This window comes from Arthrobacter sp. GW822-FHT05G07, from assembly GCF_058799755.1.
In genome coordinates this window covers 55981-113117 of record NZ_JBXALT010000012.1, presented here as the reverse complement: position 1 = coordinate 113117, position 57137 = coordinate 55981, and the positions used below count along the sequence as shown (strand labels likewise).

The 57137-nt window shown below is 62.7% G+C and carries 54 protein-coding genes (2 of these 54 only partly in view); 41 read left to right on the top strand and 13 right to left on the bottom strand.

The genetic code is table 11. The features are described from left to right. Positions 1-81 carry the final stretch of a 6-phospho-3-hexuloisomerase gene (hxlB, locus tag AC1RJY_RS19695; protein WP_014920590.1) on the top strand. 510 nt of this gene lie to the left of the window's left edge, so 81 of the gene's 591 nt are visible here — the last part of the coding sequence; its start codon lies off the left edge, out of view; the stop codon is at positions 79-81. A 52-nt stretch (positions 82-133) separates the two neighbouring features. Then, positions 134-757 carry a 3-hexulose-6-phosphate synthase gene (hxlA, locus tag AC1RJY_RS19690; protein ID WP_011773250.1) on the top strand — a complete coding sequence of 208 codons (624 nt, stop codon included), beginning with the start codon at positions 134-136 and terminating at the stop codon, positions 755-757. A 7-nt stretch (positions 758-764) separates the two neighbouring features. Here the strand turns inward: hxlA and AC1RJY_RS19685 are convergent, their stop codons facing one another. Further along, positions 765-2918 (bottom strand): amylo-alpha-1,6-glucosidase, encoded by a 2154-nt coding sequence (locus AC1RJY_RS19685; protein WP_498603066.1) that lies wholly within the window; start codon positions 2916-2918, stop codon positions 765-767. Between the two features lie 278 nt (positions 2919-3196). Between AC1RJY_RS19685 and AC1RJY_RS19680 the strand changes: the two genes are divergently transcribed. The 9 genes from AC1RJY_RS19680 (at position 3197) to AC1RJY_RS19640 (ending at position 12155) form a co-directional block, all read left to right on the top strand. Next, positions 3197-3535: a hypothetical protein gene (locus AC1RJY_RS19680; protein ID WP_011773252.1), complete on the top strand. Its 339-nt coding sequence runs from the start codon at positions 3197-3199 to the stop codon at positions 3533-3535. Between the two features lie 90 nt (positions 3536-3625). Then, the gene (locus tag AC1RJY_RS19675; RefSeq protein WP_498603065.1) at positions 3626-5023 is read left to right on the top strand and encodes a cryptochrome/photolyase family protein; all 1398 of its coding nucleotides are present in this window, start codon (positions 3626-3628) and stop codon (positions 5021-5023) included. A 42-nt stretch (positions 5024-5065) separates the two neighbouring features. Further along, on the top strand, positions 5066-5638 hold the full coding sequence (locus AC1RJY_RS19670) for a hypothetical protein (RefSeq protein WP_286140206.1): 573 nt from the start codon (positions 5066-5068) through the stop codon (positions 5636-5638). Positions 5639-5759: 121 nt separating this feature from the next. Continuing rightward, positions 5760-7259 carry a CoA-acylating methylmalonate-semialdehyde dehydrogenase gene (locus AC1RJY_RS19665; RefSeq protein ID WP_014920594.1) on the top strand — a complete coding sequence of 500 codons (1500 nt, stop codon included), beginning with the start codon at positions 5760-5762 and terminating at the stop codon, positions 7257-7259. Then, positions 7259-8323: an enoyl-CoA hydratase/isomerase family protein gene (locus AC1RJY_RS19660; protein WP_210064810.1), complete on the top strand. Its 1065-nt coding sequence runs from the start codon at positions 7259-7261 to the stop codon at positions 8321-8323. Before AC1RJY_RS19665 ends, AC1RJY_RS19660 begins: the two co-directional genes overlap by 1 nt. An 11-nt stretch (positions 8324-8334) precedes the next feature. After that, positions 8335-9276, top strand: a complete 942-nt coding sequence (mmsB, locus tag AC1RJY_RS19655; protein ID WP_498603063.1) for a 3-hydroxyisobutyrate dehydrogenase — start codon at positions 8335-8337, stop codon at positions 9274-9276. 45 nt (positions 9277-9321) lie between these two features. After that, positions 9322-10101 carry an enoyl-CoA hydratase gene (locus tag AC1RJY_RS19650; protein WP_011773258.1) on the top strand — a complete coding sequence of 260 codons (780 nt, stop codon included), beginning with the start codon at positions 9322-9324 and terminating at the stop codon, positions 10099-10101. Positions 10102-10268: 167 nt separating this feature from the next. Next, positions 10269-11057: a hypothetical protein gene (locus tag AC1RJY_RS19645; RefSeq protein ID WP_498603062.1), complete on the top strand. Its 789-nt coding sequence runs from the start codon at positions 10269-10271 to the stop codon at positions 11055-11057. A 711-nt stretch (positions 11058-11768) separates the two neighbouring features. After that, complete coding sequence (locus AC1RJY_RS19640; protein WP_498603061.1) at positions 11769-12155, top strand: dihydrofolate reductase family protein; 387 nt, start codon at positions 11769-11771, stop codon at positions 12153-12155. Here the strand turns inward: AC1RJY_RS19640 and AC1RJY_RS19635 are convergent. After that, entirely contained in the window at positions 12152-12817 is a 666-nt protein-coding gene (locus AC1RJY_RS19635) for a TenA family protein (RefSeq protein WP_498603060.1), read from the bottom strand. The two genes, AC1RJY_RS19640 and AC1RJY_RS19635, sit on opposite strands and share 4 nt — an antisense overlap. Positions 12818-12924: 107 nt before the next feature. Between AC1RJY_RS19635 and AC1RJY_RS19630 the strand changes: the two genes are divergently transcribed. Together AC1RJY_RS19630 and AC1RJY_RS19625 are read left to right on the top strand one after the other, a co-directional pair. Then, positions 12925-13791 (top strand): universal stress protein, encoded by an 867-nt coding sequence (locus AC1RJY_RS19630; RefSeq protein WP_014920600.1) that lies wholly within the window; start codon positions 12925-12927, stop codon positions 13789-13791. A gap of 73 nt (positions 13792-13864) precedes the next feature. Continuing rightward, the gene (locus AC1RJY_RS19625; RefSeq protein WP_498603059.1) at positions 13865-15205 is read left to right on the top strand and encodes an HNH endonuclease; all 1341 of its coding nucleotides are present in this window, start codon (positions 13865-13867) and stop codon (positions 15203-15205) included. 22 nt (positions 15206-15227) lie between these two features. On the opposite strand, the gene AC1RJY_RS19620 is transcribed toward AC1RJY_RS19625, so the two are convergent. After that, positions 15228-15737, bottom strand: a complete 510-nt coding sequence (locus tag AC1RJY_RS19620; protein ID WP_011773264.1) for a MarR family winged helix-turn-helix transcriptional regulator — start codon at positions 15735-15737, stop codon at positions 15228-15230. Between the two features lie 42 nt (positions 15738-15779). Next, the gene (locus AC1RJY_RS19615; protein ID WP_498603058.1) at positions 15780-17498 is read right to left on the bottom strand and encodes an AMP-binding protein; all 1719 of its coding nucleotides are present in this window, start codon (positions 17496-17498) and stop codon (positions 15780-15782) included. 133 nt (positions 17499-17631) lie between these two features. On the opposite strand from AC1RJY_RS19615, the gene AC1RJY_RS19610 reads away from it, so the two are divergent. Further along, positions 17632-18849, top strand: a complete 1218-nt coding sequence (locus AC1RJY_RS19610; RefSeq protein WP_498603057.1) for an acyl-CoA dehydrogenase family protein — start codon at positions 17632-17634, stop codon at positions 18847-18849. A 60-nt stretch (positions 18850-18909) separates the two neighbouring features. On the opposite strand, the gene AC1RJY_RS19605 is transcribed toward AC1RJY_RS19610, so the two are convergent. The 4 genes from AC1RJY_RS19605 to AC1RJY_RS19590 form a co-directional block, all read right to left on the bottom strand. Further along, a complete protein-coding gene (locus tag AC1RJY_RS19605) occupies positions 18910-20490 on the bottom strand; it encodes an APC family permease (protein WP_043469707.1) in 1581 nt (526 codons plus the stop codon). 145 nt (positions 20491-20635) lie between these two features. Then, positions 20636-22288 (bottom strand): GMC family oxidoreductase, encoded by a 1653-nt coding sequence (locus AC1RJY_RS19600; RefSeq protein ID WP_498603056.1) that lies wholly within the window; start codon positions 22286-22288, stop codon positions 20636-20638. Then, positions 22289-23800, bottom strand: coding sequence for an aldehyde dehydrogenase family protein (locus AC1RJY_RS19595; protein WP_498603055.1), 1512 nt, complete (start codon positions 23798-23800; stop codon positions 22289-22291). An 81-nt stretch (positions 23801-23881) separates the two neighbouring features. Continuing rightward, on the bottom strand, positions 23882-24691 hold the full coding sequence (locus AC1RJY_RS19590) for a hypothetical protein (RefSeq protein ID WP_498603054.1): 810 nt from the start codon (positions 24689-24691) through the stop codon (positions 23882-23884). Between the two features lie 185 nt (positions 24692-24876). Here AC1RJY_RS19590 and AC1RJY_RS19585 point away from each other — a divergent pair, with 185 nt between their 5' ends. Then, positions 24877-26463, top strand: a complete 1587-nt coding sequence (locus AC1RJY_RS19585) for a molybdopterin-dependent oxidoreductase (RefSeq protein ID WP_498603053.1) — start codon at positions 24877-24879, stop codon at positions 26461-26463. A gap of 278 nt (positions 26464-26741) precedes the next feature. Here AC1RJY_RS19585 and AC1RJY_RS19580 read toward each other — a convergent pair whose 3' ends face one another. The 5 genes from AC1RJY_RS19580 to AC1RJY_RS19560 form a co-directional block, all read right to left on the bottom strand. Next, the gene (locus tag AC1RJY_RS19580; protein ID WP_014920609.1) at positions 26742-27326 is read right to left on the bottom strand and encodes a TetR/AcrR family transcriptional regulator; all 585 of its coding nucleotides are present in this window, start codon (positions 27324-27326) and stop codon (positions 26742-26744) included. 44 nt (positions 27327-27370) lie between these two features. Continuing rightward, a complete protein-coding gene (locus AC1RJY_RS19575) occupies positions 27371-28129 on the bottom strand; it encodes a MerR family transcriptional regulator (protein ID WP_498603051.1) in 759 nt (252 codons plus the stop codon). 77 nt (positions 28130-28206) lie between these two features. Continuing rightward, positions 28207-28857, bottom strand: a complete 651-nt coding sequence (locus AC1RJY_RS19570) for a PadR family transcriptional regulator (RefSeq protein ID WP_498603050.1) — start codon at positions 28855-28857, stop codon at positions 28207-28209. A 169-nt stretch (positions 28858-29026) separates the two neighbouring features. Then, complete coding sequence (gene nadE, locus AC1RJY_RS19565) at positions 29027-29848, bottom strand: NAD(+) synthase (protein WP_014920611.1); 822 nt, start codon at positions 29846-29848, stop codon at positions 29027-29029. A gap of 67 nt (positions 29849-29915) precedes the next feature. Continuing rightward, the gene (locus tag AC1RJY_RS19560; RefSeq protein WP_011773276.1) at positions 29916-30932 is read right to left on the bottom strand and encodes a LacI family DNA-binding transcriptional regulator; all 1017 of its coding nucleotides are present in this window, start codon (positions 30930-30932) and stop codon (positions 29916-29918) included. A 134-nt stretch (positions 30933-31066) separates the two neighbouring features. On the opposite strand from AC1RJY_RS19560, the gene AC1RJY_RS19555 reads away from it, so the two are divergent. From AC1RJY_RS19555 to AC1RJY_RS19430, 26 genes are all read left to right on the top strand, one after another. Continuing rightward, positions 31067-32425 carry an ABC transporter substrate-binding protein gene (locus AC1RJY_RS19555; RefSeq protein WP_498603049.1) on the top strand — a complete coding sequence of 453 codons (1359 nt, stop codon included), beginning with the start codon at positions 31067-31069 and terminating at the stop codon, positions 32423-32425. A gap of 12 nt (positions 32426-32437) precedes the next feature. After that, positions 32438-33490 (top strand): carbohydrate ABC transporter permease, encoded by a 1053-nt coding sequence (locus tag AC1RJY_RS19550; protein ID WP_210064791.1) that lies wholly within the window; start codon positions 32438-32440, stop codon positions 33488-33490. Next, positions 33487-34422 carry a carbohydrate ABC transporter permease gene (locus tag AC1RJY_RS19545; protein ID WP_142936848.1) on the top strand — a complete coding sequence of 312 codons (936 nt, stop codon included), beginning with the start codon at positions 33487-33489 and terminating at the stop codon, positions 34420-34422. The genes AC1RJY_RS19550 and AC1RJY_RS19545 overlap by 4 nt, the downstream gene beginning before the upstream one ends. Positions 34423-34424: 2 nt before the next feature. Next, the gene (locus AC1RJY_RS19540) at positions 34425-35273 is read left to right on the top strand and encodes a sugar phosphate isomerase/epimerase family protein (RefSeq protein WP_014920615.1); all 849 of its coding nucleotides are present in this window, start codon (positions 34425-34427) and stop codon (positions 35271-35273) included. Then, the gene (locus tag AC1RJY_RS19535; RefSeq protein ID WP_011773281.1) at positions 35270-36466 is read left to right on the top strand and encodes a Gfo/Idh/MocA family protein; all 1197 of its coding nucleotides are present in this window, start codon (positions 35270-35272) and stop codon (positions 36464-36466) included. The genes AC1RJY_RS19540 and AC1RJY_RS19535 overlap by 4 nt, the downstream gene beginning before the upstream one ends. Continuing rightward, entirely contained in the window at positions 36463-37383 is a 921-nt protein-coding gene (locus AC1RJY_RS19530) for a sugar phosphate isomerase/epimerase family protein (RefSeq protein ID WP_498603048.1), read from the top strand. Before AC1RJY_RS19535 ends, AC1RJY_RS19530 begins: the two co-directional genes overlap by 4 nt. Before the next feature lie 3 nt (positions 37384-37386). Continuing rightward, entirely contained in the window at positions 37387-38778 is a 1392-nt protein-coding gene (gene uxaC / locus AC1RJY_RS19525) for a glucuronate isomerase (RefSeq protein ID WP_498603047.1), read from the top strand. Next, a complete protein-coding gene (locus AC1RJY_RS19520) occupies positions 38775-40106 on the top strand; it encodes a mannitol dehydrogenase family protein (protein ID WP_498603046.1) in 1332 nt (443 codons plus the stop codon). Before uxaC ends, AC1RJY_RS19520 begins: the two co-directional genes overlap by 4 nt. Positions 40107-40130: 24 nt before the next feature. After that, complete coding sequence (manD, locus tag AC1RJY_RS19515) at positions 40131-41360, top strand: D-mannonate dehydratase ManD (RefSeq protein WP_011773285.1); 1230 nt, start codon at positions 40131-40133, stop codon at positions 41358-41360. Further along, entirely contained in the window at positions 41350-41868 is a 519-nt protein-coding gene (locus AC1RJY_RS19510; protein WP_014920619.1) for a gluconokinase, read from the top strand. Before manD ends, AC1RJY_RS19510 begins: the two co-directional genes overlap by 11 nt. Positions 41869-42161: 293 nt before the next feature. Then, positions 42162-43310, top strand: coding sequence for a multiple monosaccharide ABC transporter substrate-binding protein (gene chvE / locus AC1RJY_RS19505; protein WP_014920620.1), 1149 nt, complete (start codon positions 42162-42164; stop codon positions 43308-43310). 126 nt (positions 43311-43436) lie between these two features. Continuing rightward, positions 43437-44966: a multiple monosaccharide ABC transporter ATP-binding protein gene (gene mmsA / locus AC1RJY_RS19500; RefSeq protein ID WP_014920621.1), complete on the top strand. Its 1530-nt coding sequence runs from the start codon at positions 43437-43439 to the stop codon at positions 44964-44966. 5 nt (positions 44967-44971) lie between these two features. Next, a complete protein-coding gene (mmsB, locus tag AC1RJY_RS19495; protein WP_014920622.1) occupies positions 44972-46255 on the top strand; it encodes a multiple monosaccharide ABC transporter permease in 1284 nt (427 codons plus the stop codon). Between the two features lie 81 nt (positions 46256-46336). Beyond that, complete coding sequence (locus AC1RJY_RS19490; protein WP_014920623.1) at positions 46337-47320, top strand: LacI family DNA-binding transcriptional regulator; 984 nt, start codon at positions 46337-46339, stop codon at positions 47318-47320. A 5-nt stretch (positions 47321-47325) separates the two neighbouring features. Further along, complete coding sequence (gene pyrE / locus AC1RJY_RS19485; RefSeq protein ID WP_011773291.1) at positions 47326-47898, top strand: orotate phosphoribosyltransferase; 573 nt, start codon at positions 47326-47328, stop codon at positions 47896-47898. Between the two features lie 47 nt (positions 47899-47945). Then, positions 47946-49070, top strand: a complete 1125-nt coding sequence (locus AC1RJY_RS19480) for a thioesterase domain-containing protein (RefSeq protein ID WP_210064782.1) — start codon at positions 47946-47948, stop codon at positions 49068-49070. 146 nt (positions 49071-49216) lie between these two features. After that, the gene (locus AC1RJY_RS19475; protein WP_011773293.1) at positions 49217-50191 is read left to right on the top strand and encodes an ABC transporter ATP-binding protein; all 975 of its coding nucleotides are present in this window, start codon (positions 49217-49219) and stop codon (positions 50189-50191) included. Beyond that, positions 50188-51102 carry an ABC transporter permease gene (locus AC1RJY_RS19470; RefSeq protein ID WP_014920625.1) on the top strand — a complete coding sequence of 305 codons (915 nt, stop codon included), beginning with the start codon at positions 50188-50190 and terminating at the stop codon, positions 51100-51102. The genes AC1RJY_RS19475 and AC1RJY_RS19470 overlap by 4 nt, the downstream gene beginning before the upstream one ends. A gap of 185 nt (positions 51103-51287) precedes the next feature. After that, positions 51288-52397, top strand: a complete 1110-nt coding sequence (gene lxmK, locus AC1RJY_RS19465) for a class V lanthionine synthetase subunit LxmK (RefSeq protein WP_286176357.1) — start codon at positions 51288-51290, stop codon at positions 52395-52397. After that, entirely contained in the window at positions 52394-53368 is a 975-nt protein-coding gene (locus tag AC1RJY_RS19460) for a T3SS effector HopA1 family protein (RefSeq protein WP_498603045.1), read from the top strand. Before lxmK ends, AC1RJY_RS19460 begins: the two co-directional genes overlap by 4 nt. 111 nt (positions 53369-53479) lie before the next feature. Continuing rightward, positions 53480-53653, top strand: a complete 174-nt coding sequence (locus AC1RJY_RS19455) for a hypothetical protein (RefSeq protein WP_014920628.1) — start codon at positions 53480-53482, stop codon at positions 53651-53653. A 114-nt stretch (positions 53654-53767) separates the two neighbouring features. Then, positions 53768-53941 carry a hypothetical protein gene (locus AC1RJY_RS19450; protein ID WP_011773299.1) on the top strand — a complete coding sequence of 58 codons (174 nt, stop codon included), beginning with the start codon at positions 53768-53770 and terminating at the stop codon, positions 53939-53941. Between the two features lie 109 nt (positions 53942-54050). Further along, positions 54051-54689, top strand: coding sequence for a flavoprotein (locus tag AC1RJY_RS19445; RefSeq protein ID WP_498603044.1), 639 nt, complete (start codon positions 54051-54053; stop codon positions 54687-54689). Then, positions 54686-55549, top strand: a complete 864-nt coding sequence (locus AC1RJY_RS19440; protein WP_498603043.1) for a phosphotransferase family protein — start codon at positions 54686-54688, stop codon at positions 55547-55549. Before AC1RJY_RS19445 ends, AC1RJY_RS19440 begins: the two co-directional genes overlap by 4 nt. Continuing rightward, positions 55546-56799 (top strand): M16 family metallopeptidase, encoded by a 1254-nt coding sequence (locus tag AC1RJY_RS19435; RefSeq protein ID WP_498603042.1) that lies wholly within the window; start codon positions 55546-55548, stop codon positions 56797-56799. Before AC1RJY_RS19440 ends, AC1RJY_RS19435 begins: the two co-directional genes overlap by 4 nt. After that, positions 56796-57137 carry the 5' end (the start) of a hypothetical protein gene (locus AC1RJY_RS19430; protein ID WP_498603041.1) on the top strand. 576 nt of this gene lie beyond the right edge of the window, so 342 of the gene's 918 nt are visible here — the first part of the coding sequence; its start codon is at positions 56796-56798; the stop codon falls past the right edge of the window. Before AC1RJY_RS19435 ends, AC1RJY_RS19430 begins: the two co-directional genes overlap by 4 nt.

Genomic DNA, 57137 nt, shown 5'->3' with positions numbered 1-57137 from the left:
GAGGCCGTTTTCCATACGCTCTGGGGCGCCACCGACGAGCCGGCCGAGCAGCTCTGGTTGCGTCACGCCAACCTCGAGTAAGCCCCCTCACTACCCCGATACCCAACCAACCCTCCAAGAAGGAAACAGCACCATGAAACTGCAAGTTGCACTTGACCTCCTCACCATCGAAGACGCCCTGGAACTCGCCGGCAAAGTAGCCGAACACGTGGACATCATCGAACTGGGTACGCCGTTGATCAAGGCCGAGGGTCTCGCCGCCGTTACGGCAATTAAGAAGGCCCACCCCACCAAGATCGTCTTCGCGGACATGAAGACCATGGACGCCGGTGAACTTGAAGCCGACATCGCTTTCAAGGCAGGTGCCGATCTGGTGTCCGTCCTGGGAACCGCGGACGATTCCACCATTGCCGGTGCGGTCAAGGCAGCACAGTCCCACAACAAAGGCATTGTGGTGGACCTGATCGGCGTCGCCGACAAAGTAACCCGCGCGAAGGAATCCCGCGCCTTGGGGGCAAAGTTCATTGAGTTCCACGCGGGCCTGGATGAGCAAGCCCAGCCCGGTTTCGACCTCCGCGGCCTGCTCAATGCCGGCGAAGAGGCCCGCGTTCCGTTCTCAGTGGCCGGAGGCGTGAACGCTTCCACCATCGCGGCGGTGCAATTGGCGGGTGCCGATGTAGCGGTCGCGGGCAGTGCAATCTACAGCGCAGCCGACCCGGAACTGGCTGCAAAGGAACTCAAGGCAGCCATTCAGTAGTTCCAGCCTATTGTTCAGAGCGCCGCAGCTCCGCCCGTTCCACGAGCTCCGTAATCCAAGGCCGCTGCGCGCGGTGGAGTTCCAGGCCTTCCGGAAGTCCCTGAACCCGGGATGAAGAACCTACAACGTCGATGGTGATGCGCCCGCTCCCCATGGGGGCATTACTGATGTGCAGGTCGCCGTAAGACTCCGGCAGCACGGGATCCAGCCAGACGCCTCCCAAGGAAATGTGGGCGTCGTAGCGCATGAGTCCGGTAATCAGCTGGATAGGAGTGGTGGCAGCCCATGCCTGCGGTGAACAGGCAGTGGGATACGGCACGGGCTCCCTGAACTGTTGGCGGTCAAAACCGCAGAAGAGTTCGGGGAGCCTGCCGCCCGAAAACTCCGCAGCTTCGAGAAGGGCCGTGGCAATCCGCTGCGCTTCCTCCACGAATCCATAGCGGAGCAGGCCGGCCGCTATTAGGGCGTTGTCATGTGGCCAGACCGATCCGTTGTGATAGCTGGCGGGGTTGTAGGCGCCCATGTCGCTGGCCAGTGTCCGGACGCCCCAACCGCTGAACATCTCTGGTGACATCAGCCGCTCCACCACAAGGGGAGCCTTGTCTTCATCTACCAGACCGAACCACAAGCAGTGCCCCATGTTTGAAGCACAGGCGTCCACGGGTCGCTTGTCCTTATCCAAGGCCACCGCGTAGTAGCCCTTGTCCGGGAGCCAGAAGTCCTCGTTGAACTTCCTTTTCAGGCGATCCGCGCGTTCCCTCAGCTCAGCTGCCAAGGTGAGGTCGCCGTCGTCGTAAGCCATCCAGGCGCGCGCCATATAGGCGCCGTGCACGTAGGCCTGGACTTCGCACAGCGCCAACGGCGGCTCGGCGATGGTGCCGTCTGCAAAGTTGATGCCGTCCCAGGAGTCCTTCCAACCCTGGTTGATGAGGCCGTGCTGGTTGGGACGCCCGTATTCCACAAAACCGTCGCCATCCCTGTCGCCGTAGTCCCTGATCCATTCGAGCGCGCGATCCGCGTTGGGCAGGAGCTCGGAAATCACATCCTTGGCGAAGCCCCAACGGCTGACGGAGCCCAGGACAATGACAAAAAGGGGAGTGGCGTCCACGCTGCCGTAGTAGGCGGACTTGCCGCCCAGAGCCAAGCCACTGGAGACGTCCAGCCGAACTTCATGCAGGATCTTGCCCGGCTCTTCCTCGCTGGTGGTATCCACTACTGTGCCCTGACGGTCCGCCAAGGTGCGGAGGGTTCCCAATGCCAGTGAGGGGTCAACGGCCAGCGCCATTTCTGACGCCCACAAGGAGTCGCGGCCAAACAACGTCATGAACCACGGCGCACCCGCGGCTACGACCACCCTGTCCGGATGGTCCGGATCCTGGATCCTCAACGCCCCCAGGTCCTCGTAGCTGCGCCTCAGGGTGCGTTCGATGGAGCGGTTGCCCACCTGCAGGCGGGGGATCTTGGCCACCCATTCCTGCCGACGACGATCACTGGGAGACAATTCACCGCGGGATGGATGGGCGAAGGGCGTTCCCGCGCCGTCAACGGTGGGGACTACGGTCACCCGTGTACTCCAGCTCCCCGAAGCCGGAATCTTCGCCGTGAAGCCCAATGCCCTGGCGCCTGCGCCTGCGCCCTCGGCCCGGATGACCACGCTTTTCCGGATGCCCTCCCACTTTCCGCGTATCTCCAAGGAATCGCCGTCCGGGATGCGGGTTTCTGTCCACTCCCGGGTGATTCGTGCTTCCTTCACTTCAAAAAGATCTGCGAAATCGGTTTCGGCAGTCAGCAGGATTCGGCATTCCGCCGGCTGCCTGGAGTAGTTGCGGACGGTGATTTCTTCCAGGATTCCGGTCCCTACTTCCCTCAGCCGTTCCACCAGCAAAGGGCTGTCCGCGTAGCCGTCCGAATGAGGTACCCTGCCCGCAAACAAGGCACGGTAAGGTTCCCGGGTTTCTGCTGCCAACGGTTCGATCATCTGCCCGTTGATGGTCAGCTCCCACCGGGAGAGAATCCGGGTGTCCAGATGGAAAACGCCGTGGGGAAGTTCGGGGTGGATGTCCCCGTTGGCGGAGGAAATGCAGAACGATGAACCTTCCACCAGTGTGACCGTTCCAGAGCCCAGCGGCCCCGCTGCGGTGTCCGAATTCCATCCAGCCACGTGAGGCTCCTTACCACTGAGCGTGCGGATCGCTTGAGCTTGAGCGGCCGCTGGGTGGGCGGCCTCTGCATGAGTGTTATCGACGCTACGCCGGAGAACTTGCAGGCACCAGAGGCGGGCAGTTGACAGAACCTCTGCGGAGGGCAAGAAGTTCCCGCAACCCAGTGTTAACCTCATTTCCTCGCACGGGAAAGCAGAACAGGTCTATAGTGAGGGAACAGGACATTCGCTGATGCAGCCCGGCGGCCCGCTTTTCCTTCCGACGCCGGAGGCCCGTAATGACCGACACCCAAATAGGCAGCTTTATTCGCGACTGCGTGGTGTTTGAGGACGACACTGAGAACGGCTTGGACTTTGACACTTTCTACGGCCTGTACATCAGCTGGTGCGTCCTCGGACGCAAAATTCCCATTCCCGACTCAGCTTTCAAAACCGCCCTCGAGCTTGAGGGCGTCAAGCCCATCAAGGAAAATGGCCGGCGAATCTACCCCGGCATGAGCATGGTAGGTCCCGCCGCAAGGGACTACGTGGTCAACAGCGTTCCCGTGTGGAGTGAAACCGCCACCGACATCCCGGTTTCCGAGATCCGCCAACAAGCTGTGGCGTCTATCGCCTGATCTCACCAGCAAGCGTTCAGCCCGTGCCCCTAGGATTCTTAGGGGGCATGGGCTGTTCCCGTTTCCGGAGGTTCCCGCTGAAAGGAATTAATGAAACCGTCCATCGTTTGGTTTCGCGACGACCTGAGGGTCGCCGATAACCCGGCCTTACGTGCCGCCGTCGACGACGGTGCGGCCGTTGCCCTCTACGTCCTTGACGAAGAGTCGCCGGGCATCCGCCCCCATGGCGGGGCCGCGCGCTGGTGGCTCCACCACTCGCTGACCGCCCTCCGTGGGGACCTGGACAAGCTTGGTGTTCCCTTGCTGCTCCGCCGGGGGCCGGCCACTGACGTGCTCCGGGAGACCACGACGGCGATCGGTGCCGGCGGCTTGTACTGGAACCGGCGGTATGGTTCCGCTGAGCGAACGGTGGACGCCGACATCAAGGCTTGGGCGGGTGAGGCAGGACTGCATGTCTCGAGTTTTCAGGCTTCCCTCCTCCATGAGCCGTGGGAGGTTACCACCAAAACGGGCGGACAGTACAAGGTTTTCACCCCCTTCTGGCGGACCGTGTCTGCGCAGGATTTCCGCGAGCCGCTGGCCGTACCGGAAGCAGGCCATGGATTCACCGGAAAGCTGCCCGTGTATGACCAGCTGGAATCGTGGCAGCTGCTGCCCACTAAACCGGACTGGTCCGGGGGACTGGCTGAGATGTGGACGCCGGGAGCTGCCGCAGGGCACAAGCGGCTGGCCCGGTTCGTGGCGGACGGTCTGTCCAACTACAGTGAGGGCCGCAACCGTCCGGACACAGATGGAAGCAGTTGCCTCTCGCCTTACCTTCGCTGGGGTGAGCTCAGCCCGTTCGAGGTGTGGCATGCCCTGGGATCCAAACGCTCCGAGAGCGCTTCGATTTATGCCTCGGAGCTGGGCTGGCGTGAATTTTGCTGGCACCAGTACTTCCACAATCCACAGCTCGCAACGGCCAACCTTCGCCCGGAATTTGACCGCTTCCCGTGGGCGTGGCCGGGTAACAACGGCAACGGCAACGGTGGCAGGCATCCTGGCCACGAGTCAGCGCCGGAGGAGTTCCGTGCCTGGCAGCAGGGCCGCACAGGTTTCCCCATGGTGGACGCGGGGCAGCGGCAGCTGTGGCATACAGGCTGGATGCACAACCGCGTCCGCATGGTGGCCGCCAGTTTCCTGGTGAAGAACCTGGGCATTCATTGGCAGCTCGGGGAGCAGTGGTTTTGGGACACCCTGGTGGACGCCGATCCTGCGTCGAACCCCGCCAACTGGCAGTGGGTAGCCGGCTCAGGGGCGGATGCTTCACCGTTCTTCAGGATCTTCAACCCGGAGGCTCAACGGGTTAAGTTTGATCCCCAGGGGAAGTACATCGCCCACTGGCTTCCTGATTTCGGAACGCCCGAATACCCGGAGGAAATCGTGGACCTCAAAACCACCCGGGCGGAAGCGCTGGAAGCGTACAAGGAGATGAGGGAGGTCCACTAGGGCTCCCCGAGGTTCCACCGGGGCCGACTATAGGCTGAAGGCATGTCAACCGAGCTCATCCTGAAGATTGTCATCGCCGCGGTCGTCGCAGTGTTTCTTGCAGTAGTTACATGGTGGGCCCGGAAGCACCCCAACAGGTCCAAAGAGTATCCGGAACAGGTCCGCATGCCCAAGGTTGTTCCGATTGTTGGCTGGCTTTTCCTGAGTGTGGGTCTTCTCATGAGCCTGGTCTCGTTCACCTATGACCGTTCCCCTTTGGGCGCCCGAATCACCGCCGTCGCGATTTTCCTGGGCGGCCTGGCCTTCGTGCTGATGTACCGCAACTGGTACGTGGCTCCGCGCGCCCACGAGGTTGCTTTCCGCACAGTGCTTGGCAAGGAACACGTAGTTCCCTACAGCGACATTGCCAACTACCGTGTGCAGGTGATGAAAGGGCAGCCAATCCTGACGGTCAAATCCATTCACGGGGTGAAACTCAGCCTGAACATCCGGACCTACGACGTGACGCCCCTCATGACGGCCATCGATTTCCACAAGGTCACCGGCCACTGGCCTGCCCGCACGGACGTGGTGGGTGAAGGCGCTGGGGCTGAAAAACACCCCTCTGGAAATTAGTAGGAAGTCCGAGTATATTCGGATTCAGAGATGACCTGGATCACAGTTGGTCACGTGTTCCGCAATGGTCCCAGCACCCGGCGGCACGGCAGTCATTCACGATGCAAAGGAGCATTTCACCATGGTGCGCGAGCTTTCCCACTACGTAGACGGCCAGAGAATTGACGGCACGTCCGGCCGGTTCAGTGATGTCTACGATCCTTGCACGGGCGAAGTCCAGGCGCGGCTTCCGCTGGCCAGCGCGGACGAGGTTCGCGACGCCGTCGCAAATGCCGAAAAGGGCCAGCTCGAATGGGCGGCCATGAACCCGCAGCGCCGGGGACGCATCCTGCTCAAGTTCGTGGACCTGGTCAACCAGAACATGGACGAACTCGCCAAGCTCCTGTCCTCCGAACACGGCAAAACCTTCGCGGACGCCAAAGGCGACATCCAGCGCGGCATCGAGGTAGTGGAGTTCTCCGCCGGGGCACCACACCTGCTCAAGGGCGAATTCTCGGACAACGCCGGCCAAGGAATCGATGTCCATTCGCTCCGCCAGCCGCTGGGCGTCGTCGCAGGCATCACTCCCTTCAACTTCCCCGCCATGATTCCGCTGTGGAAGTCCGGCCCGGCGCTCGCAGCCGGCAACGCGTTCATCCTTAAGCCCTCGGAGCGGGACCCCTCCGTGCCGCTGCGCCTTGCCGAGCTGTACAGCGAAGCCGGCGTGCCGAACGGCGTCTTCAACGTGATCAACGGGGACAAGGAAGCAGTGGATGCGCTGCTCGAAGATCCGCGGGTCAAGGCCATTGGATTTGTGGGCTCCACGCCCATCGCCCAGTACATCTACGCCACGGCAGCTGCGCATGGAAAGCGCGCCCAATGCTTCGGCGGTGCGAAGAACCACATGGTGGTCATGCCCGACGCCGATCTGGACATGGCTGCCGACGCCCTGATTGGTGCCGGATACGGTTCCGCAGGCGAACGGTGCATGGCGATCTCCGTTGCCGTGCCCGTTGGACAGGAAACCGCCGATGCTTTGGTGGACAAGCTGACCGAGCGCGTCAAGCACCTCAAGGTGGGCCACAGCCTGGACAAGGACTCGGACTTCGGCCCCGTGGTGGCTGCTTCCGCCAAGGAGCGAATCGAAGGCTACATCCAATCGGGCGTCGACGAAGGGGCAACACTGGTCACGGACGGACGCGGCCTCACCGTGGACGGTTACGACGGCGGGTTCTGGGTGGGCCCCACGCTCTTCGACAACGTCACCAAGGACATGAAGATCTACAAGGAGGAGATCTTCGGTCCCGTCCTCAGCGTGCTGCGTGCGGCTGACTACGACGAAGCGCTCAGGCTCTGCAGTGAGCACGAGTTCGGCAACGGCGTCGCCATCTTCACCCGCGACGGCGACTCCGCCCGCGACTTTGCCAGCCGCGTGGAGGTAGGCATGGTGGGCATCAACGTACCCATCCCAGTCCCGATCGCGTACTACACCTTTGGCGGCTGGAAGGCGTCCGGCTTCGGCGACCTCAACCAGCACGGCGCCGATGCTTTCCGCTTCTACACCAAGACCAAAACCGTGACGTCGCGGTGGCCCTCCGGCATTCGCCAGGGCGCCAGCTTCATCATGCCGGCAGGCAGCTGATGGAGTCTGTGGGGTCAGAGGAAGAAGTTCTGTTTGAGCGCCGCGGCAATCTGGGCATCGTGACGCTCAATCGCCCCAAGGCAGTCAACGCACTGAACGCTGGAATGGTGAAAACCATGCTCAGCCAGTTGACGGATTGGGCGGCCGACGACGCCGTTGCCACCGTTTTGGTGCGCGGCGCGGGCGACCGTGGGCTGTGCGCCGGTGGCGACATCGTGGCCATTTACAAGGACATGCTGCACGGCGGCACGGAGACGGCCGAGTTCTGGGCTGACGAATACCGGCTCAACGCGCTCATCTCGCACTATCCCAAGCCATACGTCGCGTTCATGGACGGGCTGGTCTTGGGTGGCGGCGTGGGTATTTCGGCGCACGGTTCCGTTCGCGTGGTCACCGAGAGGACGCGCACCGGCATGCCGGAAACCACCATCGGTTTCGTCCCCGACGTCGGAGGCACCCTTTTACTTTCACGCTCACCGGGGGAGACCGGAACGCATGCAGGGTTGACCGGAGCGCACTTATCCGGTGCGGACGCACTGTTCCTGGGGCTCGCGGATCACTTCGTGCCGTCCCAAAGCCTCCCCGCGTTGGCGGAAGCGCTGGAAAGCTCGACGGCGACGGCCGCCGTCGAGCGCTTTGCCCAAGCCGCGCCGGACTCGGCTCTCGCGGCACAGCGGGAGTGGATCGACGCCGCGTACGCGCATGACGATGCTGAGGAAATTGTGCGGAGCCTTCGGACTTTGGGCGACGAAGCAGCCGCCGCGGCGGACACGATCGAGGCGAAATCGCCAACTTCCGTGAAGGTGGCGCTTGAGTCCTTGCGGCGGGTCCATGGGATGTCCCTCGAGGAAGCACTGGACCAGGAATACCGCGTGGGCCTGCGATGCCTTGCCGGGCCCGATTTCCGGGAGGGCATCCGCGCACAGGTGGTGGACAAGGACCGTAACCCGCAATGGAAGCCGGCGACGCTCGCTGAAGTCCAGGCGTCCGACGTCGAGGGCTACTTCGCGCCGCTCGGCGAACGGGAGTTGGGGCTTTCAGTCAGTCCAGTCCAAGCGAATTGAAGGAGACGATCATGACAGAGAATGCAGCCACGACAGATATCCAGGTCCCGGCAACGGGACTCATCGCTTTCCTTGGCCTGGGCCATATGGGTGGTCCCATGGCTGCCAACCTGATCAAAGCCGGGCACGATGTTGTTGGCTATGACCCCGTTCCGGCGGCCGTCGAGGCAGCCCTCGCCCATGGGATTCCCATGGCTTCCACGGCGCATGAGGCGGCAGCGGAGGCGGCTGTGGTGTTGACCATGCTGCCCAGCGGCAAGCATGTGCTGGACGCTTATCGCGGTGTGGATGGGCCGGGGCTACTGTCTGTCGCCAAGCCGAACACCCTGTTCCTGGACTGTTCCACCATCAACGTGGACGAAGCCCGTGAGGCCGCGGTGATCGCGCTGGAAGCCGGTCACCGTTCGGTGGACGCCCCTGTTTCCGGCGGTGTGGTGGGGGCCGAAGCCGGCACCTTGACGTTCATGGTGGGAGCGTTGCCCGACGACTTCGAAACCGTGAAGCCGATCCTGGAGCTCATGGGCAAGAGGATTGTCCACTGCGGTGATCACGGAGCCGGGCAGGCCGCCAAGGTTTGCAACAACATGATCCTGGGTGTGTCCATGATCGCTGTTGCCGAAGCTTTCGTGCTTGGCGAGAAGCTTGGGCTCACGCATCAGGCATTGTTCGATGTTGCATCCAACGCGTCGGGCCAGTGCTGGGCGCTGACCACCAACTGTCCTGTTCCGGGGCCGGTTCCCGCCAGCCCCGCTAACCGCGACTACCAGCCCGGCTTCGCTGGCGCGCTGATGGCCAAGGACTTGCGCCTGGCCGTGAATGCCTTGGAAAGCACAGGCGTTGCTGCGGAAATGGGTCCCTTGGCCTCACGTATTTACGATGCCTTTGCCGCCGGTGAAGGCGCCGGGAGGGACTTCTCGGGGATCATCACGGAGATCCGGGATAAATCCGTGTGAGAGTTTGGAACTGAACTTATGACCAGCATTGCGGAGAGGGAGAGCATGACGGAGCAGTATCAGAACATCGTGGTTGAACATCGGGGACGGGTTGGTTTGGTGACACTGAACCGGCCCGAGGCGCTGAACGCGCTCAATACTGCTCTCATGAATGAGCTCGTGGACGCTGTTACGGCCATGGACACTGATCCGGACGTTGGGGCCGTGGTGATCACGGGATCGGCTAAAGCGTTTGCTGCCGGAGCTGACATCAAGGAGATGTCTTCCAACAGCTACATGGAGATGTATGCGGCGGACTGGTTCCGGCGTTGGGAGGACCTCACCCGGCTACGCATCCCTGTTGTTGCTGCAGTTTCCGGCTTTGCCCTGGGCGGCGGCTGCGAACTGGCCATGATGGCCGACTTCATCATCGCGGGGGACAACGCCAAATTCGGCCAGCCCGAGATCAACCTGGGCGTGATCCCGGGAATGGGTGGGTCCCAGCGGCTCACCCGGGCTGTGGGCAAGGCCAAAGCCATGGACATGGTCCTGACGGGGCGGTTCATGGACGCCGAAGAGGCTGAACGCTCCGGCTTGGTGTCCCGTGTTGTTCCCGCTGCAGAGGTGATCGACGAGGCTCTTAAGGCCGCAGAAGTCATCGCCTCCAAGTCGAAGCCCGCCGCGATGGTGGCCAAGGAAGTCGTCAACGCAGCCTTTGAGATGGGTTTGGCGCAGGGCGTGGTGTTTGAACGCAGGGTGTTCCACTCTCTCTTTGCCACCGAGGACCAGAAGGAAGGCATGGCTGCGTTCAGCGAGAAGCGTCAGCCGGAGTTCAAGCACAGGTAGCTTTCGGTATTGCAGCACTGGTGTCGGTTACGGCAGCGGTCTCAATACTTCATTGTCACGGGCTCCGTGCAGGGAGGAGACTTGAGGCGACGGCATCCCTCTGGGGCCGCCCGCGGGGCCACCCGGCTGCGGAGCCTCACAGCACCCCGTAGCGGCCTGGTGGATCAATGAGTTCTGTGACACCCCTCGAAAAGGCCGCTCAACGGTCGCGCCATCTCTTGCCTTTGGTGACTATCGCCCTGATTGGATGCCTCGGCGGGTGCGAATATGAACCCGATAGTATCGCCTTCCCGTCCGTCAGTTCTCCGATTACGGAGGCCCGCACGGTCCCGCCGCTGCCGGAGAGACGCGACACCCGCACGGTCCCATCGCTGCCGGAGAGTGGCGACATCGACGCCGGCACATACCTGGTCCCCGTCGCCGGCTACAAGGAGCCTTTCGAGATCACCGTGCCAGCCGGCTGGTTCGCTCTCGACGGCCACAGCCTGGGCAAGGACGACCCGAATCACCCGGCTGAATGGGCCGTCTACCTGACTCTTTCGCGCGCGTACTATGTGGCGAAGGACGCATGCATCTGGAGGGGCGCCCTTGCCGATTCCGGTCCGTCGGCCGAGGCCTTCGTTGACGCGATGGCGGCGCAGTCGTCAACGGCAAGCACCCCTCCCGCCAAGGTCATGGTAGGCAATTACTCCGGCTTCGAGTTTCACCACTCCGTCGAGGGCAACGTGGACATCACAGCCTGCAACGGCGGTCAGTTATGCATCCACTCAGAAGATACACAACGCTGCTCACGCTGGTACTTGACTCAGAATGAACACGAAACCTACCGGGTGGTCGACCTGAACGGCCAGCGGGCTGTCGCCGCGGTGGGCCATATCGACGAATCGATCGATCCGGAGCTGATGAGAGAGGCACGCGCCCTCTTCGACTCGATTGTGTTCAGGTCCGCCAAGTGACCAGCTGATGCGATAGGCGATCGTAAGCGGAGAACGGTAAGGGTGTCGCTGCGTGTCAGCTTCGACCAGCCAGGAACGGAAGGTTTTTCGCGTCACGTTTTTCGATCAGCCACCACTTAGCTAATGAACAACCCGCAACGGGGTGCTGGCTCATGCTGTCGCAGCACTGCTCGCGGGGTTGGGTGCCGCGAAGTAGACCCTCGCGGCCCCGATTGTTCACCGTTGGTCAGCTCGATGGGGACTTCGGTCTGACCAACAAAATCCGTTCCATTGCTGCTGCCCCCCGGCTTCGCAATGGTACGAAGAGCCTGCTGCGTGAGACCCGGCGGGTGTGTGGCTGGCTGGACCCCTGTCCGGCCAGCCACATCTTGCGAACCCGCTATTCCGCGTAACTAGAAGGCACTTAACGCGACGATGAGGATATCAATGGCTGCGCAATTCTGCGATAACGATGACTGTCCGGATAGTTGGCACTGGACGGAGCTGCACTGCACGGATGTAGGCGCTACACCCGAAAGTTGCCGGGATACCTCCGAGGAGGAACACCGGGAGGGGCTTGTGGGCTCATTCTTCGCGGCGTAGGCTCCTTCGGGCCGGAACCGGAGGGGAGGAGTTCGCTCATGGGACAACTGATCGTCCAGGATTTTGTGACCGCCGACGGATACGCCGCCGACAGCAACAACGAGTTCAAGGCGTATGAACTGTTGGAAGGTGGAACGGCTGAGTTTGACCGAGATCATCGCGCCTGCACTCAATGGCCTGCGACGACATGTCTTCTCACGCCAACTGGAGGCAGCCCCCTGGGGCGACTTCCCGCCGTCGACCGTTGAATCCGGCGACGCCATCCAGGCGATCCGCCGAATCAAGCGGGAGTCCGCAAAGGAGATCGTCCTCTGGGGGAGCCTGTCGCTCGGCGAGACGTTCTTCGCCGCCGGAGAAGTGGACGCCGTCCGGCTTGTGGTCATGCCGGTTGGCCAAGGCTCAGGCAGGGGCGTGTTCCCGGCAGGCCACCACCCTGCACTGCTGAAGCTCGAGGACGTGAACAGCTACGACCAAGGCCTGGTGGAGCTGAGCTACACAGTCCGGAAACGGCCCTAAACCGAAGCGTCCGCGGGCATCAGCGCGGCGTCAAAGAACGCGCGCTCCAGCCGCACGGCCTCCGCGAAGGTCGCGGCAACGCCCTGTCGTTCCGCGACGTCAACGGGCTCGACGGCGTCAAACTCATCGCGTAGCCACGTCACCCACGCGTTGTACTCGGGGTTGTTGTGGAGGCGGATCCACTCGGCATGCTTAGCGTGGGACGGCCAGCGGGCGGGTTCGCCGGCGCGGGCAGCCCAGTCTCCGTAGAGCCACTCGGCAACCAGCAGCACTGCCAAGACGTTCGGGTAGGAGCGGGTGGCGAGGGCACTCCGCATCAGGTGGTCGAAATCGCGGGTTGCTGGTCCCAGCGCGGGTGCGGCGCGGTCCGCCTCCGGAACGTCGAGTTCGTTGAAGCAATCCTGGAAATACGTATTCTCATCAGAAGCGAAAGCCCCCAGAACAGCGGCAAACACCAGACGCGAAGGCAGCGAAGGCGCCGATGCCACCGCCTGGCCGAGGAGAGCCGTGAAGGCATCGCAGAACTGATAATCCTGTACGAGGTAGCCGCGCAGGTGGTCATCGGAAAGAGACCCGTCCAGCAGCTGGTCCACGAACGGATGGTTGACGGCGGCGTCCCAATCCTCGGCGTACTGGTTCTTGAGTTCTTCGGCAAAGCCCACGGTGTTTCCTCCTGAGTTGTCAGCAACGGAGCCTAGCAGCGTACTGCGTCATAACGGCGGGCGTTACGCTCTGGTGCCTCGCCCGGTGCCAGCGTAGGCTCTGGGCCATGACGAACCAGCGCACCATGGTGGTTGGCTATGACGGATCCGAAGAATCAAACCTCGCCGTCCAATGGGCCGCTAAGCACGCGATCCTCCGGGACTGTTCCCTCCACGTTGTGCACTGTTCTCTGTGGGTCCTGCTATCCCACAACAGGGGTCCCGTTCCTGGTGTCGCTGATAGCGGTCTGGAACGGGCGGCCCAAAAAGTACTCGAAGAGGGAATGGCGCTCGCCAAGGAGACTGTCCCCGATCTGGAAGTCCGCACCACCTTGCTGCACGGGATGCCGCGCGATCACCTGGCCCACGTTTCAGTCGGTGCCGAGATGCTGGTGCTCGGAAGCCGGGGCCTCGGTGGGTTCATGGGGTTGCTGGTTGGTTCCGTGAGCTTGGAGATGGCGGCAACTGCAGAGTGCCCTGTGGCAGTGATTCGTGCAGACGACCATCCTGAGGGTCCGGTGCTGCTTGCCGTTGATGACGCGGGATCACCGGCGGCCCTTGAGGATGCCTGCGATTTCGCGGCGGCAACTGGTGCCGATCTCATGATCGTTCACGTATTGCACGAGCCGGTTGGCTATCGCCGGTTGCGTGAGCCGGTGGAGGCGTACCCGGAAGCTGAAGCCTTGCTTGATTCGGTGCTGAGCCAAGCCCGTCACAAAGCTCCTGGCATCGCCGTGACCGGAGAGTTGTTGGTGGACGCCTCCTTCTCCAAAGCCATCGTCAAAGCTTCGCAGGGTGCACGCATCACGGTGCTGGGGACCAAAGGACATGGACTTATTAAGGGCACCATAGGCTCCACTGCCCACGCTGTGCTCCATCACGCCCACAGCCCTGTGTTGGTTTCCCGTCGCAGAGCCACATCCGAGGTCGCGTAGGGCGGGGCTTCCAATCGGCTCTCCTGCAATCGATCGGCCTTATATTGTCGGTGCCTGCTGCAAGAGTTAGGGCATGGAGCGGATTGGGGAGAAGCAAGCGGGCGCAGTAATGGCGCTTGGGCGCGCTCCGGTAGTTACGGATTCCCTTCAAGCCGCCACGGTTCCGGCCAACACCGTCAGTACTGACCTGATCGAACAGCTGCGGGTCTTGGAGGAGATGAAGTCGGCCATAACCGCTTTGCAGGCGCGGGTAGCTGTGGCTTTCGATCTTGCCCAGCGTGCTGAACAGGCTGAGGCAGGTGTCCCTGCCTCGGAGCGTGGCCGGGGTGTGGGGGCTCAGGTGGCGTTGGCCCGGCGGGAATCCCCGAACCGCGGGGGCCGGTTGCTGGGTTTGGCCAAGGCCCTTGTGACGGAGATGCCACGGACGTTGGCCGCCCTGCAGTCCGGGTACTTGAATGAATGGCGTGCCACGCTGCTCGTCAAGGAAACAGCGTGCTTGTCTGCGGAGGACCGGTGTGCCGTGGATGAGGAACTCGCCCCCGATGCCGGAACCTTTGACGGGAAGGGCGACAAGGCGATCATTGCCGCGGCTAAGGCTGCAGCGTACCGTCGTGATCCCCGCTCGGTAGTCGGGCGTGCCAGCCGTGCCGCAGCGGAGCGGACCGTGAGCCTGCGCCCGGCGCCGGACACGATGAGCTATTTGACCGCACTGCTACCGGTGGCCCAAGGCGTGGCGGTCTACAAGGCGCTGACACAGGCGGCTGATTCAGCCCGTTCCAGCGGCAATGCAAGGTCTTTCGAGGATGTGGGGTCCGGCCCGCTTGTCCGGCCCCGCGGCCAGGTCATGGCCGACACCCTGGTGGAACGCATTACGGGCACCCCGGGCGGGATTTCGGGGATCACCATTGACCTCGTCATGACCGACCGCACCCTCTTTCAAGGTGACAGCGAGCCGGCCAGGCTTCAGGGGTACGGAGTCGTCCCGGCAGAATGGGCCAGAACCGTCGTTGGTGAGGAGCAGTCAGCCCGGGACCGGGAGTTCTCTGTCTGGCTTCGCCGGCTCTATACCGCGCCGGCTACCGGAGAACTCCTTGCCACCGACTCCAAAGCCCGGCTTTTTAGCGGCCGCCTCCGGCGCTTCATCGAGACCCGTGACGATAGCTGCCGGACGCCATATTGCGATGCGCCCATCCGGCATATAGACCATGTGATTCCGTGGCACTCCGGCGGGCAAACAAACCTCGGCAACGGGGCAGGACTTTGCGAAGCCTGCAACCACACTAAAGAAAACCCCGGCTGGAGCACCCGAGCCGTAGATGCCGACGTGCACACCTTGGAAATCAGCACCCCCACCGGGCACACGTACCAATCAAAGGCCCCACCCCTGCCGGGACACCGCCCCTCCAGGACATAGGAGCTTCTTTGGGGTGAACCCTCTATTCCTCCGTGAAGTCCCCTGCGTCCCTGCGGAAGGTGCCGAGGACGCGGATGAGGTGATCGACGTCGTCGGCCCCGAAACCTGACTTGCCGAAAACCTCCGCGTTCAGTGCCGTTGTCGCCTTCTTGGCGAGGGTGCGGCCCTCTGCGGTGAGCTCTATCAGGGTGGTTCGCCCATCTGTTGGGTGCGGTGAGCGGGCAACCAGGGCGGCTTTTTCCAAGCGGTCGACGGCGTTGGTCACCGAGGTGGGATGGACCTGCAACAGTGCGCTGGCTTTGTTCATGGGCAGCGCCCCGCTGCGGGCGAAACTCAGCAACGCCAGGAGCTCATAGCGCGCGAACGTTAGCCCGAACGGTTTGAGCACTGTTTCGATGCGCGCCAGCAAGATCTGCTGTGTGCGCATGATCGCGGTGATGGCAGCCATGGGCGCTGCAACGTCGCCCCAACCATGCCGTTCCCAGTTGCGCTGGGCGTCGGCGATGGGGTCGCGGGGGAGGGGGGTGCCCATGGGCCTCCTTCTGTTGCTCGATTGGCCTAGTGTTCCGGGTGGCTAGTCTTTCAGATTCGGGAACTCTTCCTCGGTGTATTCGACGCCCAAACCAGCCGGCAACGGACCAGCGCCATGCCGGGCGACTTCCGACCCGCGAAGTTCTACGCGCCGGATCTTGCCCGAAATCGTCTTTGGCAGTTCGCCGAATTCGAGCCGCCTGATGCGCTTGAACGGCGCCAGATGCTCGCGGCAATACTTAAGAATGTCCTCAGCCACCGCGGGGCCGGGTTCGTAGCCCGCAGCCAACACAACGAACGCCTTGGGCACCGAGAGCTTCACCGCATCAGGCGAAGGAACGACGGCGGCCTCCGCCACTGCGGGGTGTTCGATCAGGACGCTTTCAAGTTCGAAAGGCGACAGGCGGTAATCGGAGGACTTGAAGACATCGTCATCCCGGCCGACGTACGTGATGACGCCGTCGGAGTCGCGGCTCGCCATGTCGCCCGTGTGATAGTAGCCATCGCGGAAGGCTTCGGCGGTCTTGGCTTCGTCGCCGAAGTAGCTCTTCATGAGCCCCACGGGCCGGGGATCCAGACGCAAGCAGAGCTCGCCGTCGTCGGACTCCTGCCCGGTGAGCGGATCCACCAGGACAACGTCGTACCCGGGAAGCGGCCGTCCCATCGAGCCAATCTTCACCGACTGCGCGGGTGTGTTGGCAATCTGGACTGTGGATTCGGTCTGGCCGAAGCCGTCGCGGATGGTGACTCCCCAGGCTTCCTCCACTTGGCCGATCACCTCGGCGTTGAGCGGTTCACCCGCCGAGACCACCTTGCGGGGCGGGGATGTGAGTTGGGTGAGGTCGGCCTGAATGAGCATGCGCCATACCGTCGGCGGAGCACAGAAACTCGTGACGCCTTCGCGGCCCATTTGGTCCATCAGGGCGGCGGCGTCGAAGCGCTGGTAGTTGTAGATGAAGACCGTGGCCTCCGCGATCCACGGCGTGAAGACGTTGGACCACGCATGCTTGGCCCAGCCGGGGGAGGCAACGTTGAGGTGGACGTCGCCAGGTTCCAGGCCGATCCAATACATCGTGGACAGGTGGCCCACGGGATACGACGTGTGGGTGTGCTCTACGAGTTTGGCCCTGGACGTGGTGCCGGAGGTGAAGTACAGCAGCAAGGTCTCGTCAGCGCGAGTGGGCGCGTCGGGCGTGAAGTCCGTGCCGGCGTCGTACGAGTCTGCGTACTGTTTGGCGTCCGCGTTGGTGGGTTGCGCACCGATCTCAACCAGCGTGTAGTCGCCCTCGACGTCGGCAAACTTGCCGATGTTGGCACTTCCGACCGCCACCCAAATGGCCCCGCCGCGTTCCACCCGGTCTTGGAGGTCGCGGGCCCCCATGAGGGTGGTGGTGGGGATCATGACAATGCCCAGTTTGATGCCGGCCAGCATGAGTTCCCACAGCTCAACCTGGTTGCCGAGCATGATGATCATATGGTCGCCACGCTTGACGCCTTGGTCCCGCAGCCAGTTGGCGAGCTGGGAGGACCGCTGGGAAAGGTCTTTGAACGTGCGGCGGGTGGAACTGCCGTCCTGTTCCACGATGACCAGCGCGGGCTTGCTGCCTCTGGTCTCGTCTGCGGCGATCTGGTCGAACCAATCGAGGGCGAAATTGAACTCCTCGAAGCGTGGCCACTGGAATTCGGAGTGGGCCTGTTTGTAGTCCTCGCGCAGTTCCAGCAGCCGGTCGCGGGCCGCACGGAAGTCTTCTGTGACTGTCATAGTCCGCCTTTCGCCTCGGTTTGCGTTGGCATCTTTGCCGCAGCATCCCGCCTAGTGATCCACATCACCTTGCAATATACTAGGACATCCAAGGGTTTGGAAGAGCCCATGCGGGACATGACGAAGGGGTCTAATGCTCGACGAAAAAGCTGCCGGCACCGTTACCAGCGGTGCGGCGTCAGAACGCGTCCTGCCTCCTTATCCGGAGGCGGACTTGATGCACGTCATCGACCTGCTCCCAACGGAAGAGCGTGTGCGGTACCTCGAGATCAGGGAGTTCCTGCAAACGCGGATACGGGCCGCCAGCATTGACTACTGGAACCGGGAGGAATTCCCGTTCGGGCTGCTGGCGGACATGGCCAAGTTCGGGCTCGGCGGACTGCAGACGGACGGCTCCTCCAAGCTGTTCAAAGGCCTCATGTACACGGAAATCGCCCGCGCCGACGTGTCACTTTCGGCGCTGGTGGGCATCCATAACGAACTCATTGTGGGCATGATCCACGAGCTCGGTTCTGACGAACAAAAGCGCAAGTGGTTGCCCGGGCTGGAAGCTTTCACCCAGCTCGGCGCCTTCGCACTTACTGAACCGGACCACGGTTCCGACATCGCCGGAGGACTCTCGACGACGGCGCGACGCGACGGCGGCGAATGGGTCATCAACGGTGCCAAGCGCTGGATCGGGGCGGGGACCATCGCGGACTTCGCGTTGGTTTGGGCCCGCGATCTTGCCGACGGGCACATCAAGGGCTTCATCGTGGAGACGGACCGCCCAGGCTACTCGGCTACCAAGATCTCCAATAAGATCGGCCTGCGCATCATGCAGAACGCGGACATCGTGTTGGACGAGGTCCGAGTTCCTTTGGAGAACCTGCTGCCCGGAGCCACGGAATTTTCCCGTGCAAATGATCTTTTGCGAGATTCCCGGGCATGGGTTGGCTGGCAGGCCGCGGGCATCCAGTTGGCAGCGTTTGATATCGCCCGTTCTTACGCGTTGGAGCGCAAGCAGTTCGGCAAGGAACTGGCGCGTTTTCAGCTGGTGCAACAGCAGCTCGCGGACATTCTGGGCAATGCCAACGCCTCCCTGTCCATGATGGTTGAGCTCGCCCGGATCCAGCAGGCCGGGAAACTCGAAATGGTGCAGGCGGCCATGTGCAAGGCCACCACCACCCGGCTTGCCCGATCATCCGTGTCGATGGGCAGATCCCTCTTGGGAGGGAACGGGATCACCACGGATTACGAGATGGCCAAGCTCTTTGGCGACGCTGAGATCCTGTACACGTACGAGGGCAGCTACGAGATCAACTCGATGATCGTGGCCCGCGCGGTCACGGGGAAGTCGGCGTTTGTGTGATCACGCAAAAGCACTCCTTCGCCGGCGTGACGCTGGCGAAGGAATGCTTTTGCGTGCGAGCTAAGAGTTTGGGGCTGCCACCAAGGCCGGGTCAGGAGGTGTGGTGACGGCCGCCGCGTGTTCGGCCAGGACCCCCGTCCGATGCCTGATGCGAAGACGGTAGAGCAGCGTTCCGCCGATGATGACCGCGGCAACGAACATGACGCCGCCCCATTGCAGGTACCACTCGAACGGCGGCACCGAGTTGTAGATTTCCGGTCGGGGCCACACAAGGTTCAGCGTCATGGCTCCGCCCCAAAGCACCGCCAGGATGTTCACGGGCAGTCCCCACTTGCCCAGGCTGAATCCCGGTTCTGATCCGTCGTCCTTGAGGGGCCACTTCTTGAGGAACCGCCGCCGCAGCATGGGCACAGTGACCAGCAGGTAGGACAGGTAGATCAGCACGATGCTGATGCTGGACAAAATGGTGAAGATGGCTGGCTGGGAGATGTTGACGATCAGGGGAATCACCGCCACTACACCGATAACGATTGCCGCAACCGTGGGTGTTTTCCGGGTGGGGTGCACTTTGCTGAGCTGACGGCTAAAGGGAAGGTTGTTGTCCCTGGCCATGGCAAACATCATCCGGATAGCTGCTGCATGGACAGCCAGCGTACACACAACTACAGCTACTACGATGCATGCCAGGAACGCCTTGCCGAACGGACCACCCAGCACTGAAAGCACGATGTACTGCAGTCCGCCATCGGCCGCCCCGAGCTTGGGATCGGAAAGATCGGGGGCCGCCAGGATTCCGCCCAGAAGGAGCAGCCCTCCCAAAAGGAAGGATGCCGTAACGGCACGGAGGATCGCCCTGGGAGCCGTGCGCTTGGGGTCCTTGGTTTCTTCACCCAGGGAACTGGCGGTGTCGAACCCGTACATGACATAGCCGGATGCCATGGCAGCAATGAGGAACACGCCAAAGAAGCCCAAGGGGTGTTCTTCGCCGAACCCGGCAGTATCGAGCAGGACTTCGGGTCCTCGCACGGAGTGCCAGATGAGCGCCGCAATGAGCAGGACGGCAGCAACCAGCTCCACGAACACGCCCACACTGTTGATCATGGTCATGAGCTTCACGCCGAACGCGTTGATGAGCGTGGAAATGCCGATCATGATGGTGGCCAGGATGACCCCATTGACGGCGAAGTCGTAGGGACCCGTTCCGTCGCCCACCAACTGGAAGCCACTCCAGATCTGCGGCAACGTGATTTGGAGGGCCAGGGCAACGGACCCCAAGGCCATGATGGAGGAGAGCAGCAGCAACCAGCCCGCCAGCCAGGCCCACGTTCCGGTTGAAAGCCTCTTTGCCCAGTTGTAGACCGACCCGGCCACCGGATAACGCCCCGCCAGTTCGGCAAAGCACAGGGCAACCATGAGTTGGCCGACGAAGACGATAGGCCACGACCAGGCATAGGCGGGTCCCGCCGTCGAAAATCCAAAGTAAAACAACTGAAAAACGCCGGTGAGGATGGAGATGTAGCTGACGCCAGCGGCGAAGCTGGCAAACTTACCGATGCTGCGGTCAAGGGTTTGGGCGTAGCCAAACTCGTCCATACCGCTTGCATCGCTCTTGCAGGGTCCTATTTTGCTGGGTTCTGACATTCGAACTCCTAACTCAGACATGCACGAATGGTGATAACCTGCGGCCGCCATTGGACGCAGTGGATATCAAAGTCCGGGCACCACGGTGTGCCTCGGGCTGTTTCCCCCATTGTTTGTAGCGTGGGTCTAAAAGCAGGGCGCCTGATCAGGCGAGGGACAAGCTGAAGTCGGCTTCCGCCGTCGTGGTTTCCTCCGTCCGGCTGGCACTGAGGTCGGCCTTGATAAGGTCGGCGCAACGTTCGCCAATCATCATGACGGTGATGTTGGGGTTCACGGTGACGTGTTCCGGCATGACGGAGGCGTCGGCCACGCGCAGCCCGGTGACGCCCTTGACCCGCAGTTCGGGATCCAGGGGTGACATGTCATCGGCCACAGGTCCCATCCGGACTGTGCCAACCGGGTGGTAGACGGTGTTGTGGGTTTTGCGGATGTAGTCCTGCAGTTCCTCGTCGGTCTGTGCCTCGATGCCGGGAGAAAGTTCGCGGCCGGTCCATTCGGCCATGGCCGGCTGCCCAGCGATTTCCCGGGCCTTGCGGATTCCGGCCACCATGACGCGCATATCGTGGCCCTCTGGATCGGTGAAATACCGGGGGTCCACCATGGGCTTGTCGCGGAAGTCCCTGCTCCGCAGACGAACGGTCCCGCGTGAACGCGCGTGGGTGACGTTCGGAGTGAGACTGAAACCGTTCTCCGTGGTGGGGTAGCCGTAGCGCAAGGTGTTCATGTCGAAGGGCACGGAGCCGTAGTGCATCATCAGGTCGGGGCGGTCCAAGCCCTCCTCGGTGGGAGTAAAGATACCGATCTCCCACCACTGGGTGGAGGCTTGCACCATGGGCTGCTTGGCCTCGAACTGCACAACGCCTTCCGGGTGGTCTTGCAAATGCTCGCCGACGCCCGGGGAATCCACCAGGACCTCGATGCCGTGCTGTTCGAGGTGCGCCGCCGGGCCTATGCCGGAGAGCATGAGGAGCTTGGGGGAGTCGATCGCGCCGGTGGACAGGATGACCTCGCGATGCGCTGAGAGCCGGTGCGTCCGGCCAAACGCTGAATCAACAACGTCGACGCCGGTGCAGCGCTTCTCTGCGTCAAACACCAGTTGGCGTGCCCGCAGGCCCGTCAGCAGTGTGAAGTTTTCGCGATCGACGATGGGGTGAATATAGGAGACCGAGCTGGAGGAACGCGTCCCATCCGAACGGCGATTGATCTGGAAGAAATTGGCGCCGTTGATCACGGTGGTGCCGTCATTGAACTTTGTGCGGGGGATGCCAACCTGCTCGCAGGCATCAAGGAGCGCGACGCCGGCGGGATCGTTTGGCGGAACGTTCATCAAATGCACAGGACCGGAATCGCCATGGTGGGGAGCATCCGGGCCGGCGTCCTCATTGGATTCCAAACGCTGGTACAACGGCCACGCGGCATCAGCGTTCCAGCCGGCGGCACCGTACTTTGACTCCCACTCGTCCAGGTCTTCGCGGGGAGCCCAGAAGGCGATGCAGGAGTTGTGGCTGGAACAGCCACCCATCACCTTTGCGCGGGCGTGGCGCATGAAGGAGTTGCCGTTCTCCTGCGGTTCCACCGGGTAGTCCCAGTCGTAGCCGGATTCCAGCAGCTCCATCCAGCGGTCCAGCTGCAGGATCTCCGGCAGATTACGGTCATCAGGTCCGGCTTCCACCAAGGCCACGGTGACGGCAGGGTCTTCGCTCAGCCGGGCGGCGACGGCAGCTCCTGCAGATCCTCCGCCGATGATGACGTAGTCGAACCCGCGCTCACTGAGGTCTTCAATGTTGTCAGTGTGCATCTATTTCTCCTTGCCGTGGTCTGCGAACCAGCCGGTCACCTGAGGGCTGGTGTTCTGGTAGATGTGCTTGGCTTCCTGATACTCACCCAGCCCGGTGGGGCCGAGCTCGCGGCCGACGCCTGACTGGCCGAAGCCGCCCCACTCGGCCTGGGGAAGGTACGGGTGGTAGTCGTTGATCCAGACCGTGCCGTGCCGCAAACGGCCCGCTACCCGCTGGGCCTTGCCGGCATCCTGGGTCCACACGGCACCGGCCAGCCCGTAGATGGTGTCGTTGGCGGTGGCTACGGCTTCGTCCTCAGTGCGGAAGGTTTCCACTGTGACTACCGGGCCGAAAGCTTCGTCAACCACTACCGACATTCCCCTTTGAACGCGGTCCAGGACGGTGGGCTGGTAGTAGAAGCCGGCGTCGAACTTCTCACCTTCGGGTGCCGCGCCGCCGCACCGCAGCCGAGCGCCTTCTGCCACACCACGCTGCACGTAGGCATCCACCTTCTCCCGGTGTGCCGCGGAAATCAGTGGTCCGCTTTCAGCAGATTCGTCGAACGGGCCACCGAGGCGGATGTCCTGCGCCCTGCGGACCAACTCATCGACGAAGCGCTCGGCGATGGATTCCTCCACTACCAGCCGCGCCCCGGCGGAGCAGACCTGTCCAGAGTGCACAAAGGCGCCGTTCAGGGCATTGTCGACGGCGGCGTCGAAGTCAGCGTCAGCGAACACCACGTTGGGGTTCTTGCCGCCGAGCTCCAGCGCCACCTTCTTCACGGTGCCGGATGCGGCTGCGGCAATGCGCTTGCCGGTTTCCAGCCCACCGGTGAAGGAGACCAGGTCCACGTCCGGGTGCTCCGAAAGCGGTGCGCCCGCTTGTGCGCCCGGGCCGGTCACCAGATTGGCGACGCCGTCCGGCAAGCCAAGATCCTGTAGCAACTGCATGGTCAGGATGGCTGTGGACGGGGTCAGCTCGGACGGCTTGAGGACAAAGGTGCAGCCGGCCGCCAGAGCGGGTGCGATCTTCCATGCGGCCTGCAACAGCGGGTAGTTCCACGGCGTGATCAAGCCGCAGACGCCCACCGGTTCGTAGACGATCTTGCTGACGACGGCGGGGTCCCCGGCGTCGACTACCCGGCCCGCCGACTGCCCGGCGAGCCTTCCGAAATATTCGAAGCAGGCGGCGATGTCGTCGATGTCGATGCGACTTTCGATAATTCGCTTGCCGGTGTCCAGCGATTCGGCACGGGCGAACTTCTCCCGGCGTTCGCGCAACTCTGCTGCGACTTTGAGCAGGAAGGCGCCCCTCTCAGGGGCGGGGACTGAGGACCAAACGCCGGAGTCGAAGGCCGCGCGAGCAGCAGCAATGGCGCGCTCGGTGTCTTCGCGGCCGGCTTCGGACACCGTGGCGACCAGTTCGCCGTCGGCCGGGTTGTGGATGCGGCTTACCGCACCGGATGCAGCCGGCTCCCACCGGCCGTTGATGAAAAGAGTGGAGGGGGAATCGGAAAATGTGGCTTGGGTCATACGATGGAGGTTAGTGCATCTTGAACATCTGTTCAAGGAAAATTATGAACAGATGTTCAAGTTACCGACGGGGTGCGAGCATCAAAGCGCGTTGATGGTGATGTTTTTGCGCATCTCAGGAAGCGTGGCTTTGAGAGTCTCGAGAGTCGGGCAAAGTGCTTCCACCTTGAGGGTGACCGCCGGCTTATTGAAGGTCCGAACCACGGTGTAGCCAAAGGCATCACCTGATGTATATGACACCGCCAGCATGTCAACATCACGGTTACCGGCTGCACTGAAACCCAGTGTTGCGTCCTTGGCCGAAGCGATGAGTTCAGTCTTGTTGGGGAAGAGGATGGTGAGGACCTTCAAGGTTGATGCCCTGTCGTCGCCGGGTACGAGTTCGGAGGGCTGGTTTCGCACCTGAACCGTCCGTACCTTGCAGCGCGTGTTCTCGGAGCTGAAGGTCATCATGCCGTCCGCCGCCATGCGACTGTAGTCGCCTACCCAACCGGCGGTCGGGTCCGTCAGGGAGCTGGCGATGTCCGGGGTGTGCCCGCCGTTTTCATCCCCAAGAATCCTGTTGCCGTTGGCCCAGGTGAGATCTTCGGTGGCTGCATCGAGCCTTCCGCCAGGGCTGTCGCCGCCAGCCCCCGCTGCTTCCTTGGATGAGGCTGCTTCCTTGGATGAGGCTGCTTCCTTGGATGAGGCTGCTTCCGTGGGTGAGGCTGCTTCCGTGGGTGAGGCTGCGCCTTGGGCGGCGCTCTGCGAGGTGGTGGAGCTAGTCGGGGCAGTGGAGGAAGCCTCGGTGGTGGCCGGTGCGCCGATGCTGCAGCCTCCCAGCGCGGCAAGGACAAATGCGGACGAGAGCAGTGCAAAGAACGGTGTGCGGTATGGGCTTGGGGTCATCATCAGGATCCTAGGGTGTTTGTTCTGGGCCGAGGTGGAAGCCAGCCTCGGCGTATATCTATCGACTGGATTAATTTATCAGTCGGCACACCGTGACATCACAGAAGCGAGGACCTTCCGGCTCCTCAACTTTGATTTCCGAGAATGCTTGCACCCATCCCTGCCCGCGGCTGCTACGAACTACTCTCATGAAAAAGCTCGGACTCCGGACCAAAGGCACTGAAACCATGGCGGCGCTGGCAGGCGTGGTCTCGGCCGCCGTCGTGCTGGCTATTGCCGAGCTGATCGGTGCATTCTTTACTGCCAGGGCAACCCCGGTGTTTGCCTTGGGATCCACCTTCATCGACTTCACGCCATCGTGGTTGAAGGACTTTGCGATCGCCACGTTCGGCACCAATGACAAGGCTGCGCTGTTCGTAGGCATGGGCCTGACGATCGCCGTGCTGGCCTGCGTGCTGGGAATAGTGGCTTATCGGAAGTGGGCCTTGGGTGTCCTCGGCGTGCTGTTCATGGGCGCAGTGATCGTGGCCTGCGTCCTGACCCGCGCCGGCGTGGGACCCGCCGACGCCATCCCCTCCGTTGTGGGAACCGTCTCCGGCCTCTTCGTCCTGCGCCGCCTCATGGTGCCGTTGTGGGGGTCGAAAGCGTGGCCGGAAGCCCCCGCTGACATAGCGGCTGACGCCGACAACCAGGCCGGGGGAGCCGGCACCAGCCGCCGTCGCTTCTTTGCTACCGCCGGGATCACTGCGGTGGCGGCGGGGATCGCGGCGACCGGTGGACGGCTGTTGGGTGCTGCCCGCAACAACATCGCCCAGGCGCGGGATGCCCTCCGGTTGCCCACACCTGTCAGGGCTGCGCCCCCCGTGCCGGCGGGAGTCCAGTCCCCGGTCCCCGGAGTCTTGCCTTGGCTGACACCGAACAGTGAGTTCTACCGCATTGATACGGCCCTGAGCGTCCCGGAAATCAACATCAATGATTGGGAACTGCGAGTGCACGGAATGGTGGAGGAGGAAGTCACCCTCACCTTCCAGGACCTTCTCGACGCTGATCTGATCGAATCGCACGTCACCCTCACCTGCGTGTCAAACCCGGTGGGTGGAAAGTTGGCCGGAAACGCCAAGTGGCTGGGCCTGCCCATCCGCGAAGTCCTGGCCAGAGCCAAACCGAAGGAAGGCGCGGACATGGTGCTCTCCACATCCATCGACGGCTTCAGCGCATCTACTCCGTTGGAGGTCCTCCAGGATGACCGCGATGCCATGCTGGCCATTGGCATGAACGGTGAGCCACTCCCGGTGGAGCACGGATACCCCGTTCGGATGGTGGTTCCGGGACTGTACGGATTCGTCTCCGCCACCAAGTGGGTGGTGGATCTGGAGGTGACCCGCTTCGCGGACAGCAAGGCTTACTGGACACAGCGTGGATGGTCAGAACGTGGCCCCATCAAGACCATGGCACGTGTGGACGTACCCAAGTCCTTCGCGAAGTTCCCGCCAGGCAAGGTCGCAGTGGGCGGCACAGCATGGGCCCAGACGCGGGGAATCACCAAGGTGGAAGTACAGATTGACGACGGCGAGTGGGTGGAGGCAACCCTTTCGACCGAAGCTTCCACCATCACCTGGCGCCAGTGGTCTTACGAATGGGACGCCACACCCGGCATTCACTACGTCAAGGCCCGCGCCACCGATGGCACCGGCGAAGTCCAAACCGACAAGCGCGCCGACCCCGTACCTGACGGAGCCTCGGGCTGGCCGTCGGTGATGGTCACCGTGGAGTAATCGAAAATAAGTGTGAAGGGTGTGGCCGGCCCGGGGGTTTGGGCCGGCCACACTATCTACTTGGTGTAGTAGACATCACGCTCTGCTGACGCGTCATGGGGGGACAGTCAACAGTGCGCCGTGAAGACCATCCTGGCAGGCACGTCTCCTGGCCGGACTGGTCGTGGCTACCCGATAGCAGCACGCAGGGGGTAGCCTCACACCATTCAAGTGCAGCGGTCATCCAAAACGTGACGCCAATTTTCACCAGAAGTTAAAAGCGGCCGGTCATGGTGAGGCTAAGACGCGAAAGCGATCTGCTCTGTGCGCGCAATACCGCGCTCGATGGCTGCCTTGTCTATGCCCAAAAGAGTGGTGAGCCACATGCCGTTCTGCACCACCACGATGTCGGCTGCCCGGTCACTGCATTCATCAGGGGAAAGCCCCGGAACGGCATTCCCAATCAGGGCCGCAAGCCCTTGGAGATACCTGTCAAAGGCTGCGGCATTGATTCGCGCAAAGTCCTCATCCGCTTGGGCGAGCGCCCACAGGTGGAGGCGGAGGGACAGGTATGGTGTGGTCAGGAGCCCAGGGTCGGCAACGCGCCGAAGCGACTCCCGGAGTTGCTCGTCCGGGGTTGAAGTGGGCACCGGCTCCACCAGCAGGAGGTCGTGCTCTTCAATCTGGCGGAGCACCGCGCGGATCAGACTCGATTTGTCTTCGTAGTAGTAGTTCACAAGCCCAAGCGCGACGCCGGCTTCACGCGCCACAGCGCGCATGTTGATACCCGAAATGCCGTGACGGGACAATAGCTCCAGAGCTGCTTCGAGAATGCGTGTCTGCCTGTCAGCCTGTTCCCCGGACTTCACGGTGCTTGTACCCATTCGGCCAGACTATTGCCTAACTGGGATCAGCGCATCCTGGCCGCCTAGAGGTTCGTTTCCGCGTAAACCCGCAGCGCGTCCCGAACAAACGTTGCACCTGATTCTCCGCCGTAATTGGCCGCGAACCGCGGATCAGCCACGTACATTTCGCCGAGTCCCGTGACGTAACCCTTGACGTCTCCGCCAGGTGCCGCCGTCGGGGTTCCCGGAATGCCGCGGAGCCACTCGACGTGACGCCGCGCCAGGTCCTGCGCCTCGGTGCTTTCCGCCGAAACCCCGGATTCCGCGGCAGAGATCCAGTCCGCGCCCAACTTTTGGGCGCGTTCCTTCCACTGCTGCTTTTCATCTGCGCTCATTCCGCGCCACCAGGAATCACTGGCGGCGTAGGCATCCTCGCCCCACCGCTCTTCCACCTCGTCCTTGTACTGAGTGTGGTCGAAGCCGTCAAACATGTCCTGTGCCATGTACTTTCCATCCCCTTTCATTGTGTCGATGGTTTGCCGAACGGAGGTGATCTGCCGGGTCAGCCTGTCCTGCTCCTGGGCGAGCCATTCCAGATGGCTGCTTAGGGCTTTGACGGTGTCCGTTTCGCGGTCAAGAACTTCGGCGATGGCCGGCAGGCCAAGCCCCAGTTCCCGTAGAAGCAGGATGCGCTGGAGCTGCACCAGAGCCGGACCGTCATAGTAGCGGTAGCCGTTATGGCCGGTCCGGCTTGGCTTGAGCAGCCCGATGTCGTCGTAGTGACGCAGCGTGCGGCTGGTTGTCCCTGCAATCTTGGCGATCTCCTGAATTGACCAGTCCATACGTCCTCCGTCCTGTGCTTGTTGTTCGACAGTAGAGGTTGACGTTACGTCAAGGTCAAGGGGATGGTGGCAAGCACTTAGTCGGCGAGGATCAGGTAGAGCGCCCGGCGGGTTTCGTCGAGCTTTTCGATCGCCGCCTGGCGCTGTTCGTCGGTAGCAGCCGCACGGAACTGATGGATGACACCCATGAGCTTGCCTACGCTTTGGTGGAACGCTGCGCCCGTTCCATCAGCCTCGGTGTTCCAGGCGTTGGCCAGTTCCTCTTCATGCTCGGCGACGTAAGCCTTGCCGTCGTCCGTGAGCGTGAACTCGGTGCGGCGACCCTCGCCGACGGCGACGATCAGTTCTTCGTCCACCAGTTGCTGCAGCGTCGGGTAGACGGAGCCGGGGCTGGGGCGCCATGCACCGGCTGTCTTTTCGGCGATGGTCTTGATCAGGCCGTAGCCGTTGGATGGAGCCTCAGCCAGGAGCGAGAGAATCGCTGCGCGGACGTCGCCGCGATTGGCGCGGCGTGACCCGCCGGGCCCGAAGCCCCTCGGTCCGAAACCCGGGCCGAAGCCGGGTCCAAAACCGCCCGGGCCGAAGCCTGGACCAAATCCGCCTCCACCATGGCCGCCCGGTCCGCGCCGGCCCTTGCCCCGGTTGAAGCGGCCTCGGCCGTGCCCGTGCTCGGGGTGTCCGTGACCATGCTCGGGAAAAGTGTTGTCGTGTTCGTTGATGCCTTTCATAACAGCATCGTCCTTTCGGTTGAATGGTTCGCCAAAGGAGTATCGGCGATAGTTAACGATATATCGGTAACTATCGGGACGTCAAGAGGTTTCTTAAAGCACGACGGCGGGTGGCAGCTTCCGTAGGGAAGCCGGCACCCGCCGTCGTGAATGGTCTAACGCGACGTAGCTATTTCCACCAGGTATCGAAGATGGTGACCGGAACGGTGCGCTTGTGACGCGTGCGCAGGTACTTCTGTTCCAGCAGCTCTGCCGCGTCCTCGGGAACGTCGCGGCCTTCAAGGTAGTCGTCGATGGTGTCGTAGGTGATACCGAGCTCGTCTTCGTCGGTACGGCCGGGCTTGTTGTCCAGGAGGTCGGCGGTGGGAACCTTCTCCCAAACCCGTGAGGGTGCGCCCAGCTCGGCCAGGAGTGCGCGGTTCTGGCGTTTGTTCAGGCCGAACAGCGGCAGGATGTCCGCGCCGCCGTCGCCGAACTTCGTGAAGAAGCCGGTGACGGACTCGGCGCCGTGGTCCGTTCCGATCACCAGGTAATTGTGTTCGCCGGCCAGTGCGTACTGGGCGATCATGCGTGCGCGTGCTTTGGTGTTGCCCTTATGGAAATCGGAGATCGGGGCGCCGGTGGTCTTCTCGAACTCCTCCTCGAAGCCGTCCACGGCTTGGGAGATGTTGTAGGTCCACTCGGTCTTGGCCTTGATGAAGTCGAGGGCTGCTTGGGCGTCGTCTTCATCATGCTGGATGCCGTAGGGGAGGCGGACAGCGACAAAGTTTGCGTCCACGCCCTCGGCTTCCAATTCCTCAACGGCCAACTGGGCGAGGCGGCCGGCCAGCGAGGAATCTATGCCGCCGGAGATACCTAGGACAAATCCCTTGGTGTGCGTCGCCTTCAGGTAATCCTTCAGGAAACCGACGCGTTTGCGGACCTCCTCTGCGGGGTTGATCCGGGGCTGGACGCCCATTTCTTCAATGATCTTGGCCTGGAGTTCGCGCATGGTCCAACACTAGTCAGCATGGCTGTGGACGCTCAACCATATTGCCTACTTCCAGCCCACGTGTCAGCTAGTGGGAAGGCGCCGGACCTGTGGAGCCGCGCACGGTGAGGTGGGTGGGCATGACGGCCAGGCGTCTGCTGGATCCGGAGTTCAGCGGATCCAGTTGTGCCAGCAGCATGGACACGGCCACGCGTCCGGCCTGCTCAATCGGCGAGGCCATGGTGGTCAGGGGCGGGTTGCAAAAGTCGGCTCCGAAGATGTCATCGCAACCCACGATGCTCATGTCTTCAGGAACACGGATGCCGCGCTCGCGGAGTCGCTGCAGCATCCCGATGGCCAGGAGGTCGTTGAAGACGATGCAGGCCGTGGCTCCGGTCCGCACGGCCGCGTCAGCTGCTGCCGCCCCGGAGGTTGTCTTGGGGGTAAAGGGTCCCACTCTTGACGTGGTGATTCCGCGTTCGCGGCTTTCGTCTTCAAAGGTCTTCCACCGTTTGGCGTTGGACCAGGATGACGCCGGCCCGCCGACGTAGCAAATCTTTCCGTGACCCAGGGACGTGAGGTGTTCCAGGGCTTGGACAACTGCGGCGGGGGTATCGATCACCACTGCGGGCGCGTTGGAAGAGGACCGGTTGATGGTCACGATCGCTTGTGATGATGCTGCCTCGAGTATTTGTGCGTCGGTGAGGCGGGATGCGGCGAGGATGAATCCGTCCGCAGTCCGTTGCATCTTTCGGAGGGTGTCCGCTTCCATTTCGGCCGACTCCTCGGTGTCTACGAGCAGCTGCGTGTATCCGGCCGCTTTGAGCTGGTTTTGGGTCCCCCGGATGATGTCGAAGTAGAACGGGTTGGTGACGTCGGGGACCAGGAGTGCGATGGCATTGGTGCGTCCGGAACTCAGTCCGCGGGCCTGTGAGCTGGGGACGTAGTTGAGCTCCGCCGCCACTTTTTCGATCCGTTCGCGGGTCACGCGGTTCACCCGGTCCGGGTTGGACAATGCCCGCGAGACGGTTGATGTGGCCACGCCGGCCCGTTCTGCAACGTCACGGATGGTGGGGGCAGTTGCCCTTGCGCTTGTCTCTCCCATGGAAAGATTGCAACACTCTTGGCAACTTTTGGCAAACGCTTGCCGCTTGGATTGCCAACTCCCTAGACTCGACAACGAAGCCCCTGTGACGCACGCCACCACCACCTGCGGGCTTGGTAATCAAGGAGGAAACAATGAAGTTTGCACCATCAGCAAAGCTGGCCGCCGTTTTGGCAACGGCCGCCCTGGCTTTGACCGCCTGCGGGGGAAGCGGCAGCAGTTCGGACAGCACCGGAGGTGCCGTGGACGGCGCCGGGAAGAAGTTGAGCGTCCTCACCGGGGTCAACAACCAATACCCCGAGCAGCAGAAGGAATGGTTCAAGGACATTGCCGCCAAGTTCAAGGCAAAGACTGGCGCGGACGTTGAATTTGAAACTTTCGCGTCTGCCAACGACGAACTAACCCGAATTCAAACGTCAGTGGTTTCCGGCCAGGGCCCGGACGTTTACAGCCTGGGCACAACCTTTACCCCCACGGCCTACGCCACAAAAGCATTCGTGACTCTCTCCGAAGACGACTGGAAAAAGGTTGGAGGAAAGGACCGCTTCAACCAGGCCGCCTTAGGCATTTCCGGCCCGGACGCCGATCACATGGCCGGCATTCCGTTCGTCAGCCGCCCGTTCGTCATGGCGTACAACAAGGACCTCCTTGCCGCCGCGGGCATCGAGAAGCCGGCAACAACGTGGGACGAACTCGCTGAACAGGCCAAAAAGATGACCAATGCCGGCGCCGGGACTTATGGCCTCGCCACCGGGTACAAGGACAACTTCGACCCGTGGAAGTTCATTTGGGCCATGTCCGTTCAAGCCGGAAACCCGCTGGTGGACGGAGACAAGCTCAAGATGGACGATCCCACCGTCAACAAAGCTTACGAGACTTACTTCGGTTGGCTCACCAAGGACAAAGTAGTGGATCCCGCCGCCATCGGTTGGAGCAACAGCAACGCCGTAGCGGCGTTCGCTTCGGGCAAAGCCGGCTACTTGATGATGACTACCTCCAGCTCCGTCCCCACGTTGGACAAATCAGCCATAGCCGGCAAGTACGCCTACTCCGTCATGCCCACTACAGCGCCGGGTGAAACGGCTCCGAAGGGCGACGGCGACAAAGCTGCCAGCATCCTCTCCGGTGACAACGTTGTGGTTGCCGACTACTCGCAGCAAAAGGACCTGGCCTTCGCTTACATCGAGCTCATCACATCCAAAGACGAGCAGCTGAACTACCAGAAGATCTTCGGCGAACTCCCTGCCAATGCGGAGGCACTCGCCGCCCTGACCGACCCGAAACTCCAACCAATCGCCGACGCCGCAGGCAAGTCCAAGGCAACACCGTTCACCGGTGCCTGGGGCGACATCCAGCTCGGCCTCCTGAACGTCACCGTCCAGTCCATCCCGGACCTGGCCAACGGTTCCGTGGATAACTCGGCCCTGGAGTCACGACTCAAGGACGCACAGTCCAAGGGGCAAGCCTCCCTCGACCGGGCCGCGAAGTCCTAGGCAGGATCTCCCATGTCCACTGATTCCTTCAGGGAAATGAAGGCCGCAACGGGTCCGGCTGCCGAAGGGCAGCCGGGCCGGATCGGCACAATGTCCGACGCCGGTACGTCACCGGTGGCAGGCGCAGGAACCAGTCAGCCTGCCGGACGCGGCAAGAAACCCGTCCGCCGCAAGGGATTGAGCGAGCGGAACCGTCCACTGTGGATGCTGATCCCCGGCGGACTCCTGATGTTCGTCATCATTGTGATTCCGCTGTTCCTGGGCATCTACATGTCGGCCCTCAACCTGGACCAGTACACCCTGCGCAAGTGGGTGAGCGCACCCTTTATAGGAATCGACAACTTTGTAGAGGCACTGACCGATTCGCCGCTGCTCCATTCGGTGTGGCTGAGTGTCAGCTATTCGCTGATCGCCATGGTGATCACTTTGCCGTTGGGCATCGCTGCCGCCGTGGCCACGCAGAACGCCTTCAAGGGCCGGGCGCTGGTTCGCTCCATCTTCCTGATCCCCTACGTCCTTCCATCCTTCGTGGTGGCCACGGTGTGGCGGACCATGTTCCAGCCGGACGGTGTAGTGGATTCGGCGCTGGGCGTGTTCGGTATGGATGGCGGGCTGTGGCTCAACGGGCCGCAGACCTATTGGACGCTCATCCTGGTCCAGATCTGGGCTTCCTGGCCGTTCATCTACCTGCTGGCTTTGTCCGGTCTGCAGTCCGTAGACCATGAGGTCCACGAAGCCTCGGCCCTGGACGGTGCGCTGTGGTGGAACAAGCTGCGGTATGTCATCTTCCCGTATCTCAAGGGACCGCTCGCGCTGGCTTTCCTGATCGGCATGCTGCATCACATCAATAACTTCACGCTCCCGTTCGTGCTGTTCGGCGTGCCGGCCCCGGCCGACGTCGAAGTGCTTCCGATCCTCACCTACGTCACCAGCTTCCAGAGCTTCCGCTTCGGCCTCAGCGCCGCCATGGCTTTTGTGTCCTTGGTGCTGATCGCCATTCCGCTGTTTATCTACCTGCGCGCCGTCAAACTTGACGACGCCGAGACGCCGGGAGGCAAGAAGTGAGCGCATCAACCACCTCCGTCCGCGGCACCGCCCGCCGGGGTTCGGCCGGGACCACGTTCCGGCCCGGCTCCAAACGGCAGCATGAAGTGACCCGCCTCCTGCCCGGCCCCATGCTGGCAATCATCCTGACGGTCCTGAGCGCCATTGTGCTGATCCCGGTCGCCTACATCTTCCTGGCATCGGTGAATTCTGACATCGGCGTAGCCAACGGCGAATTCTGGCCATCCACGTTCTCGCTGGAGAACTACACCAAGATCTGGTCAAGCGTTGGCTTGGCCAAGGGTCTGGCCAACAGCGTGCTCGTGGCCGGAGCCACCGCCGTGGTGTCAGCGGCCATGTCCGTTTCCATCGCGTATGTCCTGGTCAGGTACCAGTTCCGCGGACGGCTAACCATTCTGCGGAGCCTCCTGGCGTTGCAGTCAGTCCCTGGCACGCTGATGGTCCTGCCCGTGTTCGTTCTCTTCTCATCAGCCGCGAGCTACCTGGGTGTCCAGGTCATCGGAACCCAGTGGGGCCTCTTCATCACCTACCTGACGTTCGCGATGCCGTTCTCAACATGGGTGATGGTCACCTATCTGCGCGGCTTGCCCCGGGAACTGGAAGAGGCTGCAAGGATCGACGGCGCCAGCAACCTCGGCGTCCTGGTCCGCATCATCCTGCCCCTTAGCTGGCCTGGAATCGTGGTCTCGGGAATCTTCGCGTTCCTGCTCGGCTGGAACGATGTCCTCTTTGCCTCCGTGATGACCCGGCCGGACAGCCAAACAGCTGCTGTGGCACTGCAGATCTTCGGGGCTTCGCAGGAAGGCGGCGCCATCCCGCTGTACGGCCAGATGATGGCGGCGTCGCTCGTCTGCGCCGCACCAGTAGTGATTCTCTACCTGATTTTCCAACGTTACCTAGTGGGCGGTCTCACCGCCGGAGGAGTCAAATAGCAATGACCGGTTCAGCAACAGTTGAGTGGACGCTCTCGGGCTTCGGAGACGAAATCGACGACGACCCGGTACTACAGATCGCAGTGCTCCAAGCCTTGGGCGCGAACCACATCGAGGTCCGCAGCGCGTGGGGAACCAACATCGTGGACCTCGCACCGGAACAATTGGCAGAGCTGAAGAATCTCCTGGACAAGGCGGGCATGGGAGTCTCTGCCATCGCGTCGCCCATCGGCAAGGTTGATGTCACATTTCCCGTGGAACACGAGGTGGAGCGCCTTCGGCGTGCCGCCAACGCGGCCCAGGTCCTGGGGGCCCGCTACATCCGCATCTTCTCCTTCTACTACGGCGAGGGCGTCGCGGTGGACAGCATCCGCGATGACGTCATTGAGCGGATGCGTGCCTTGGCAGGAGTGGCCGAAGAGACCGGAGTTGTGCTCCTTCACGAAAATGAAAAGGACATCTTCGGAGACACCCCCGATCGCGTGCTGGACATTATCGAATCCGTGGCTTCACCGGCGCTGAAAGTGGCCTGGGATCCGGCCAACTTCGTTCAGGTGGGTGTCAAGCCGTTCGACGAAGGCTACGCCAAGCTCCGTCCCCACCTCGAGTACCTGCAGGTCAAGGACGCACGGTTCGCGGACGGCGTTGTCGTCCCTGCCGGTGAAGGCGACGGCGATCTCCTTCGCACGGTGGAGGCGTTGAAAGCCGATGGCTTCGTAGGATTCGCGAGCCTGGAACCCCACTTGGCCGGCGCACACGGCCTGGGCGGCTTCTCAGGCCCAACCGCATTCGGGATGGCAGCCCGTGCCTTTGCCAAAGTCGTGACCGAAGCAGGAGTTGAAACCAAGTGAGCAAGCAAACCCCCACTGCTGTCCTCAACGTTGCCATCACCGGATGCGGAACCATCGGACGCACCCACGCGGCATCCGTCGGGGAGATCGCCGACCTTCGCGTCACCGCGCTGGTAGATGAAATCGCCGAAGCCGCCGAGGGACTGGCCCAGCACATCGAGGACAACGGCGCCGCCCGCCCGGCCACTTTCCGAAGCCTGGCTGAAGCGTTCGCCGGCGCCGACGTCGACCTCGTCATCATCGCTACCCCCAGCGGACTGCACATCCAGCAAGCCCTGGAGGTGCTTGATGCCGGCAAACACGTGGTCATCGAAAAGCCACTGGACGTGAACCTGGACCGCGCGGCTGAGATCCTCGCGGCTGCCAAAACGGCGGAAGCCAAAGGACTCGTTGCGAGCGTCATCAGCCAGCACCGTTTCGATCCCGCGAGCATCGTGGTGGACGAGGCCCGCCGTGCCGGGCGCTTTGGGCGCCTCACGTCCGCCATCGCCTCCGTGAGCTGGTACCGCAGCCAGGGCTACTACGATTCCGGCGCTTGGCGTGGAACGTGGGCAATGGACGGTGGGGGAGCTGTGATGAACCAGGGCGTCCACACCGTGGATCTGTTGCTGTGGTTCCTTGGCCGTCCGCTGGAAATCAGCGCCAAGACCGCTCTTTTGGCGCACACGGATGTTGAGGTGGAAGACACCGCCGTTGCCACCGTCACCTTCGAATCCGGTGCCCTTGCCGTTCTGCACGCAACCACAGCCGCCTACCCGGGCCTCACCGTCCGGCTGCAGGTCATGGGCAGCAAGGGCTCTGCCGTGATCGACAACGACCACCTCGAGTACTTCCATGCAGCCGCCTCGGACGAAGAGACCCAAAGCGGACCCATGGGCCTCCCGGGCGCAAGCAACCAAGCCGAGTCCGAACTCGCCAGGTTCGCTGAACCGGCCACCCGGACCAACCTGGATCCCACCCTCTACCCGGCCGGGCACATTCGCCAGTACCGCGACGTTGTGGAGGCCATCCGGACCGGGCGGCCCGCCGGCGTCACCATCAAGGACGCAGTCACGGCACTCGCCACCGTGCGTGCGCTGTATGTCTCGGCCACGTTGGGCCACCCGGTCCTCATCGCCGACGTCACTGCAGGCAAATACAACGACGTCCAGGTACGGACCGGCAATGGACGGCTTGAGGAGGTCACGGCATGAAGTTTTCTGTTTTCACGGCATCGACGCCGGAATGGACTCCCCAGGAAGCAGTCACGGAACTGTCAGCCCAAGGATGGCACGGCATCGAATGGCGGGTCACGGACCAGGCCGACGCCCCGGAACCGGGCTTCTGGGCAGGGAACAAGGCCACATGGCCCCTGACCGGACTTGAGGAATCACTCCCGGACATCGCACGGATCACCGCCAACGCCGGCCTGGAGTACTCAGGCCTGGGCGGCTACGCCCGATGCGACAACCACGACGACGTCGATCGCGTCCTCGCGGCAACCGCCGAGTTGGGTGCCAGGCAAGTCCGCGTCAATGTCCTTCCGCTGGGCAACTCCACTATGGGTGGCCAGGAACCGACGGGCCTGTCCTACCCGGAGTTGTTCGCCGCGACGCGGGAGCACTATGAGTGGGTGTCCAGCCGTGCGGCCCACCACGGTGTCAAAGCCCTGGTGGAACTGCACCATGGAACGGTGACCGCATCGGCGTCGTCCGCCAGGCGCCTCCTCGATGGCCTCGATCCGCAGCACGTCGGCGTCATCCACGACCTCGGAAACCTCCTGATCGAAGGCTGGGAGTCGCCGCTGCCCGCGCTGCAATTGCTGGGCCCCTACCTTGCCCACGTCCACGTGAAGAACGCACGATGGGTCCTCACGGACCAGCGCGATCCTGCCGGCGGTGCCGTCTGGGCCAGCGAATGGGCGCCCCTCGAAGCAGGAATTGGAAACGTAGTGACCTACTTCAAGGCGCTCGCCGACGCGGGCTACGACGATTGGGTGACCGTGGAGGACTTCTCCACTGAGGTTCCCCTCGCCGAGCGGACGGCCGGAAACTTGGACTTCCTGCGCCGCGCCGCATCCCTCGCCGGACTTGCCGTTGCCGGTAACGCCGACTCCGTCTCGAAAGGCTGAGCCATGTCCCTCGCCACCCATCCCGACCGCCTGCTGCCGGCCGATCCCGGCACCCGCGGCATCGCCCGCGAACTGCTGCAGCGCGTTCAGGACCTGCCCATCATTTCGCCGCATGGCCACGTGGACGCAGCAGTCATCGAGCAGAACACCCCGTTCCCCGATCCTGCTGCCCTGCTGGTCACTCCGGACCACTACGTCACACGCCTCATCCATGCCTCGGGAATCAGCATGGACAAACTCCAGCCAGGCAACGCCACACCCCGAGAAATCTGGCGGCATTTCTGCGCGGCATGGCCACTGTTCGACGGCACTGCGTCCGGGTACTGGCTGCGAACCCAATTCGAGTCAGTTTTCGGCTGGCGCGGTGAACTGAGCGCGGAGAAGGCCGATGCCAGCTTCGATTCCATCTCGACCAAACTCGCGGAACCAGGATTCCGTCCACGCGAGCTGTTCAAGGATTTCAACATCGAAGTCCTTGCCACCACTGATGACCCCCTGGACAACCTGGAGAGCCACCGTGCGCTCGCCGAGGATCCCTCGTTCCACAGCCGGGTGCTGCCCACGTTCCGTCCGGATGCTTACATCAACATCGCGCACCCGCAGTGGGCCGCCAACGTAGAGCGGATCATCTCCGAGGCATCCGACGGCGGCAGCGGCTACCGGGGGTACCTCACCGCGTTGGAGAGTCGCCGCCGGTACTTCGTGGACCATGGAGCGGTCTCCGCTGACCACGGAGTCAGGACGCCTGCGACCCTGAAACTGGAGGAGGCTGACGCGGAAGCTTTGTTCGAGAAAGCCCGTTCCGGCCAGGCGACAGCCCATGACCGCGACGTGTTCGAAGCCCACATGATGTACCAGATGGCCAGGATGTCCGTGGAGGACGGGTTGGTCATGACCATCCACCCAGGCTCGTACCGCAACCATCATCAGCCCACGTTCGAGGAATTCGGGGCAGACACCGGCCACGACATCCCCGTCGCCACCAACTACACCGAGTCCATCCGTCCCCTGTTGCAGGATTTCGGTACTGCCAAGAACTTCCATCTGGTCCTTTTCACCCTTGACGAGACTGTTTTCTCACGGGAACTTGCACCGCTGGCAGGTTTCTACCCTTCGGTCTACATCGGTGCGCCGTGGTGGTTCCTGGACGCCCCGGATGCCATGCTCCGGTTCCGTTCAGCGGTGACGGAAACCGCGGGTTTCTCCCGGTCCTCCGGTTTCATCGACGACACTCGCGCCTTCTGCTCCATCCCCGCACGCCATGACGCCTCGCGCAGGATTGAGGCCTCGTTCCTCGCCCGGCTGGTAGCCGAGCACCGCATCAGCGAGGACCGCGCGCACGAGCTGATTGTCGACGTCGTGGACTCCTCACCGCGAAGGGTCTTCAAGCTATGACCGGGGACCAGGGGCTTCCCCGGCTCAACCGCGGGACCCGGCCCAAGCCGCCCGTCCGCATCGTCCATCTCGGCTTGGGTGCCTTTCACCGCTCCCACCAGGCGTGGTACACGCAGCACGCGGGCGACGCAGCGGAATGGGGGATTGCGGCGTTCACCGGCCGCCGTCCGGATGCTGCCGATGTCCTTGCCGAACAGGACGGCGTGTTCACGGTGGTGGAACGCTCGGGCCGCGGCGACTCCTTCGAAGTAGTTGGCAGCATTGTTGAGGCCGTTGATGGCTCCGACGTCGGACGGTTAACCGAGCTTGTGGCCGCACCTACTACGGCTGTCATTACGTTGACCATCACCGAATCTGCCTATGCGGCGGATATAGCAGGCAGCGCTGAAGGTTCGACGCCGTTGGCTCGCTTGGTGACGGCCCTCGCCGCCCGCAGGGACGCCGAAAGCGGGCCGATCGCCGTCGTAAGTTGTGACAATCTTGCGGAGAACGGCGACGTGGCGAGGCAAGCTGTTGGCGCTTTGGCGCGTGCCAGGGACGGCTGCCTGGCCGCGTGGATCGACGCCAATGTCAGCTTCGTCAGCACCTCGGTGGACCGCATCACGCCGCGGACAACGCAGGCGGACCTCGACGTCGTTGCGGCCTCCTGCGGCTACCGGGACCTGGCAGCAGTGGTCACCGAGCCGTTCCACAACTGGATCCTCAGCGGGGACTTCCCGGCCGGCCGGCCCCGCTGGGAGGACGCCGGGGCGGTGTTCGTGGACCACATTGAACCGTTTGAGAATCGGAAGCTCTGGTTGCTCAATGGCTCGCATTCGATCCTGGCGTACGCCGGATTGCTCCGCGGGCACGCGACCGTAGCCGAGGCGTTGTCCGATGACGTGTGCAGGGGAGCTGTGGAAGCGTTCTGGGACGAGGCATCCCGGCACCTGTCCGGCGACGAATTGCAGATACCAAAGTACCGGAAGGCCTTGTTGGAACGTTTCGGAAACTCCCGGATCGCCCACCACCTGATCCAGATCGCCATGGACGGAACCACCAAGCTGCGGATGCGCGCCGTGCCGGTCCTCGCTGCCGAACGCAGCGCGGGCCGCTCCGGAGATGGCGCGGCCCGGATGATCGCTGCCTGGCTCGCGTACGTGTCCTCCACCACCGAGCTCCAGGACCCGCTGGCCGCCGACATCCAGGACGCAAAAACGCTCGACGGCGAACACCGCACCGCTGCCTTGGTGGCGCTCATCAGCACTGAGCTGGCGAACGACGCTGCCACTGTTTCGCAAATCCACGGGCAGCTGGATTCGTTTGCCGCCACTACTTCGCACGCATAGACCCACCGGAAGGACTCCCTCACCATGAAAATCATTGCCGCTGAAGTCTTTGTGACCAGCCCGTCCCGCAACTTCGTCACCCTGCGCATCACCACCGAGGATGGTGTGACGGGCATTGGTGACGCCACACTCAACGGCCGTGAACTCGCCGTCGCCGCGTACCTCAAAGAGCACGTCGCTCAGCTGCTGATCGGCAAGGATCCGCACCGGATCGAGGACACCTGGCAGTTCCTGTACCGCAGCTCGTACTGGCGCCGCGGCCCCGTGACCATGGCCGCGATCGCCGCCGTCGACATGGCGTTGTGGGACATCAAGGGCAAGGTGGCCGGCATGCCGGTCTACCAGTTGCTGGGCGGCGCTTCCCGCAACGGGCTGCGGGCTTACGGCCACGCGTCCGGAGCCGACATTCCGTCGCTGTTCGACTCAGTGCGTGAGCACCTGGAGCTGGGCTACAAGTCCATCCGCATCCAGACCGCCGTTCCCGGCATTAAGGCCGTCTATGGCGTTGCCGCGCAGGCTCAAGCCTCGGGTGAACGGTATGACTACGAGCCCGCCGGCCGAGGCAACTTCCCCTTGGAAGAGGACTGGGACACCCGCGCCTACCTGCGCCACCTGCCCACCGTCTTCGAAGCAGTTCGCAACGAGTTCGGTCCGGAAATCCCGCTGCTGCACGACGGTCACCACCGCATGACCCCCATTCAGGCCGCCAAGCTTGGCAAGGCGCTTGAACCGTACGACCTCTTCTGGCTTGAGGACTGCACCCCGGCCGAGAACCAGGAAGGCCTGCGTCTGGTCCGCCAGCACACCACCACCCCGTTGGCCATCGGAGAAATCTTCAATACCGTGTGGGACTACCAGACCCTCATCAAGGAACAGCTGATCGACTACGTCCGTGCAGCGTCCACCCACTTCGGCGGCATTTCCCCGTTGAAGAAGGTCATGGACTTCGCAGCCCAGTACCAGATCAAGTCAGGCTTCCACGGCCCCACCGATATTTCGCCCGTAGGTTTCGCCGCCCAGCTGCACGTGGGCCTGGCCATCCACAACTACGGCATCCAGGAATACATGCAGCACTCGGACAAGACCAACGAGGTCTTCCAGCAGTCCATGACCTTCAAGGACGGCTACCTGCACCCGGGCGACAACCCGGGCATCGGCGTCGAATTCAACGAAGAAGCCGCCGCGGCCTTCCCGTACCAGCAGGCGTACCTGCCGTACAACCGCCTCGTGGACGGCACTGTTCATGATTGGTAAGGCGCAACCCCTCCACCACATCGTGGTGATGGGCGTGGCCGGCTGCGGCAAAAGCACCGTCGGTGCCGCCCTCGCCGAGCGCCTGGGTGCTGAATTTCTCGACGGCGATTCGCTGCACCCGCAGGCGAACATCGACAAGATGGCCTCCGGTACTCCGCTGAACGACGACGACCGCGCGCCTTGGCTGGCCGAAATCGGAAGGCGATTCCCGGCGTCGAGCACTGCTCTTGTCATCGCGTGCAGCGCGCTCAAGCGCTCCTACCGGGACATCATCCGCAGCGCTGATCCGTCTGTGGTGTTCGTGCACCTGCACGGGACCCGCGAGTTGCTGAACGCGCGCATGACAGCCCGGCCCGGACACTTCATGCCTGCCTCGCTGCTGGATTCGCAACTGGCAACCCTGGAGCCGTTGCAGTCCGACGAAGTCGGGATCGTCGTGGACATCTCCAAGCCGGTGGAGGACATGGTGAACGAAGTAGCTGTGGCCCTCACTGGAGCCCTGCTCTAGGCCCTGGTCCTCGAAGCCCGGTACCGCCCACAAGGCAGTGCCGGGCTTTTCCTTGTCTTCACGCATTAAGGCCGCCAATTGTGAACGCTAACAACGTTTCAAGTCAATAGTCTCGGCTGCGGTTCGAGGCTGCAATCATTTCGTGATCCACGGCACTTGACCGACGGTATTGTTAGCGTTCACAATGGCATTCGCACCACCTTTCGTGGCATGTGGCACCCAGCTGGCCGCAGATCACAAAACGCTTCACCGCCGGACGCGCAGATGCTCCGGCCGCATCAGAGTTCGCGGCAATGCTGCCGCGGAAGGAGAGCATCGTGAGATTGAAGAAACTCCTGGGCGCCGTAGCGGTTGTCCTAACCTTGACTGTCGGAGCCACGGGCTGCGGTAGCCGCGGGGGCACGGCCGAGTCCACCAGCAGTGCAAATCCCAGCGATTCACTGGTTGGCATCTCGATGCCCACCCAGACGTCCGAGCGCTGGATCGCTGACGGAGCCAACGTTGAGAAGTCCCTGAAGGACCTTGGCTACAAAACGGACCTCCAGTTCGCCAACGATGACATTCCCACGCAGGTTTCCCAGATTGAGAACATGCTGACGAAGGGTGCCAAGGCGCTCATCATTGCAGCGATTGATGGCACCACGCTGACCGACGTCCTGGCCAAGGCCAAGGAACAGAACGTCAAGGTCATCGCCTACGACCGCCTCATCAATGGAACGCCGAACGTGGACTACTACACCACGTTCGACAACTACACCGTGGGTGTCCAGCAGGCCACGTCGCTGCTGACGGGTCTGGGACTCGTTGATGCCAGCGGCAAGAAGGTAGAGGGCAAGGGCCCGTTCAACGTCGAATTGTTCGCGGGCAGCCCGGACGACAACAACGCCAACTTCTTCTGGACCGGCGCAATGGATACCCTCAAGCCGTACCTGGATGCAGGCACCTTGAAGGTCCCCAGCGGCCAGACCAAGTTCGAGCAGGCAGCCATCCTCCGCTGGCAGGCACCCGTTGCCCAGAAGCGCATGGAAGACATCCTCACCTCCGCTTACAGCTCCGGCACCAAGCTCGACGGCGTGCTGTCCCCGTATGACGGCCTGTCCATCGGCATCATTTCTGCTCTGACCAGCACTGGCGGCTACTCCACCGGCAAGCTCCCCGTAGTGACCGGCCAGGACGCCGAAAAGGGTTCCGTGAAGTCCATCATCGCCGGCGAGCAGTACTCCACCATCTTCAAGGACACCCGCCAGCTCGGCGCCCAGGCCGTGAAGATGGTAGACGCCGTACTCAAGGGCAGTGAGCCCGAAACCAACGACACCAAGACCTACAACAACAAGGTCAAGGTTGTTCCGGCATACCTTCTGAAGTCCGTCATCATCACCAAGGACAACTACAAGAAGGAACTCATCGACTCGGGCTACTACACCGAGGCCGACGTCAAGTAACCACCTCCCCAATCTGTGGCCCCACCGCCCTGTGTTGCAGCGCGCAGTGTGGCGGGGCCACAGCATCCCCAGAGCCTGTCGAGCCCTCGACCCGGCCCAGTTTCAACCAGTCAGCGGGAATTGACGATGAACGTACCCATTCTTCAAATGCGAGGAATCACCAAGACCTTCCCCGGTGTAAAAGCCCTTCAGGACGTCACCCTGGACGTCAACCGTGGTGAGGTTCACGCCATTTGTGGTGAGAACGGAGCCGGGAAATCCACCCTCATGAAGGTGTTGTCCGGCGTCTACGCGCACAACACCTTCGACGGCGACATTCTGTTCGAGAATGAACCCTGCGAATTTTCCAGCATCACGGACAGCGAGAAGCGCGGCATCGTGATCATCCACCAGGAACTGGCCCTGAGCCCGTACCTGTCGATTGCCGAGAACATCTACCTGGGCAATGAGCTTGCCAGGAACGGCTGGGTGGACTGGCGGAAGACCAACCTGGAAGCCGCCAAACTGCTGGCCCGGGTGGGTCTCAGCGAGAATCCCGTAACGCCCATCCAGCACATCAGTGTGGGCAAGCAGCAGTTGGTGGAGATCGCGAAGGCGCTCTCCAAGGAGGTGAAGCTGCTCATCCTCGATGAGCCCACGGCGGCGCTGAACGACGAAGACTCGGACCACCTGCTGGACCTCATCCTGCACCTCAAGGGCCAGGGCGTCACCAGCATCATCATCAGCCACAAACTCAACGAGATCCGCAAAGTGGCCGACGCCGTCACCATCATCCGCGATGGCAAGTCCATTGAGACCCTGCGTTTGGACCAGGGACAGATCACCCAAGAACGCATCATCCGCGGCATGGTTGGTCGCGACCTCGAAAGCCTCTATCCGGACCGGACGCCCAACATCGGCGAGGAAGTCCTCCGAATCGAGGACTGGACCGTCCAGCACCCGCAGGACCATTCACGGACCGTAGTGAACAACGCCAGCCTGAACGTGCGCAAGGGTGAAGTGGTAGGCCTTGCCGGGCTCATGGGTGCCGGCCGGACCGAGCTGGCCATGAGCGTCTTCGGCCGCACGTACGGGCGGGCGGTTTCGGGCAAGGTCTACAAGTACGGCCAGGAAATCAACACGTCCACGGTTTCCGACGCAATCGACCATGGAATTGCCTACGCCACCGAAGACCGCAAGCACTACGGCCTGAACCTGATCGAGGACATCAAGCGGAACGTCTCCATGGCAGCACTGAACAAGCTGGCCAAACGAGGCTGGGTGGACGGCAACAAAGAGACCACCGTTGCCAACCATTACCGGAAGAGCATGAACATCAAGGCTCCCTCCGTTGCCGCCATCACCGGCAAGCTCTCGGGCGGAAACCAGCAAAAGGTGGTGCTGAGCAAATGGATGTTCTCGGACCCCGACGTGCTGATCCTGGACGAGCCAACCCGGGGAATCGACGTCGGCGCCAAGTATGAGATTTACACGATCATTGCGGAGCTCGCAGCGGCGGGGAAAGCCGTCATTGTGATCTCCTCTGAGCTTCCGGAGCTCCTGGGCATTTGCGACAGGATCTACACGCTGTCCGCGGGCCACATCACCGGCGAAGTCCCCATCGCCGAAGCCACCCAGGAAACCCTCATGCACTTCATGACTCAAGAGAAGGAATAGCGAACATGTCCGCCCTACGAGAATCCCTTGGCTTCCTCACAAGCCGCCTTCGCCAGGTTGGCATCTTCGTCGCCCTGATCCTGATCGTCATCCTCTTCCAGGTCCTGACCGACGGCATCCTGCTCCAGCCGCAGAACGTCACCAACCTGGTAGTCCAGAACAGTTACATCCTGATCCTCGCCATCGGCATGGTGATGGTCATCATCGCCGGGCACATCGACCTCTCCGTTGGCTCCATCGCAGGCTTCATCGGCGCCGTGGCGGGCGTGATGATCGTGCACTGGGGCTGGGCTTGGTGGCTCGCCATCCCCGCCTGCCTCCTGGTGGGTGCGCTGGTGGGTGCGTGGCAAGGCTACTGGATTGCCTATGTGGGCATCCCCGCCTTCATCGTCACCCTCGCAGGCATGTTGATCTTCCGCGGCCTGACCCTCATCACCCTGAAGAACCAGCAAATCACCCCGTTCCCGAACGAGTTGCGCGCCCTCGGTGGCGGCTTCCTGCCCGACATCTCCGGCGGCACCTCCGTGCTGGAATGGCTGACGGTCATCCTCGGCGTGGGCGGCACGGCTGCCATTCTGTTCCAAGCCATCAAGGAACGCCGGGTTCGCCGCAAGTTCAACCTGGAGAATGAACCGATGGCCTGGTTTGCCGTCAAGAACGGGTTCATCGCCGTCCTGATGCTCATCATCACGTTCCTCCTGGCCAGCTACCGTGGCACCCCGATTGTCCTGATCGTCCTGGCTGTCCTGGTGATCGTCTACTCGGCACTGATGAACAACAGCATCTTCGGACGCCACACGTACGCGATCGGCGGCAACCTCCACGCAGCCGAACTTTCGGGCATCAAGACCAAAAAGGTCACCTTCCGCCTCTTCGTCAACATGGGTGTCCTCGCCGCCTTGGCCGGGCTGGTCTTTACGGCTCGCTTGAACTCCGCACAGCCCGCAGGCGGTACCGGCTTCGAACTCGACTCCATCGCTGCGGCCTTCATCGGTGGTGCGGCAGTCCAGGGCGGCATCGGCACGGTGGCCGGCGCCATGATCGGCGGCCTGATCATGGGCGTCCTCAACAACGGCATGTCCATCCTTGGCCTGGGCACCGATTACCAGCAGCTCATCAAGGGCCTGGTGCTTCTGCTCGCCGTCGGCTTCGACATCTTCAACAAGAACCGCACCGGATCCGGTGGGGGTTCGTCCGTCGGCCGCCGGTTCAAGTGGAAGACCACGCCGCCGGCAACTGAAACGTCCACCCCAGCGAAGCCAGAGCCCGTCGTCGTTGACGCGAAATAGTCGCTGATGTCCACAGGGGGAGTGTCCCGGCCCCGGGTAACGCCCGGGGCCGGGACGGACACACCGGCACGGCCTCCCGTCATGGGAGACGTGGCAAAGATGGCAGGAGTCTCGCACCAAACCGTTTCCCGCGTCCTGAACAACCATCCGAACGTCAGTCACCAGACCAAGCAGCGCGTGGAATCGGCCATTGAAGTACTGGGTTACCGCCGCAACACCGCGGCCCGCAGCTTGGTCACCCGGCGGTCCCGGACCATCGGCGTGCTTGCCTGCGAGACGGGCCAGTTTGGACCCGCGAACACCCTTCTGGGCGTGGAACAAGCGGGCCGGGAAGCAGGGTACTTCGTCAGCATTGCCAACCTCCGCGAAGTGACCGACCACAGCGTCAACGATGCCATGGCGCATTTCCGGAACCAGTCCGTTGACGGGATCGTCATCCTGGTTCCACACCCCGATGTTCTTGCCGTCCTGCGCGATGTTTCCTTTCCCGTGCCGATCGTGGCTGTCGGGGCCGGCGCGGGCAACCAGTTGACCGGCGCCTCCCTGAATCAGCGAATGGGCGCCCGCCTGGCTGTGGACCATCTGATCGGCTTGGGGCACCGGCGCATTGCACACATCTCGGGACCACCGCACTGGATCGACGCCGCCGAGCGCATCAAGGGATGGCAGGAATCACTGAAAACAGCCGGGCTGAGCGCCGATGTCCTGTTGCGGGGTGGCTGGGATGCGGCCTCCGGTTACCGTGCCGGGCTTGAGCTCATACAGCGGCACACCGTCACGGCCGTGTTCGTCGCCAACGACCAAATGGCGGTGGGCGTGCTCCGCGCTGTCCAGGAAGCCGGCCTGCACGTGCCGGACGACATCAGCGTGGTGGGCTACGACGACCAACCCGAGGCTGAATTCTTCATGCCGCCGCTGACCACCATCAAACAGGACTTTGAGGAACTCGGCCGCCGATGCATGGAAGCGGTGCTGCAACAGTTGGGCGGAGACGGAGGAACCGGCGATCAGATCGTCAATCCCCGCTTGGTGATCCGTGCCACCACGGCGGCCCCACTAAACTAGGAGCCATGACTTCCACGCTTGATACTGCTGCTGCCCGCGCCCGCCTTCTTGAACTCATCAAAGAACTGGCGGTGGTTCGCGGCAAGGTGATCCTCTCCAGCGGCAAGGAAGCGGACTACTACATCGACCTCCGCCGCATCACCTTGCACCACGAGGCCTCCAAGTTGGTAGGCCAGGTCATGTTGGCGATGATCGACGACGCCGGCGTTTCAGTTGAGTGCGCCGGCGGACTCACTATGGGTGCCGACCCCGTAGGTACTGCCGTGATGCACGCTGCTGCCGATGCCGGCCGTGCCGTGGACGCCTTCGTTGTCCGCAAGGCCCAGAAGTCCTACGGCATGGGCCGCCAGGTGGAAGGTCCCTCGGTTGAAGGCCGTAACGTGGTGGTCCTCGAGGACACGTCCACCACCGGCGGGTCCGCACTGACCGCCGTCGAAGGTGTCCGTAAGGCGGGCGGCAATGTAGTGGCCGTAGCCGTGATCGTTGACCGCAACACCGGCGCGAAAGAGAAGATCGAAGCAGAAACCGGCGTGCCGTACCTCTTCGCCTTCGGCAAGGACGAACTCGGCCTCGACTAGGAACTACGGGGCTGTAAGGCAGTGCCCGCGAAGCCTATGCTTGCTGCGTGGACGTTCAAGTAGGGAAGCTCACGGCGCCGCCGGAGGTGACTGAAAACCTCCCTGCGCCGGTCAGCCAGGAACCGGAGAAGGCAGCGGATCCGGGCTCATGGGCCCGGATCCTTCCTTACGCTGCCCGGCTCAAGAAGACATCCCGCCGTAACTTCCTCATCACCTCCGGAGCTTCCGGTGCGCTCGCCGCGGACATGCTCTTCACCCGTCGTGTGCAGGCCGAGCGGCGAGCCACCAAGATTCTCCGTGTGCCGGATCCGTACTCGGACGTGTACTTCCCCAAGGCAAGCTGGATCCTCTTTCCCGGCTATAAGACGAGTTGGGAAGAAGCTCAGTGGATCCTCAACTCGCTGCGTCCCGCCCTGCATCAGCGGGGCCGCCTTGCCGCCGTCGGATATTCCAATCTGGGCCTGGACGTGGACGAAATCGTCCGCGAAATCATCCTGCACGTCCGCGAGCTGGAACTGGAGAAGCTGTACTTCTACGGCCACAGTTTCGGCGGCATGCTCGCCACCCAGGTGGCCGCCCGGCTTCTGGAGCTGCACGGCGTCGAGACGCAGTTGATTGTCCTGGATTCGAGTCCGTTCAGCCGCGCCGACGTCCTGGACCAGAGCTGGTTCGACGGCGTGGTGTTCCTTTACGAGAATGGCTTCCGCATCCCGTCGGTCCTGCGCGGCGGCTATGAGCTGGGCGAGCGCGTAGCGCACAAGGATGAGCGGACGTGGCGGCAGATCCTCGACCAAAGCCTGGAGCAACTGTCGCCGATCGCCCCTTCCAGCGTGCTGATACAGACGGAGTCGGCGTACATCTACCACTTTGACGGCCTCCGCTTGGCCGGAAAAATCGGTGGCGCCAAGATGGCATTCATCGGCAACGCCAAGGACGCCACCGTGGATTACGAGTCGGCGCGTGCGGGGTGGAGCAAGGTCTTCGGATCAAACATGGTGATGCCCACGCTCAGCACGGAAGGCGCCCGGCCCGCCCACGCCAGCCCGCAGTGGAACGGAGGCATCTACCGGCCACTGCTGGAGCGCGTCCAGGATGAGCTCCAACCGCTCCCGCCCCAGCCCGAGGAGCCGTCGTACCGGGAGCCGAACGGCAGGATCATCCGGCCGGCCTGACGTCTCTCCCGCCATGCCTTCGTGCCGTGCCCCGAAAGTGAACTTTCGTACAAGTGAGCTCTGTACTCGAGTACAGGGTGGATATACCCGATCCTCCGTAGCGTCGTTCTTGACAGGAAATAAGAACGAATTTCGAGGAGCGAAGTATGAACGGCCTACAGCTCACGGGCATCAGCCGCAGCTTCGGTGACCGCAGGGTCCTCCACGATGTGGACCTCACGGTCCATCGCGGGGAGATCGTGGGATTCATCGGCGGCAACGGTGCAGGTAAGACCACCACCATGCGCGTGATCCTTGGTCTGCTGACCCCGGACCACGGCGAAGTCACGTGGGAAGCCTTGCCCATCACGGCCAAGGACCGGAGGCGCATCGGCTATATGCCCGAGGAACGAGGCCTCTACCCGCAGATGCCCGTGAGGGACCAGATCATTCACTTCGCCTTGCTGGAAGGGCACCAACCCGACGCCGCACGTGAGGTCGCAGACGAACTCATAGCCTCCCTTGGCCTACAAGGCCGTGAGCAGGCATTGGTCCAGGACCTCTCCCTGGGAAATCAGCAGCGCGTCCAGTTGGCCGTCGCCTTGGTTGGAGACCCCGCACTGCTGGTTCTGGACGAGCCATTCTCGGGGTTGGATCCCCTCGCCGTCGAAACGATGTCCCGGCTCATCCGGGAGCAAGCCGACCGGGGCGTCGGAGTTCTGTTCTCCTCACACCAACTCGAGCTCGTAGAGCGTCTGTGCGACAAGGTATGCATTCTCGATCGGGGCCGTGTGACAGCGAGCGGCAGCGTGGTGGAGCTGCAGGATGACGGGAAGAGCCGCTGGCGACTCGGCTTCTCCCGCACGGCAGATTCATTCGCCGCCGAAGTGTCGATGGCCCGCGGCGTCAACGTGGAATTTTCCGCGGACGACCGTACAACGGTGCTCGTCTCCGTGGACGGCTCAGGGCGGGACGTGCCCGGTGAAATCCTCGCAGCAGCGCAAAGGCACGGCGGACTGAAGAGCATCGTGTCCGCGCAGAGGTCCTTGGCGGACCTGCTTGCCGGCACATTCATTTCGTCCCATCCAGGTACCACCCCGGGGGCGGAGCGCTCCCTCGACAAAGTTGGAGTATCGCAATGAGCACAACAACATTTGATCGCACAACCCGCAGCGCCGCTCCTTCTTCCGGCAGTGGACTCCGCGAGACGCGCCTGATCATACGGCGCGAGGTCCTTACCAGGCTGGGGAACCGGACCATACTCACGGCAACAGGACTTCTGGCCCTTTTCGCCGGCGCCGCCGCCGGGATCGGCGGATGGTTCCTGGTGGACTCGTTGGGCGGGGCTGGTGCAATGAGCTTTGATCCTCGGGCCATTTTCGCCACCGCCATGATCAGCGCGTTGCTGGCCTCTTTGGTCTACTCGGCATCGAGCCTGACCTCCGGGGTGGTGGAGGAGAAATCATCAAGGATCGTGGAGATCCTCCTCACCAAGATCGGCATCGTCCCGTTGCTGGCCGGCAAGATGATCGGCATCGGGCTGGTAACCCTGGTCCAACTGCTGGCGATCGGCGGAACCGCCGTGGTGGGGTTCAGTGTGGTGGGAGGTTGGTCCCTCATCAATGTTGCTGTGGGACCGAGCCTGCTGTGGTTCCTCCTCTGGTTCCTGTTGGGCTACGTGATATTCGCAGCCTTGAACACGACCCTCGCCTCGACGGTGTCCCGACAAGAGGACCTGGGCACTGCGGTGATGCCGCTGTCCGTCCTGCAAATGGTGCTCTTGGTGGTCTCCCTCTACGTCCTGCCAATGAACATGGGGAACCCGTGGCTGGAAGGACTGTCTTTCGTGCCGCTGTTCTCCTCCTACCTCATGCCGATGCGCTTCGCACTGGAAGACGTGTCCACATGGGAGATGGTGCTTGCCGCCGGCATATCGGTGGCAGCTATACCCGCCCTGTTCTGGTTGGCCACCGTGATTTACCGGAACAACGCCCTGCGCACCGGCTCCCGAGTCACCTTGCAACAGTCCCTGACCTCCGACGAGACGGCCTAGCCCCAACTCGTCACTTAGTCCACAGACCCGGCTCATCGGGTCTCTCCAGATAGGAAAACCATGCCTGACAACAAGCGCAACCAATCATTGGCCACCAAGAAACTGGTCCGCAACATAGCCCTTCTGCTTATCGGCATCCTGGCCGCCTACGCGGTAACCACTCTGCTGCTCTGATGGAGACCCTCATGATGACCGCCTCAGCCCCGCACCCGCAGTCCACCACTCCGGCGGCCCGCCGCGCAGCCGGCTTGGCAACCACTGTTCTTGCAAGCCACAACAGGGAGGCAGTGGAAGAGATCGCCCCTGCCGCCTTTGCGGGCCGCAATGGCACGTGGAACATGAGGCTGAGGAGTGGGGAAAAGGTCTTCGTCAAGCAGATCTCACCGCAAGCTTCCGGCCCGATGGCCTTCGACCGCTCGGTAACCTTCGCCGCATTTGCAGAGCAGTCCCCTGACTTTGCGCCGGCAACGCCACAGCTCATTGGCAGCGACACCGCGAACGGCCTCCTGGTTTTTGAGCACTGCCCCGGCACCAGCCTGGCGCACCTGATGGTGGAGGAGACAATGCCGGACAGCTTCCCGGAGGAAGCGGGCGCGTTGCTTGCCCGGCTCCACGCCGGGCCCGCAATCGGCTTGGAGCGCTCCGCACCTCCAAGCCCACCTGTGGAAATGCTCGCAGTTGGCGTTCCGCACGCCCGCTACCTTGAGTTCACAATGGCGGAGATGGCCCTCTGGTCAGAGCTGCAGAACGACCAGGAGTTGGTGGCCGCTGCGGGCAGGTTGAGGGCATCGGAGCGGATGCACCAAGAACGCCCCATCCACGGCGATCTGCGCCTTGATCAGTTCCACCTCCACAACGGGAAACTGTGTGTCCTTGACTGGGAAGAGTTCGGACTCGGCGACCCTGCCCGGGACCTTGGAATGCTTGCAGGCGAGTGGATCTACCGGGCAGTCCTGGACACGGTCACCACCCGCGGAGGAGCTTCCGCACCCCCTGCCAGGTTCGACGACGAGAGCGCGTCAGCACGCATCGCCGAGCGGATGGCAGCCATTGTTCCGTCAATCCGACGGATGTGGACCTCGTATGCCGATCATGCCAACTACTACGATCCGGACCTGCCGGTTCGGGCTACCGCCCACGTGGGATGGCATCTGGTGGATCGAACCATCACCAGGGCTCCCATGGTGTCCCGGCTACCCGGCATCGAACGGGCTGCTGCGGGCGTTGGGCGCGAGGCACTGCTTTCACCCGGCCACTATGTCAAAGCCCTCGGTTTCGAAAGGACGCCCCGATGACAGTCACGCTCAGCGCTCCGACGCCCACGTCATTCGAGCAGGTACTGGCGGCCTTGGAACACCGGGTTTCCGTTGACGGCCGCCGGCTCACCGCCAGGATAGACGCCACCACCCTTAGTGCCACCAGCCACAGCGAGTTGCGTTCGCAATTGGCCGGAGCGATCTACACACACCTCCACGTAGGGCACCCAGGCATCGAGACCGTGCCAGGAACAGGCCACCAGGACCTTGCCGCGGCACTTATTGATGCCATCCCGCACCGTACGGTTGTTCAGGCGGCCACCGTTCAGGCGGCGTCGAAGAGGACGCAGCTGGGAACATCCGTCCAAGGAGTTCCGCACCAGGTGGTGGAGCTATCCGGAGTGAAGGTCCTCTTTCCCGCAGAGGCCCTGGTTCGTGACCCCTTGGATGAGATTGTGGGGGTGCGTGTTCCCAGTTGGCGAAGCCGCACCACCCCCGGGTTCCTCCTTGCACTCGGTGCCCACGGATCCGTGAACCCTGCGGCCGCTTCAAGGCTGTACCTGTCCTGTTTCACGGCATCAGAAGCTCTTGAAATGTGGCCGAAGATTCTTGGAGCCCTTGCCGCCAGCGGGCTTGGCCATCAGGTCAAGACCCTGTCTTCATCCCTGGCTTTCCCACGCAGTGACGCGATGGTCATCTACGTGTCAGCCAACGATTCGGACGCTGCGGTTTCCCTTGTTGGTCCTGCCCTGAGGTCCTTGTCCGCGCGGGACACCCCTGTCTCGGTTTTCACCCATAGCGTCGGCGACCGCCTGGCACTTGCCATGGAACCAAAGGATTCGCGGCCGGGGTACCGGGGGCTCAGTTTCGGACAACACCGCTCGCGGGTTCTGGCGGACGCACTTCTCCGTGCGTCTGTGGAGAAGACCGACCTCGAACCCGCCTGGGCTGTCGAAGCTCAAACGGCCTGCATCAACCCTCACCAGCCCGGATACAACGCCGGCCAGTGATGAATCCGGGCAGTGGCCCGCCGCTGCCCGGCACCCAAAGACCTCCCATGAGGAACCCAGAAAGAAAAACCCATTCCCACTTAGTGGGAAGCAAACACAACAGGAGACACCATGTCCAACGCAGTTGTTAACTTCCGCCAGGCCGACCTGACCGATCTTGCACGCGCCCACAGCACCTTCGCGGCTGCTGACGAGCTCGGCGGCGACGCTGCCACCGACGCTCCCGCAACCTCACCGCTGTGCATCGGCATCATTGTTGGCGCCACCCTCGGTGCCGGCTGCTAACTGCCCCTGGGCAGGGAACAACAAAAGCTCCACAGCACTACAACAAAAGCTTTTCACCCAGTAGCAACCCCGGACGCACCCACCACGTGGGGCAATCAACAAGGAGACACCAGCATGACTCACGCCATCACTAACATCCCGCAGGCCGACCTCGCCGACTTGGCCCGGGCACACAGCACCTTCACGGCGGCTGACGAGCTCGGCGGCGACGCTGCCACCGACGCGCCGGCCACCACGCCGTTCTGTGCAGGGGTGATCATCGGCGCAACCCTGACCATGGGCTGCTAGGCAGACCTGACCACGGGGAAGGCGCCGGCGAGGTGGTGGAAACATCATCACGCCGGCGCCTCCTGACCCATATCTGTCCCACCCACCCTCCTGAATGCTGAGACCTGCCATGACAACCACTGACAGCAGTCCCCGTCCCATCTGGGCGGACCTCACCCTCGAAGCCTTCGGATACTCCAAGGTTGCCCTGATTCTCACAGGCTCGGCAGTCACCCAAGTTATGCCCTTCTGGATTGAATGGGCGGTTTCCGCGGCGCCGGAAACTGAGTTCAAGGTGGTCATGCGGGGCTCCGCGCAGCGCTTCATCACCCGTCACAGCATTGAGTCCCGGTTGAAGTCCCGTGTACAGGCCGATACCTGGGGGGAAGAACTCGTTGCTGCACACATCGATTTGGCAGAGTGGGCGGACCTGATCCTGGTCTACCCGGCAACCCTGGACTACTCATCGCGCCTGGCTCACGGCATAGCCGATTCGCCGTCCTTGCTGGCAGCAATGACCACGGAGGCCCAGGTCTGCATCGCTCCGGCATTGCCGCCCCGGGCCCTGGCGAACCCTATCGTCGCCGAGACCCTCAGGAAACTGCGCACGCCGGAAAACTTTCTGGTCATAGACCCCGTCCCCGGCCCCAGCGAGTCCAGCGACGTCGCCCTGGCCTGGGTGCCGCCGTCGTTCCCTTCCGTGCTGCGCCGGCTGGAAGAGGAACGGCTCCTTCGTGCGGGGATGACCGCAGAGGCGGCTGCTGTATGAGCGCCGCGATGGATTCCCGGCAGAAATCAGTCATCCGCTCCACCCGGACCGACCTGCTGTCCACGGGTGTTTACCAGGTTGGAGGGGCTTATGAATGGGTGCACAGCCTCGGGGTTGGAGCGCCGATTCCTTTCTCTTCCCTACCGATCAGCATCGCTCCCGCGCCCGGCGCTGACCTCTTGGTGGTAGGGGTCGGGGGCGATCGCCACCGTTCATACTCGACGCCGGCAGGGTCAACGGTCTTCGACCTCATCACGGCGGGTGTGCCCGCAAACCTCCGGGCGGCAGGGCGGATATGGGGAACGGCCCTGAGCGTTCTCCATGACAATGCGTCGCTCATCGACTTTCCGGGAAGTACTCCACGAACCGTCCAGCGTTCGGAGGCATGGCTGGGAGGGGCATGGGAGCCGGCCTGCGACGTTTTGGGCGATTCCGGCCTGCGGGAGATCCGTCGATGGATCGAGCGCGTACTTTCCGACCCCCACCAAGTGGTTGTGCACGGATATCCCGGGATGGCCCACTGGGTGGTGACTCCCGATGGTGCAGCCGGCTCGCTCCTCACCGGCGAGGACCTGGGGCTTGCCCATCCTGCTTATGACATCGCTTGGGTGCTCGGAGAGATGGCGGAACTGCATGCCTTCCACCCTGTGCTGCGGCCAGCCATCGAAGAACTGCGCAACGGTTTCCATGAGACCTGCGGAGAAGGTCCCGCACCGTCCGAGATCGGCCCGGCATTGGCCTTCAGGATTGCCCAGCATGCCTACGACTGGCACCACTATGCCGGCGCAGGAGAAGCCCAGGCGAAGGCACTTCTTCGCTTGGCGAGCTCGTACTTGAACACCACCCCGGAGACGCGATGACTACCCCTTCCATTCTTGGCACACTGGATGGCCGAGCTGTGTACGGCATGCAGCTGGACACCGGAACAAGGCTGATCGCCGTCCATGATCCCTCCGCCCGCATCCTGTCCGTGAGTCTCGGTGTGCCGGCGGGAATGCGCCATGAAATGCCGGGGGAGGAGGGCATGCTCCACCTCCTCGAGCACATGGTGTACCAGGACAGCGAGAACATCACGGCGTTGCAACGGCAGGTTTCGGTTCACAAAGCCGGGGGAATCCTGGGCGGGAACACCCACATGGACTACTCCGAGTTCTACGAGTCCGGTCCCACGGGACACCTCGAACAGATCTCGAGCCGCCTGGTTGAGCAGGTCTTCCAGCCCGCACTGACGCAGGGGCAGATCGCTGAGCAAATAGATGCCGTTGCCACAGAACGGGCGCAACGGTTGGCTCCGGCTCCCGGGGGAATCCTGCCCTGGCCACACCTGACAACACGCTATTGGGCGGACCACTCCAACGGTCATGACGGCAGCGGCGATAGTGACCTCGCAACCCGGGTCACCCGTGAAAAACTACAGGCGCTTCATGGCCGTCTTTACCGCCCCTCGGCGGCTGTACTGACGGCGGTGGCATCTGAAGACCCTCATTACACGCTCCGGTTGCTGGCGGCCCCGTTCTCTGGAATTTCAGACCAAGCGCCCGTCGTCCCCGTGCTGCAAGACTCCGTCCGCAGAGGTGGTTCGACGTCCACGATCTATTCCGGCGGGGCAACCTCCACTCGTCTACTTTCCGCCAGGGCTGCAGCGTTTGGTCACTCGGCAGGCCCGGATCTCCTCGGTGATCTTGTGGCAGCTGAGCTGCTGTCCCAGCAGGATGGCCTCGACGCCAGCGCCGGTCTGTTCGGGCCGGGGGACCTGACCCGGGACGATCTGTTCGTCCTGGTGGACGATACCGGGCAAGCCATTGATCCTTCCGAGAGATTCCGGGCGCTGGCGATCGCCGATGATGCAGCAATCGTCCTTGCGGCCCGTCGCGCCGTACTCCGGATGGAAACGTTCACTCACGATGACCAACGGCTCGCCCGGACCGTCACCCGCGACGTGCTTCTGAGGGGGACACCGACGTTCGCCGTTGACCTGGCGGATGCCCTCGCCGAAATATCCGACGACGCCACGCGGCTCAGGCCGTTGGTCACCGCCGCGGCACGGCGGCTCGCCGAGCAGGACTCTGTGTCACTGACCGTCCAGCCCTCCGAGGAGATTCTCCGATGATCACCACTCGCCGTTATCTGACCCAGGTTGACCGGCGCTCCCGCTTCACCACGGTGTCGATGGGCTGGAGAACAACTTCCGACGGCGTCCCGCGCCTGCGCAGCGCCGTTTCCCGGGCGGTGAAACGATGCGCGCCAGCCAAGCAGCCGGTTGCCGTGACATGGACGCCCGGTGATGGCGCCGTGGTGATGACTGCGACCCTGCCGGAGGTGGCTGTACGGGGCTGGACTGAAGATGTCACCAACACCGAGCACCCGGGAATAGCGGAATTCGGTGAGCCCGTGCTTGCTGTTGTGGGTTCTGCCGGCGTTCTGGAAGATCTGGAAGGCAGCCTGTCG

Bases quoted from the DNA above. Each gene is read 5' to 3' on its own strand.
- hxlA (WP_011773250.1), top strand. From the start codon at position 134: ATGAAACTGCAAGTTGCACTTGACCTCCTCACCATCGAAGACGCCCTG.
- AC1RJY_RS19680 (WP_011773252.1), top strand. From the start codon at position 3,197: ATGACCGACACCCAAATAGGCAGCTTTATTCGCGACTGCGTGGTGTTT.
- AC1RJY_RS19675 (WP_498603065.1), top strand. From the start codon at position 3,626: ATGAAACCGTCCATCGTTTGGTTTCGCGACGACCTGAGGGTCGCCGAT.
- AC1RJY_RS19670 (WP_286140206.1), top strand. From the start codon at position 5,066: ATGTCAACCGAGCTCATCCTGAAGATTGTCATCGCCGCGGTCGTCGCA.
- AC1RJY_RS19665 (WP_014920594.1), top strand. From the start codon at position 5,760: ATGGTGCGCGAGCTTTCCCACTACGTAGACGGCCAGAGAATTGACGGC.
- AC1RJY_RS19660 (WP_210064810.1), top strand. From the start codon at position 7,259: ATGGAGTCTGTGGGGTCAGAGGAAGAAGTTCTGTTTGAGCGCCGCGGC.
- mmsB (WP_498603063.1), top strand. From the start codon at position 8,335: ATGACAGAGAATGCAGCCACGACAGATATCCAGGTCCCGGCAACGGGA.
- AC1RJY_RS19650 (WP_011773258.1), top strand. From the start codon at position 9,322: ATGACGGAGCAGTATCAGAACATCGTGGTTGAACATCGGGGACGGGTT.
- AC1RJY_RS19645 (WP_498603062.1), top strand. From the start codon at position 10,269: ATGAGTTCTGTGACACCCCTCGAAAAGGCCGCTCAACGGTCGCGCCAT.
- AC1RJY_RS19630 (WP_014920600.1), top strand. From the start codon at position 12,925: ATGACGAACCAGCGCACCATGGTGGTTGGCTATGACGGATCCGAAGAA.
- AC1RJY_RS19625 (WP_498603059.1), top strand. From the start codon at position 13,865: ATGGAGCGGATTGGGGAGAAGCAAGCGGGCGCAGTAATGGCGCTTGGG.
- AC1RJY_RS19620 (WP_011773264.1), bottom strand. From the start codon at position 15,737: ATGGGCACCCCCCTCCCCCGCGACCCCATCGCCGACGCCCAGCGCAAC.
- AC1RJY_RS19615 (WP_498603058.1), bottom strand. From the start codon at position 17,498: ATGACAGTCACAGAAGACTTCCGTGCGGCCCGCGACCGGCTGCTGGAA.
- AC1RJY_RS19610 (WP_498603057.1), top strand. From the start codon at position 17,632: ATGCTCGACGAAAAAGCTGCCGGCACCGTTACCAGCGGTGCGGCGTCA.
- AC1RJY_RS19605 (WP_043469707.1), bottom strand. From the start codon at position 20,490: ATGTCAGAACCCAGCAAAATAGGACCCTGCAAGAGCGATGCAAGCGGT.
- AC1RJY_RS19600 (WP_498603056.1), bottom strand. From the start codon at position 22,288: ATGCACACTGACAACATTGAAGACCTCAGTGAGCGCGGGTTCGACTAC.
- AC1RJY_RS19595 (WP_498603055.1), bottom strand. From the start codon at position 23,800: ATGACCCAAGCCACATTTTCCGATTCCCCCTCCACTCTTTTCATCAAC.
- AC1RJY_RS19590 (WP_498603054.1), bottom strand. From the start codon at position 24,691: ATGATGACCCCAAGCCCATACCGCACACCGTTCTTTGCACTGCTCTCG.
- AC1RJY_RS19585 (WP_498603053.1), top strand. From the start codon at position 24,877: ATGAAAAAGCTCGGACTCCGGACCAAAGGCACTGAAACCATGGCGGCG.
- AC1RJY_RS19580 (WP_014920609.1), bottom strand. From the start codon at position 27,326: ATGGGTACAAGCACCGTGAAGTCCGGGGAACAGGCTGACAGGCAGACA.
- AC1RJY_RS19575 (WP_498603051.1), bottom strand. From the start codon at position 28,129: ATGGACTGGTCAATTCAGGAGATCGCCAAGATTGCAGGGACAACCAGC.
- AC1RJY_RS19570 (WP_498603050.1), bottom strand. From the start codon at position 28,857: ATGAAAGGCATCAACGAACACGACAACACTTTTCCCGAGCATGGTCAC.
- nadE (WP_014920611.1), bottom strand. From the start codon at position 29,848: ATGCGCGAACTCCAGGCCAAGATCATTGAAGAAATGGGCGTCCAGCCC.
- AC1RJY_RS19560 (WP_011773276.1), bottom strand. From the start codon at position 30,932: ATGGGAGAGACAAGCGCAAGGGCAACTGCCCCCACCATCCGTGACGTT.
- AC1RJY_RS19555 (WP_498603049.1), top strand. From the start codon at position 31,067: ATGAAGTTTGCACCATCAGCAAAGCTGGCCGCCGTTTTGGCAACGGCC.
- AC1RJY_RS19550 (WP_210064791.1), top strand. From the start codon at position 32,438: ATGTCCACTGATTCCTTCAGGGAAATGAAGGCCGCAACGGGTCCGGCT.
- AC1RJY_RS19540 (WP_014920615.1), top strand. From the start codon at position 34,425: ATGACCGGTTCAGCAACAGTTGAGTGGACGCTCTCGGGCTTCGGAGAC.
- AC1RJY_RS19530 (WP_498603048.1), top strand. From the start codon at position 36,463: ATGAAGTTTTCTGTTTTCACGGCATCGACGCCGGAATGGACTCCCCAG.
- uxaC (WP_498603047.1), top strand. From the start codon at position 37,387: ATGTCCCTCGCCACCCATCCCGACCGCCTGCTGCCGGCCGATCCCGGC.
- AC1RJY_RS19520 (WP_498603046.1), top strand. From the start codon at position 38,775: ATGACCGGGGACCAGGGGCTTCCCCGGCTCAACCGCGGGACCCGGCCC.
- manD (WP_011773285.1), top strand. From the start codon at position 40,131: ATGAAAATCATTGCCGCTGAAGTCTTTGTGACCAGCCCGTCCCGCAAC.
- AC1RJY_RS19510 (WP_014920619.1), top strand. From the start codon at position 41,350: ATGATTGGTAAGGCGCAACCCCTCCACCACATCGTGGTGATGGGCGTG.
- chvE (WP_014920620.1), top strand. From the start codon at position 42,162: ATGCTGCCGCGGAAGGAGAGCATCGTGAGATTGAAGAAACTCCTGGGC.
- mmsA (WP_014920621.1), top strand. From the start codon at position 43,437: ATGAACGTACCCATTCTTCAAATGCGAGGAATCACCAAGACCTTCCCC.
- mmsB (WP_014920622.1), top strand. From the start codon at position 44,972: ATGTCCGCCCTACGAGAATCCCTTGGCTTCCTCACAAGCCGCCTTCGC.
- AC1RJY_RS19490 (WP_014920623.1), top strand. From the start codon at position 46,337: ATGGGAGACGTGGCAAAGATGGCAGGAGTCTCGCACCAAACCGTTTCC.
- pyrE (WP_011773291.1), top strand. From the start codon at position 47,326: ATGACTTCCACGCTTGATACTGCTGCTGCCCGCGCCCGCCTTCTTGAA.
- AC1RJY_RS19475 (WP_011773293.1), top strand. From the start codon at position 49,217: ATGAACGGCCTACAGCTCACGGGCATCAGCCGCAGCTTCGGTGACCGC.
- AC1RJY_RS19470 (WP_014920625.1), top strand. From the start codon at position 50,188: ATGAGCACAACAACATTTGATCGCACAACCCGCAGCGCCGCTCCTTCT.
- lxmK (WP_286176357.1), top strand. From the start codon at position 51,288: ATGATGACCGCCTCAGCCCCGCACCCGCAGTCCACCACTCCGGCGGCC.
- AC1RJY_RS19460 (WP_498603045.1), top strand. From the start codon at position 52,394: ATGACAGTCACGCTCAGCGCTCCGACGCCCACGTCATTCGAGCAGGTA.
- AC1RJY_RS19455 (WP_014920628.1), top strand. From the start codon at position 53,480: ATGTCCAACGCAGTTGTTAACTTCCGCCAGGCCGACCTGACCGATCTT.
- AC1RJY_RS19450 (WP_011773299.1), top strand. From the start codon at position 53,768: ATGACTCACGCCATCACTAACATCCCGCAGGCCGACCTCGCCGACTTG.
- AC1RJY_RS19445 (WP_498603044.1), top strand. From the start codon at position 54,051: ATGACAACCACTGACAGCAGTCCCCGTCCCATCTGGGCGGACCTCACC.
- AC1RJY_RS19440 (WP_498603043.1), top strand. From the start codon at position 54,686: ATGAGCGCCGCGATGGATTCCCGGCAGAAATCAGTCATCCGCTCCACC.
- AC1RJY_RS19435 (WP_498603042.1), top strand. From the start codon at position 55,546: ATGACTACCCCTTCCATTCTTGGCACACTGGATGGCCGAGCTGTGTAC.